This window comes from Pseudomonas sp. IPO3749 (genome assembly GCF_013386605.1).
Lineage (GTDB): Bacteria > Pseudomonadota > Gammaproteobacteria > Pseudomonadales > Pseudomonadaceae > Aquipseudomonas > Aquipseudomonas azotoformans_A.
This window is the reverse complement of sequence record NZ_JACARN010000014.1, coordinates 57672-98552: the sequence shown is the minus strand read 5'-3', so window position 1 is coordinate 98552 and position 40881 is coordinate 57672. Positions and strand designations below refer to the sequence as shown.

General features: G+C 62.1%; 39 protein-coding genes and 1 pseudogene (1 of these 40 cut by a window edge). 16 read left to right on the top strand and 24 right to left on the bottom strand.

Going from position 1 to position 40881, the window contains the following annotated elements:
* Positions 1 to 48: 48 nt before the first annotated feature.
* Entirely contained in the window at positions 49 to 2508 is a 2460-nt protein-coding gene (locus tag HX812_RS07160) for a penicillin-binding protein 1A (RefSeq protein ID WP_371318429.1), read from the bottom strand.
* Between the two features lie 51 nt (positions 2509 to 2559).
* On the opposite strand from HX812_RS07160, the gene HX812_RS07155 reads away from it, so the two are divergent.
* The 11 genes and pseudogenes from HX812_RS07155 to hemE all read left to right on the top strand — a co-directional run bounded on the left by HX812_RS07155 (position 2560) and on the right by hemE (position 17037).
* Positions 2560 to 2706 (top strand): hypothetical protein, encoded by a 147-nt coding sequence (locus tag HX812_RS07155; RefSeq protein WP_021492324.1) that lies wholly within the window; start codon positions 2560 to 2562, stop codon positions 2704 to 2706.
* A 23-nt stretch (positions 2707 to 2729) separates the two neighbouring features.
* On the top strand, positions 2730 to 3383 hold the full coding sequence (gene pilM, locus HX812_RS07150; RefSeq protein ID WP_050572433.1) for a type IV pilus assembly protein PilM: 654 nt from the start codon (positions 2730 to 2732) through the stop codon (positions 3381 to 3383).
* Positions 3380 to 3934, top strand: coding sequence for a PilN domain-containing protein (locus HX812_RS07145; protein ID WP_038846416.1), 555 nt, complete (start codon positions 3380 to 3382; stop codon positions 3932 to 3934). Before pilM ends, HX812_RS07145 begins: the two co-directional genes overlap by 4 nt.
* Positions 3931 to 4890 (top strand): pilus assembly protein PilP, encoded by a 960-nt coding sequence (locus HX812_RS07140; RefSeq protein WP_038846419.1) that lies wholly within the window; start codon positions 3931 to 3933, stop codon positions 4888 to 4890. The genes HX812_RS07145 and HX812_RS07140 overlap by 4 nt, the downstream gene beginning before the upstream one ends.
* Positions 4891 to 5028: 138 nt before the next feature.
* Positions 5029 to 6285, top strand: a pseudogene (locus tag HX812_RS07135) (type IV pilus secretin PilQ); the annotation flags it as partial.
* A 4-nt stretch (positions 6286 to 6289) separates the two neighbouring features.
* A complete protein-coding gene (gene aroK, locus HX812_RS07130) occupies positions 6290 to 6808 on the top strand; it encodes a shikimate kinase AroK (protein WP_016979191.1) in 519 nt (172 codons plus the stop codon).
* A 125-nt stretch (positions 6809 to 6933) separates the two neighbouring features.
* Positions 6934 to 8034 (top strand): 3-dehydroquinate synthase, encoded by a 1101-nt coding sequence (gene aroB / locus HX812_RS07125; protein ID WP_033897761.1) that lies wholly within the window; start codon positions 6934 to 6936, stop codon positions 8032 to 8034.
* 10 nt (positions 8035 to 8044) lie between these two features.
* On the top strand, positions 8045 to 9610 hold the full coding sequence (locus tag HX812_RS07120; protein ID WP_038846424.1) for an SPOR domain-containing protein: 1566 nt from the start codon (positions 8045 to 8047) through the stop codon (positions 9608 to 9610).
* A 353-nt stretch (positions 9611 to 9963) separates the two neighbouring features.
* A complete protein-coding gene (gene gltB, locus HX812_RS07115) occupies positions 9964 to 14409 on the top strand; it encodes a glutamate synthase large subunit (RefSeq protein ID WP_038846427.1) in 4446 nt (1481 codons plus the stop codon).
* Between the two features lie 32 nt (positions 14410 to 14441).
* Complete coding sequence (locus HX812_RS07110; RefSeq protein ID WP_038846429.1) at positions 14442 to 15860, top strand: FAD-dependent oxidoreductase; 1419 nt, start codon at positions 14442 to 14444, stop codon at positions 15858 to 15860.
* A 109-nt stretch (positions 15861 to 15969) separates the two neighbouring features.
* Positions 15970 to 17037, top strand: coding sequence for a uroporphyrinogen decarboxylase (hemE, locus tag HX812_RS07105; protein ID WP_038846433.1), 1068 nt, complete (start codon positions 15970 to 15972; stop codon positions 17035 to 17037).
* A 118-nt stretch (positions 17038 to 17155) separates the two neighbouring features.
* Here the strand turns inward: hemE and HX812_RS07100 are convergent, their stop codons facing one another.
* Positions 17156 to 18430: an MFS transporter gene (locus HX812_RS07100; RefSeq protein WP_080642388.1), complete on the bottom strand. Its 1275-nt coding sequence runs from the start codon at positions 18428 to 18430 to the stop codon at positions 17156 to 17158.
* 124 nt (positions 18431 to 18554) lie between these two features.
* Between HX812_RS07100 and HX812_RS07095 the strand changes: the two genes are divergently transcribed.
* Positions 18555 to 19448, top strand: coding sequence for a LysR family transcriptional regulator (locus tag HX812_RS07095; RefSeq protein ID WP_038846437.1), 894 nt, complete (start codon positions 18555 to 18557; stop codon positions 19446 to 19448).
* A 371-nt stretch (positions 19449 to 19819) separates the two neighbouring features.
* Here the strand turns inward: HX812_RS07095 and HX812_RS07090 are convergent, their stop codons facing one another.
* From HX812_RS07090 to HX812_RS06995, 20 genes are all read right to left on the bottom strand, one after another.
* The gene (locus tag HX812_RS07090) at positions 19820 to 20263 is read right to left on the bottom strand and encodes a hypothetical protein (protein WP_038846438.1); all 444 of its coding nucleotides are present in this window, start codon (positions 20261 to 20263) and stop codon (positions 19820 to 19822) included.
* Between the two features lie 26 nt (positions 20264 to 20289).
* Entirely contained in the window at positions 20290 to 21516 is a 1227-nt protein-coding gene (locus HX812_RS07085; protein ID WP_033897771.1) for a beta-ketoacyl-ACP synthase, read from the bottom strand.
* A complete protein-coding gene (fabG, locus tag HX812_RS07080; protein ID WP_038846440.1) occupies positions 21516 to 22244 on the bottom strand; it encodes a 3-oxoacyl-ACP reductase FabG in 729 nt (242 codons plus the stop codon). The genes HX812_RS07085 and fabG overlap by 1 nt, the downstream gene beginning before the upstream one ends.
* On the bottom strand, positions 22241 to 22702 hold the full coding sequence (locus tag HX812_RS07075; RefSeq protein WP_038846442.1) for a hotdog family protein: 462 nt from the start codon (positions 22700 to 22702) through the stop codon (positions 22241 to 22243). Before HX812_RS07075 ends, fabG begins: the two co-directional genes overlap by 4 nt.
* Positions 22699 to 23865 (bottom strand): beta-ketoacyl-[acyl-carrier-protein] synthase family protein, encoded by a 1167-nt coding sequence (locus tag HX812_RS07070; RefSeq protein ID WP_038846444.1) that lies wholly within the window; start codon positions 23863 to 23865, stop codon positions 22699 to 22701. The genes HX812_RS07075 and HX812_RS07070 overlap by 4 nt, the downstream gene beginning before the upstream one ends.
* Positions 23862 to 24344 (bottom strand): hypothetical protein, encoded by a 483-nt coding sequence (locus HX812_RS07065; protein ID WP_038846445.1) that lies wholly within the window; start codon positions 24342 to 24344, stop codon positions 23862 to 23864. Before HX812_RS07065 ends, HX812_RS07070 begins: the two co-directional genes overlap by 4 nt.
* Complete coding sequence (locus tag HX812_RS07060) at positions 24341 to 25075, bottom strand: class I SAM-dependent methyltransferase (protein ID WP_038846446.1); 735 nt, start codon at positions 25073 to 25075, stop codon at positions 24341 to 24343. Before HX812_RS07060 ends, HX812_RS07065 begins: the two co-directional genes overlap by 4 nt.
* A complete protein-coding gene (locus tag HX812_RS07055) occupies positions 25072 to 26319 on the bottom strand; it encodes an NAD(P)/FAD-dependent oxidoreductase (RefSeq protein ID WP_177128274.1) in 1248 nt (415 codons plus the stop codon). The genes HX812_RS07060 and HX812_RS07055 overlap by 4 nt, the downstream gene beginning before the upstream one ends.
* Positions 26320 to 26352: 33 nt before the next feature.
* Positions 26353 to 28665 (bottom strand): MMPL family transporter, encoded by a 2313-nt coding sequence (locus tag HX812_RS07050; protein WP_038846451.1) that lies wholly within the window; start codon positions 28663 to 28665, stop codon positions 26353 to 26355.
* The gene (locus HX812_RS07045; protein ID WP_038846454.1) at positions 28655 to 29245 is read right to left on the bottom strand and encodes an outer membrane lipoprotein carrier protein LolA; all 591 of its coding nucleotides are present in this window, start codon (positions 29243 to 29245) and stop codon (positions 28655 to 28657) included. Before HX812_RS07045 ends, HX812_RS07050 begins: the two co-directional genes overlap by 11 nt.
* Positions 29242 to 29667, bottom strand: coding sequence for a thioesterase family protein (locus HX812_RS07040; RefSeq protein WP_038846456.1), 426 nt, complete (start codon positions 29665 to 29667; stop codon positions 29242 to 29244). Before HX812_RS07040 ends, HX812_RS07045 begins: the two co-directional genes overlap by 4 nt.
* Positions 29660 to 31201 carry a histidine ammonia-lyase gene (gene hutH / locus HX812_RS07035; RefSeq protein ID WP_038846459.1) on the bottom strand — a complete coding sequence of 514 codons (1542 nt, stop codon included), beginning with the start codon at positions 31199 to 31201 and terminating at the stop codon, positions 29660 to 29662. The genes HX812_RS07040 and hutH overlap by 8 nt, the downstream gene beginning before the upstream one ends.
* Positions 31185 to 32120, bottom strand: coding sequence for a glycosyl transferase (locus HX812_RS07030; RefSeq protein ID WP_016979211.1), 936 nt, complete (start codon positions 32118 to 32120; stop codon positions 31185 to 31187). The genes hutH and HX812_RS07030 overlap by 17 nt, the downstream gene beginning before the upstream one ends.
* A complete protein-coding gene (locus HX812_RS07025; RefSeq protein ID WP_038846462.1) occupies positions 32117 to 32851 on the bottom strand; it encodes a glycosyltransferase family 2 protein in 735 nt (244 codons plus the stop codon). Before HX812_RS07025 ends, HX812_RS07030 begins: the two co-directional genes overlap by 4 nt.
* Positions 32852 to 33000: 149 nt before the next feature.
* Entirely contained in the window at positions 33001 to 34671 is a 1671-nt protein-coding gene (locus HX812_RS07020) for an acyl-CoA synthetase family protein (RefSeq protein ID WP_038846463.1), read from the bottom strand.
* Positions 34668 to 35213: a membrane protein gene (locus HX812_RS07015; RefSeq protein WP_038846466.1), complete on the bottom strand. Its 546-nt coding sequence runs from the start codon at positions 35211 to 35213 to the stop codon at positions 34668 to 34670. The genes HX812_RS07020 and HX812_RS07015 overlap by 4 nt, the downstream gene beginning before the upstream one ends.
* Complete coding sequence (locus HX812_RS07010; RefSeq protein WP_016979215.1) at positions 35210 to 35464, bottom strand: acyl carrier protein; 255 nt, start codon at positions 35462 to 35464, stop codon at positions 35210 to 35212. Before HX812_RS07010 ends, HX812_RS07015 begins: the two co-directional genes overlap by 4 nt.
* A gap of 9 nt (positions 35465 to 35473) precedes the next feature.
* On the bottom strand, positions 35474 to 35743 hold the full coding sequence (locus HX812_RS07005) for a phosphopantetheine-binding protein (RefSeq protein ID WP_014716603.1): 270 nt from the start codon (positions 35741 to 35743) through the stop codon (positions 35474 to 35476).
* Positions 35721 to 36533 (bottom strand): 1-acyl-sn-glycerol-3-phosphate acyltransferase, encoded by an 813-nt coding sequence (locus HX812_RS07000; protein WP_038846467.1) that lies wholly within the window; start codon positions 36531 to 36533, stop codon positions 35721 to 35723. The genes HX812_RS07005 and HX812_RS07000 overlap by 23 nt, the downstream gene beginning before the upstream one ends.
* Positions 36509 to 37228: a beta-ketoacyl synthase chain length factor gene (locus tag HX812_RS06995; protein WP_038846469.1), complete on the bottom strand. Its 720-nt coding sequence runs from the start codon at positions 37226 to 37228 to the stop codon at positions 36509 to 36511. The genes HX812_RS07000 and HX812_RS06995 overlap by 25 nt, the downstream gene beginning before the upstream one ends.
* Before the next feature lie 348 nt (positions 37229 to 37576).
* Between HX812_RS06995 and HX812_RS06990 the strand changes: the two genes are divergently transcribed.
* A complete protein-coding gene (locus HX812_RS06990) occupies positions 37577 to 38347 on the top strand; it encodes a ParA family protein (RefSeq protein WP_016979218.1) in 771 nt (256 codons plus the stop codon).
* 352 nt (positions 38348 to 38699) lie between these two features.
* Positions 38700 to 38927 (top strand): DUF6124 family protein, encoded by a 228-nt coding sequence (locus tag HX812_RS06985; protein ID WP_038846472.1) that lies wholly within the window; start codon positions 38700 to 38702, stop codon positions 38925 to 38927.
* Here the strand turns inward: HX812_RS06985 and trxC are convergent.
* Positions 38915 to 39349, bottom strand: a complete 435-nt coding sequence (gene trxC / locus HX812_RS06980) for a thioredoxin TrxC (RefSeq protein WP_033897789.1) — start codon at positions 39347 to 39349, stop codon at positions 38915 to 38917. The genes HX812_RS06985 and trxC overlap by 13 nt on opposite strands.
* Before the next feature lie 237 nt (positions 39350 to 39586).
* Here trxC and HX812_RS06975 point away from each other — a divergent pair, with 237 nt between their 5' ends.
* Both HX812_RS06975 and HX812_RS06970 read left to right on the top strand, forming a co-directional pair.
* Positions 39587 to 39886, top strand: coding sequence for a type II toxin-antitoxin system HigB family toxin (locus HX812_RS06975; RefSeq protein ID WP_033897790.1), 300 nt, complete (start codon positions 39587 to 39589; stop codon positions 39884 to 39886).
* Positions 39883 to 40284 carry a type II toxin-antitoxin system HigA family antitoxin gene (locus tag HX812_RS06970; protein ID WP_038846491.1) on the top strand — a complete coding sequence of 134 codons (402 nt, stop codon included), beginning with the start codon at positions 39883 to 39885 and terminating at the stop codon, positions 40282 to 40284. The genes HX812_RS06975 and HX812_RS06970 overlap by 4 nt, the downstream gene beginning before the upstream one ends.
* Positions 40285 to 40323: 39 nt before the next feature.
* Here the strand turns inward: HX812_RS06970 and selO are convergent, their stop codons facing one another.
* Positions 40324 to 40881, bottom strand: the final stretch of a protein-coding gene (gene selO / locus HX812_RS06965) for a protein adenylyltransferase SelO (RefSeq protein ID WP_038846477.1). The gene runs 906 nt beyond the window's last position; only the last 558 of its 1464 coding nucleotides appear in the window; its start codon lies beyond the right edge, outside the window; the stop codon is at positions 40324 to 40326.

The following is a 40881-nucleotide window of genomic DNA, read 5'->3' as shown; positions in this document are numbered from 1 at the left end:
CCGCTCACCACAAAAGCCCGTTCACCACGATAAGCCCTGGTTCCAACCTCAGAACAGGTCGATCGGTGCCGCCTCATCCGCTGGCAGCGGGCTGCCCGGCGCAACACCATTGCCCAGCTCGTTGACCGAAGGCGGCGTGTCTTCGCTCTTGAACAGTTCGAAGTACGCATTCGGCGTGCTTGGCGAGGCCGCGCGGCCACTCACCGGGTCGATACGCAAGCTAAGGATGCCTTCAGGCTCCGGCTGGGTGTGCGGCGGCTTGTCCTTCAGTGCCGCGCCCATGTAGCTCATCCAGATCGGCAGCGCGACGGTGCCACCGAACTCGCGGCGACCCAGGCTTTCCGGTTGGTCGTAGCCGGTCCACACGGTGGTCACGTAATCGGCGTTGTAGCCGGAGAACCAGGCATCCTTGGATTCGTTGGTGGTACCGGTCTTGCCCGCAATATCCGGACGGCCCAGGGCCAGGGCGCGGCGGCCGGTGCCTTTCTTGATCACGTCTTCCAGGATGCTGTTGAGGATGTAGGTGGTACGGCCATCCACGATGCGCTCGGCCACGGCAGGCGCCTGCGGCTCGGTTGCAGCAGTGTTTGTGGCAGGTGCAGTGCCTGGCGTCGGCTCAATGGTGATACCGCCATTGCTCGGTGCCGCCAGACCATCCGTCGCCGCCACGCCATTGACCACATCCCCCGGCACTCGCGGCGGGTTGGCAGTGAACAGGGTGTCGCCGTTGCGGCTTTCAATCTTGTCGATCAGGTACGGCGCGATCTTGTAGCCGCCGTTGGCAAAGGTGCTCCAGCCGGTGGCGATTTCCATCGGCGTGAGGGTCGCGGTGCCCAAGGCCAGGGACAGGTTTGGCGGCAGGTCCGACTTGTTGAAGCCAAAGCGCGTCATGTAGTCAATGGTCTTGCCGACGCCCATGGCCTGCAGCAAGCGGATCGATACCAGGTTACGCGACTTGTACAGCGCCTCGCGGATACGGATCGGGCCGAGGAAGGTGTTGGTGTCGTTCTTCGGGCGCCAGACCTTGTCGAGGTACTCGTCGACAAACACGATCGGCGCATCGTTGACCAGGCTGGCGGCGGTGTAGCCATTGTCCAGTGCGGCGCTGTAGATGAACGGCTTGAAGCTCGAACCCGGCTGGCGCTTGGCCTGGGTGGCGCGGTTGTAGTTGCTTTGCTCGAAGGCGAAGCCACCGACCAGCGCGCGGATTGCACCGTTTTGCGGGTCCAGCGACACCAGCGCGCCTTGGGCCAGGGGCACCTGGCTGAACTTGAGGCTGTCGTCCTTCTGGCGTTGCACGCGGATCAAATCACCCACTTGCGCCACGTCAGACGGCTGCTTGGGCAGCGCGCCCATGCTGTTGGTGTTCAGGAAGGGACGCGCCCATTTCATGCTGTCCCACGCTACATGGGCTTCGCCGGTGCGGGTCAGCACCTGTACGCCGTCTTTCTTAACCTGGGTGACGATAGCCGGCTCCAGGCCACTGATGGCGCGCTGCTTGCCCAGTTCGGTGGTCCAAGCGCTCAGGGTCTTGCCTGGCAGGCGTGATTCAGGGCCACGGTAGCCGTGGCGCTGGTCGTAGGTGATCAGGCCGGAATGCAACGAGTCATTGGCGATTTCCTGCAGGTTGCTTGGCACCGTGGTGGTCACCCGAAAACCTTCGGTGTAGGCCTCACTGCCATAGCGGCCAACCATCTCGGCGCGCGCCATTTCAGCAATATAAGGCGCGTTCACTTCCGGCGTCGGCACGTGGTAGCTGGCGTTCAGCGGTTCGGCGATGGCGCTTTCGTAAGCGGCCTGGTCGATCTTGCCCAGCTTGTACATGCGGCCCAGGATCCAGTCGCGGCGTTCTTTGCTGCGCGCCGGGTTGGCCAGGGGGTTGAAGCGTGAAGGGGCCTTGGGCAGGCCGGCAATCATCGCCATCTGCGCCAGGCTGGCGTCACGGATGGACTTGCCGTAGTAGACCTGCGAAGCCGCCTCGATGCCGTAGGCACGGTTGCCCAGGTAGATCTTGTTGACGTACAGCTCAAGGATCTCGTCCTTGGTCAGCTGGCGTTCGATCTGCAGCGCCAGGAGGATCTCGGTGGCCTTGCGCGAAAAGCTGCGCTCGCTGGTGAGGAAGAAGTTCTTCGCCACCTGCATGGTGATGGTGCTGCCGCCGGACTGGATGTGTCCGCTTTTTACCAGTTGTGTCGCCGCACGCACCAGGCTGCTGGGGTCGACGCCATAGTGGTTGGCAAAATTATCGTCTTCAGCCGACAAAAGGGCGCTGATGAAATTGGGCGGAATATCGGCAAAACGGATCGGTGTGCGGCGCATTTCGCCGAACTCCGCGATCAGTTTTTCATCGCTGCTGTAGACCCGCAAAGGAATCTGCAACTGGATACTTCTGAGGGCCTCTACCGAGGGCAAACCCGGACTAAGGTAGAGGTAGGCCCCGCTGAGCACGAGCAGCAGCCCGCAAACGATGGCGACAATGGAGTACCCGAAAAACTTCAGCAGACGAATCAAGGCTTTTGGATTTCCAGAGAAAAGAATGAGTTAGGCGTCGGGGCATGCATGGCAAACGATGGATCGACCCGAGCTGCAGATAAAAAGCGGGAAAAAACGCTGGGCATTAAAGCATTTTTCGACTTGGGACGTCATTCGCACCTGTTCAACAAGTCGACCGAATGCATGGCGCCCAGCGGCAATCAGGCGGTATGACAGGTAAAGCTTTAGGGAGTTTTATGGGAAAGGGATTTTTCACGGGAAAAGGCGGCACCTTGCTGGGTGTCGACATCAATGACACGGCCATCCGCTTGATCGAGCTGGGCCGTTCAGCTTCAGGCTACAACGTTCAAGGCTACGTCACGCAGGCGCTGCCGGCGCAAGCGGTAGTCGATGGCACGTTCCTTGATCTCGACGGCGTAGGGCGCGCCCTGCGCAGCGCGTGGTCGCGGTTGTCGACATCGGTTCGTGGTGCTGTCGCTGCGGTGTCCGGGCCCTCGGTGATCACGCGGATGATCGAGATGGACGCTGGGCTCTCTGATGATGAGATGACCTGGATGATCCAGATGGAGGCGGACCAGTACATTCCTTATCCGCTGGATGATGTGGCTATCGACTTTCAAGTGCGCGGGCCGACGGCCCTGGATCCGAGTCGGGTCGAGGTACTGCTGGCTGCATGCTTGAAGGAACACGTGGAGGCCCGCGAGGCGGTTTTGGCCCTGGCGGGGCTGGTGCCGAAGGTAATCGATATCGAAGCGTTTGCATTGGCGCGCGCTTGCCGTCAGGATTTCGCCAGCTTCACGCCGAGCCATCGCGTCGATGGTGCACAATGGGCCGTGGATGCCCAGGGGATGGGAATTGCTTGCGGGTTGGCCCTGAGGAGTTTCGCTTGAAGACACGAATCAACCTACTGCCGTGGCGTCAGGCGCTGGCAGAGCGGCGACGCAAGTATCTACTGGCGTGCTTGCTGGCGTTCGCCTGTGCGGCGCTCGCGGCCGTGTGGCTGGCGGACCAGGTCATCGACCAGGCCATTGATCGTCAAGTGACCCGCAATGACCATCTGGGCAAGGAGGTCGTCGGCCTGGATTCACGCATCAAGACCATCGATGACCTGCAGGAGCAAAGCCAGCAATTGGCCCAGCGCATGAAGGTCGTGCAAGACCTGCACGATGCCCGCTCGCCAGGCGCGCAGCTATTGGACCAACTGGCGCGAGCGGTCCCCGATGGGGTGCACCTGCATGAAGTGGTGGCCAAGGGCGATACGGTCAGTATCAGCGGCAGCGCTGAGTCCAGCCAGGACATCGCCCAATTGATGCGTCGCCTGGAGGCGGCGGAAGGTGCCCATTCCGCGCGGTTGCAGCATGTGCGAACGGATGGCGCGCGCGGTAACAATGAATTCCAGCTGATGGTGCGTCAGGGAGAGTCCTCCGAGGCTCAACCTTGAGCCTGCCAAGGCTCAATCTTTCCGTACTCACTCACAACACTGCAAAATGGCCCCTGACTGGCAAGGCCCTGTTGGGCTGTGCGCTGGCGGGCGTGGTGTTTGTGGTGGGTGACCTTGTGTACCTGAGTCCTTCGCGGGAGCGGTTGCGTCAGGTCGAAGCGCGGGAAGTGGCCCTACAGCAGCAAATCGCACACAAGACTGGTTTGGCCGCCAGCCTTGAAGCGCGCGCACAGCAGCTTCAACGGATGCAAGTTAAGGTCAATGAACTAACGCAGGCGTTGCCCGGCGAGTCCGGAATGCCTGGCTTGCTCGAAGATATCGCGCGCCTGGCACTGGCCAATGGCTTGCTGGTCGAGAGCGTCACGCCGTTGGATGAGGAGTCTCAGCCGTTCTTTCACGAACAACCCGTGCAGGTCGGCGTCATGGGCACTTATCACGATCTGGCAATGTTCCTCACGGGTCTGGGCAGCCTGTCGCGCATCGCCACGGTGCACGATATGGCCATGCGGCGTCATGGCAAGCTGCTGCGTCTGGACCTGCTGGTCAAGACTTACTGGCATGCGCAGGGCGGCGGGCAGCGTGTACCGCGACAGCCTTTTGCCTACGACTTGTCGGGGTTGCGTGATCCATTTCAACTGCTCGCAGCGCAGGTCGACCATCCGAAGGGTCGGCCTACCCGAGCGCCGGACCTCGCCCGGCCACGTGGCGTTCTGGAAAACCTCGCGGTGGAGCAGTTTGAAATGGTGGGCACGCTGTCCCGTGGGGTGCAGGTATTTGCCTTGCTACGGGCTGCCTCCAAGGTCCATCGCCTGGCGGTCGGGGACTACCTCGGCCCGGACCATGGTCGGATCACGGCCATCCATGAGCGCGCTATAGAACTGGTCGAGCTGTTTCCTGATGGTCAGGGCGCATGGCTGGAACGCCCGCGAACCTTGTTGTTAAACATCAACTCATAACGGAATCAAACAATGAAAAGGACTTTCTCGTCCTTCGGTGTGGCGCTATGGATAGCGTTCACGGCACCGATGGCTGTTGCTGTGCCCAATCGTGTGGATCTGATCCACTTGCCGCCTCCCGGCCTCGCTACACTGAACGCCTACACAGGCGACAAGCTCACCCTCAACTTCCAGAGCATCGAGTTGCGCACCGCGTTGCAACAAATTGCCGACGTGGCGGGCCTCAACCTGGTTGCCAGTGACGATGTGCAAGGCTCGATCACCCTGCGTCTCAAGGAGGTGCCCTGGGATCAGGCGCTGGACCTGGTGCTGCAAGCCAAGGGCCTGGACAAGCGGGTCAAGGCCGGCGTGTTGCTGGTGGCGCCGGCCGAAGAGCTGGCTGCGCGTGAGCTGCTGACGCTGGAATCGCGCAAGCAGATGGCCGAATTGGCGCCGTTGCGCCGGGAGCTGCTGCAAGTCAATTACGCCAAGGCGGCGGACCTGGCCAAGTTGTTCCAGTCGGTCACTGGCCTTGAAGGCGTGACCGATGAGCGCGGTTCGGTGGCGGTGGATGATCGCACCAACAACATCATCGCCTACCAGACCGTTGAGCGGCTGGAGGAGCTGCGGCGGATCGTGGCACAGCTGGATATTCCGGTACGCCAGGTGATGATCGAAGCGCGGATTGTCGAGGCCAATGTCGATTACGACAAAAGCCTGGGTGCGCGCTGGGGTGGGCGGCTCAATCGCGGCAACTGGGGCGCAGGAGGCATTCCGAAACCTCAGCCTGAAGGCGCGGAACCGCCGGAGAACCCACCCAGTTCACCCTGTGTGGACCTGGGGTCACTCACCGGCACTTCGGGCCTGGGTATCGCGTATATCACCGACAACCTGCTGCTGGACCTGGAACTCACCGCCATGGAGAAAACCGGCAACGGCGAAATCGTCTCGCAACCCAAGGTGGTCACGTCCGACAAGGAAACCGCGCGCATCCTCAAGGGCACAGAAATTCCCTATCAGGAATCCAGCTCCAGTGGCGCTACGTCGGTGTCGTTCAAGGAGGCCTCGCTGTCGCTGGAAGTCACCCCGCAAATCACCCCGGATGACCGCGTGATCATGGAGGTCAAGGTCACCAAGGACGAGCCCGACTACCTGAACAAACTCAACGACGTACCACCGATCAAGAAGAACGAGGTCAACGCCAAGGTGTTGGTCAAGGATGGCGAGACCATCGTCATCGGCGGGGTTTTCTCCAATACCCAAAGCAAAGTGGTAGATAAAGTGCCATTTTTGGGCGATGTGCCGTATCTTGGCCGCCTTTTCCGGCGCGATGTGCTGGCGGAGAAAAAATCCGAGCTGCTGGTATTCCTGACTCCGCGTATTATGAATAACCAGGCGATTGCTGTGAGTCGTTGATTCTGTGCGAAATTTGATTCTTGTAGGACCGATGGGCGCTGGAAAAAGCACCATCGGCCGTTTGCTGGCCAAAGAGCTGCGCCTGCCGTTCAAAGATTCCGACAAGGAAATTGAATTGCGCACGGGTGCCAATATCCCATGGATCTTCGATAAGGAAGGCGAACTGGGCTTTCGTGACCGCGAGCAGGCGATGATCGCCGAGCTCTGCGGACTCGACGGCGTGGTATTGGCGACTGGCGGTGGCGCAGTGATGCGCGAAGAAAACCGTCGCGCGCTGCATGCCGGTGGTCGGGTGGTCTATCTGCATGCGTCGGTCGAGCAGCAGGTGGGCCGTACCGCCCGCGATCGCAATCGCCCGTTGCTGCGCACGGCCAACCCGGAGAAAACCCTGCGGGACCTGCTCACGCTGCGCGATCCGCTGTATCGGGAAATCGCCGATCTGGTGGTAGAAACCGATGAGCGGCCACCTCGGATGGTGGTCCTCGACATTCTTGAGCGCCTGCAACGGCTGCCACCCCGTTAAAGCCCGGCTCGAAATGCGCTATTCTCGGCGGCGCGCTATCACCCTGTGGGGTGTGGCGTAGAGCCATCAGGTGACGTCAGAACGTGACGTCATCGGTCGTCACAATATCTCTAACGCGGGGACACATGCAGACACTTAAGGTCGATCTAGGCGAGCGCAGCTACCCGATCCATATTGGCGAAGGTCTGCTGGACCAGCCCGAGTTGCTCGCACCGCATATTGCCGGGCGGCAAGTGGCGATCATCTCCAACGAAACGGTCGCGCCGCTGTATCTTGAGCGTCTGAGCCGCAGCCTGTCGGCCTATTCGGTGATCTCCGTGATCCTGCCCGACGGCGAAGCCCACAAGAACTGGGAAACCCTGCAACTGATCTTTGATGGCCTGCTCACCGCACGTCATGACCGCCGCACCACCGTGATCGCCCTGGGCGGCGGTGTGATCGGCGACATGGCCGGCTTTGCGGCGGCCTGTTACCAGCGTGGCGTGGACTTTATCCAGGTGCCGACCACGTTGCTGTCCCAGGTCGATTCGTCGGTGGGCGGCAAGACCGGTATCAACCACCCGCTGGGCAAGAACATGGTGGGCGCGTTCTACCAGCCTCAAGCCGTGCTGATCGACACCGCGACCCTCAACACCTTGCCGCCGCGCGAGCTGTCGGCGGGCCTGGCGGAAGTCATCAAATACGGGTTGATCTGCGACGAGCCGTTCCTGGCCTGGCTGGAAGAACACGTCGACGCGTTGCGCAACCTTGACCAAGTAGCACTCACCGAAGCGATTTCCCGCTCCTGCGCCGCCAAGGCGCTGGTGGTGAATGCCGACGAACGGGAGTCTGGTGTACGCGCTACCCTGAACCTGGGCCACACCTTCGGCCATGCGATCGAAACCCACATGGGCTATGGTGTGTGGTTGCACGGGGAGGCTGTAGCGGCTGGCACCGTGATGGCATTGGAGATGTCGCAGCGCCTGGGCTGGATCAGCGCCGAGGAGCGTGATCGCGGCATCCGCCTGTTCCAGCGCGCCGGTTTGCCGGTGATCCCGCCGGAGGAGATGACTGAGGCGGATTTCCTCGAACATATGGCAATAGACAAGAAAGTGATCGACGGTCGACTGCGACTGGTGCTGCTGCGCCACATGGGCGAAGCGGTGGTGACCGACGATTATCCGAAAGAGATTTTACAGGCCACGCTGGGAGCGGATTACCGCGCCCTGGCCCAGCTTAAAGGTTAATAAGATCCCGATGACTAGTTTGCATGCCGACGAGGCGTTCCTCGGCCATTACCAGTTAAGCCACGACCCTTTTGCTCCACGGGTGCCTGGCTTCAAATTTTTCCCGGCCCAGCGCAAGCCAGTGCTCGGCCAGCTGCACCACCTCGCGCGTTACAGCCAGCTGCTGCTGGTCGTGACCGGCCCGCTGGGCAGCGGCAAGACCCTGCTGCGCCAGGCCCTGGTGGCCAGCACCAACAAGCAGTCGGTGCAGAGTGTGGTGGTGTCGGCCCGTGGTGCCGGTGATGCGGCGGGCGTTCTGCGCCAGGTCGCCCAGGCGCTGGACGTAGCGACTGCCGAGCCGAATGCGATCCTCAAGCAAGTGGTGCAGCTGGGCCTGACCGGACAGGAAGTCTACCTGCTGGTGGATGACGCCGAGCAGCTCGACGAATCCGCCCTGGAAGCGCTGCTGGCGCTGGCAGCCGGTACACCGGAAGGTCGCCCGCACGTGTTCCTGTTTGGTGAGTCGTCGCTGATCGCCGAGTTGGAGCAGATCAGCGGTGACCAGGAGCTGTTCCACGTCATCGAGCTGCAGCCGTACGAAGAGGAAGAAACCCGCGAATACCTGGCTCAACGCCTTGAAGGCGCAGGGGCCGGTATCGAACTTTTCTCCGCTCAGCAGATCTCTGATATTCACGAAAGCTCCGACGGCTGGCCTGGCACCATCAACCAGGTTGCCCGCGATGCCATGATCGAAGCCATGATTGCCAGCCGCACTGCGGTCAAGCGTCCAAAGATGGGGTTCACTATGCCTAAGAAACACGTATTGGCTATTTCCGCCGTTGTCGTGGTCGCTGTCGCCGCCGCCTGGTTGATTCCAGGCCGCAGCAAGGCACCGACCACGGCCGGCGCGCCAACCGAACAGGCGCAGTTGCCACTGGGCAAGCCCACGCCAAACGTCGAGTTCGCCAACTCCGGCCAACCGACCAACCTGCCGATGGTCGGCCAGCCGGTGATGCGCGGTCCGCTCGCCGAAGAAGCCGGTGGCATCTCCGAAGGCGACGACGGCGTGCCGCTGGAAGGTTCCAGCGCTACACCGCCTACCGTGACCACCACTGCACCGCCTGCGGGCGTGCCAGCGGGCCAGCCGGCAGCAGTTGCCAAGCCGACCCCGGCGCCGACCGTTGCCACTGCCAAGCCTGCGCCTGTGACCAAGCCGGTCGCGCCTGCGCCAGCCGCCAAGCCAGCTGCGGCTGCGGCTGCCAAGCCTGCTGAAAAACCGGCCGCCACCGTTGCCAAAGCCGGCGCTGCTGGTAGCAGCTGGTATGCCAGCCAGCCGACCGGCAACTTCGTGGTGCAGATTCTCGGCACCAGCTCCGAAGCCAACGCCCAGGCGTTCGTGAAAGAGCAGGGCGGCGAGTACCGTTATTTCAAGAAAGTGCTCAACGGCAAGCCTCTCTACGTGATCACCTACGGCAACTTCTCCAGCCGTGCAGCCGCCGATTCTGCGATCAAAACCTTGCCAGCGAAGGTTCAGGCTGGTAAACCTTGGCCTCGCACTGTTGCCAGCGTTCAACAAGAACTCGCAACAACTCGCTGAAGATCCGGCGGTCTTACCCAGGCCGCCCTCCCGGCACCTCAAAAAATAACCGCAAGTGCGTGCAGTCTCTAGAGACCGCGCGCTTTGTGGTGTCTGCGTCACAGTAGCTTTTGAGTCGTAGCGGTCAGAATTAAAAAAGTTTTGACTAGCACAGCATATCGCTTTAAACCTTTCATAAATGCGACATAGATTTGCGACATTTCGTCGCTAAATTTGTGAGCGTCTGTGTCGGTGTGTACAATGACCTCCCTTTTGCCCCCGCTAAGCCGGCGTACGTTCGGCGTGGAAGGTAACCGGTTGAATTGAAAAGAAATTTGCCTCGATATAAGAGGCAGCCTGGTGAGAAAGTGTCTATGAAAGCAGGTCTGTACCAACCCGATGAATTCAAGGATAACTGCGGTTTCGGCCTGATAGCCCATATGCAGGGCGAGCCCAGTCATACCCTTTTGCAAACGGCCATCGAGGCCCTGACCTGCATGACCCACCGCGGTGGGATCAACGCCGACGGCAAGACCGGTGACGGTTGCGGCTTGCTGATTCAAAAGCCCGACCAGTTCCTGCGCGCTGTCGCAAAAGAGCAATTTGCGGTCGACCTGCCCAAGCAGTACGCCGTGGGCATGGTGTTTTTCAACCAGGACCCGGTCAAGGCCGAAGCCGCTCGCGAAAACATGAACCGCGAGATCCTGGCCGCCGGCCTGCAGCTCGTCGGCTGGCGCAAAGTGCCGATCGACACCAGCGTACTTGGTCGCTTGGCCAACGAGCGCCTGCCGCAGATCGAGCAAGTGTTCATCGCCGGCGAAGGCCTGAGCGACCAGGACATGGCGATCAAGCTGTTCACCTCCCGTCGTCGTTCGTCGGTTTCCAACGCCGCCGACACCGACCACTACATCTGCAGCTTTTCCCACAAGACCATCATTTATAAAGGCCTGATGATGCCGGCGGACCTCACCGCCTTCTATCCAGACCTGAGCGATGAGCGCCTGCAAACCGCAATCTGCGTGTTCCACCAGCGCTTCTCCACCAACACCCTGCCGAAATGGCCGCTGGCCCAGCCATTCCGCTTCCTCGCCCACAACGGCGAGATCAACACCATCACTGGCAACCGCAACTGGGCCGTGGCCCGTCGCACCAAGTTCGCCAACGATTTGATGGACCTGGAAGAGCTCGGCCCGCTGGTCAACCGCGTGGGTTCCGACTCCTCCAGTATGGACAACATGCTCGAGCTGATGGTCACCGGCGGCATCGACCTGTTCCGTGGCGTGCGCATGATCATTCCGCCAGCGTGGCAGAACGTCGAGACCATGGACCCGGACCTGCGTGCGTTCTACGAGTACAACTCGATGCACATGGAGCCGTGGGACGGCCCGGCCGGCGTGGTCATGACCGACGGCCGCTACGCGGTGTGCCTGCTCGACCGTAACGGCCTGCGCCCGGCGCGTTGGGTCACCACTACCAACGGCTTCATCACCCTCGCGTCGGAAATCGGCGTGTGGGACTACAAGCCTGAAGACGTTATCGCCAAAGGCCGCGTGGGCCCTGGCCAGATTTTGGCCGTGGACACCGAAACCGGTCAGATCCTCGACACCGACGCCATCGACAACCGCTTGAAGTCCCGTCACCCGTACAAGCAATGGCTGCGCAAGAACGCCCTGCGCATCCAGGCGACCATGGAAGACAACGACCACGGTTCGGCTTTCTACGATGTCGACCAGCTCAAGCAATACATGAAGATGTACCAGGTCACGTTCGAAGAGCGCGACCAGGTGCTGCGTCCGCTCGGCGAGCAAGGCTACGAGGCGGTCGGTTCCATGGGCGATGACACGCCAATGGCCGTGCTGTCCCAGCGCGTGCGCACGCCGTACGACTATTTCCGCCAGCAGTTCGCCCAGGTGACCAACCCGCCGATCGACCCGCTGCGCGAAGCCATCGTGATGTCGTTGGAAGTGTGCCTCGGTGCCGAGCGCAACATCTTCCAGGAATCGCCTGAGCACGCTTCCCGCGTGATCCTCAGCTCGCCGGTCGTGTCCCCGGCCAAGTGGCGCTCGTTGATGACCCTGGACCGCCCAGGCTTCGACCGCCAGATCATCGACCTGAACTACGACGAGAGCCTCGGCCTTGAAGCTGCAGTGCGCAACGTCGCGGACCAGGCCGAAGAGGCCGTGCGCGCCGGTCGTACCCAGATCGTATTGACCGACCGCCATATCGCCCCAGGCAAGCTGCCGATCCACGCTTCCTTGGCAACCGGCGCAGTGCACCACCGCCTGACCGAAAAAGGCCTGCGCTGCGACTCCAACATCCTTGTGGAAACCGCCACCGCTCGCGACCCGCATCACTTTGCGGTGCTGATCGGTTTCGGCGCCTCGGCGGTGTATCCGTTCCTCGCGTACGAAGTGCTGGGCGACCTGATCCGTACCGGTGAGGTGCTGGGCGACCTCTACGAGGTATTCAAGAACTACCGCAAGGGCATCACCAAGGGCTTGCTGAAGATCCTGTCGAAGATGGGCATCTCTACCGTCACCTCGTACCGTGGCGCACAGCTGTTCGAAGCCATCGGCCTGTCCGAAGAGGTTTGCGACCTGAGCTTCCGTGGCGTGCCGAGCCGTATCAAGGGCGCGCGTTTCGTCGACATCGAAGCCGAACAAAAAGCCCTGGCAGCCGAAGCCTGGAGCGCGCGCAAGCCGATCCAGCAAGGCGGCCTGCTCAAGTTCGTGCACGGTGGCGAATACCACGCCTACAACCCGGACGTGGTCAACACCCTGCAAGCCGCCGTGCAGCAGGGCGACTACGCCAAGTTCAAGGAATACACCTCGCTGGTGGACAACCGCCCGGTGTCGATGATCCGCGATTTGTTCAAGGTGAAGACCCTGGACACGCCGATGGACATCAGCGAAGTCGAGCCGCTGGAGTCGATCCTCAAGCGCTTCGACTCCGCAGGTATCTCCCTGGGCGCCTTGTCGCCTGAGGCTCACGAAGCCCTGGCCGAAGCCATGAACCGCCTGGGTGCGCGTTCCAACTCCGGCGAAGGCGGTGAAGACCCGGCGCGTTACGGCACTATCAAGAGCTCGAAAATCAAGCAGGTCGCGACCGGTCGTTTCGGTGTGACCCCGGAATACCTGGTCAACGCCGAAGTGCTGCAGATCAAGGTGGCCCAGGGCGCCAAGCCTGGCGAAGGTGGTCAGCTGCCAGGCGGCAAGGTCAACGGTTTGATCGCCAAGCTGCGTTATGCAGTGCCGGGCGTAACCCTGATTTCGCCGCCGCCGCACCACGACATTTATTCGATTGAAGATTTGTCGCAGCTGATTTTCGACCTGAAACAAGTCAACCCGCAGGCGCTGGTCTCGGTGAAACTGGTAGCAGAAGCTGGCGTGGGCACCATCGCCGCTGGCGTTGCCAAGGCCTATGCCGACCTGATCACCATCTCCGGCTACGACGGCGGCACCGGCGCTTCGCCGCTGACCTCCATCAAGTACGCCGGCGCACCGTGGGAACTCGGCCTGGCCGAAACCCACCAGACCCTGCGCGGCAACGACCTGCGCGGCAAGGTACGTGTGCAGACCGACGGCGGCCTGAAAACCGGCCTCGACGTGATCAAGGCCGCGATCCTCGGCGCCGAAAGTTTCGGCTTCGGCACTGCGCCAATGATCGCCCTGGGCTGCAAATACCTGCGCATCTGCCACTTGAACAACTGCGCCACCGGCGTCGCCACTCAGAACGAGAAGCTGCGCAAAGATCACTACATCGGCACCGTCGACATGGTGGTGAATTTCTTCACCTACGTCGCCGAAGAAACCCGTGAGTGGCTGGCCAAGCTGGGCGTGCGTTCCCTCGAAGAGCTGATCGGTCGCACCGACCTGTTGGAAATCCTCGAAGGCCAGACCGCCAAGCAACATCACCTGGACCTCACGCCGCTGCTGGGCAGCGATCACATTCCGGCCGACAAACCGCAGTTCTGCGGCGTCGAACGCAACCCGCCCTTCGACAAAGGCCTGCTGGCCGAGAAGATGGTGGAAATCGCCGGATCGTCGATCAACGACGCCAGCGGTGGTGAGTTCGCCCTGGATATCTGCAACTGCGACCGTTCGATTGGCGCCCGCATCTCCGGCGAAATCGCGCGCAAGCACGGCAACCAGGGCATGGCGAAAGCGCCGATCACCTTCCGCTTCAAGGGCACTGCGGGCCAGAGCTTTGGCGTGTGGAACGCGGGTGGCCTGCACATGTACCTGGAAGGTGACGCCAACGACTACGTGGGCAAGGGCATGACCGGCGGCAAGCTGGTGATCGTTCCGCCTAAAGGCAGCGTCTACAAGACCCAGGACAGTGCCATCATCGGCAACACCTGCTTGTACGGCGCCACCGGTGGCAAGCTGTTCGCCGCCGGCACCGCCGGTGAGCGTTTCGCCGTGCGTAACTCCGGTGCCCACACCGTGGTGGAAGGCACTGGCGATCACTGCTGCGAGTACATGACCGGGGGCTTTGTCGCGGTACTGGGCAAGACTGGTTACAACTTCGGTTCGGGCATGACCGGCGGTTTCGCCTACGTGCTCGATCAGGACAACACCTTCGTCGACAAGGTCAACCACGAGTTGGTCGAGATCCAGCGGATCAGCGGCGAAGCCATGGAGTCCTACCGGAACCACTTGCAGCACGTGCTGGACGAGTATGTCGAGGAGACCGGCAGCGAATGGGGCCGCAACCTCGCCGAAAACCTCGATGATTACCTGCGTCGTTTCTGGCTGGTCAAGCCCAAGGCTGCCAACCTGAAATCGTTGCTTTCCAGCATCCGTGCCAACCCGCAGTGATATGCGCCTGAACAGTTTGATGAGGTTTTAACATGGCTGAACGTCTGAATAACGACTTCCAGTTCATCGATGTCGGGCGCAAAGATCCGAAGAAGAAACTGTTGCGTCAACGCAAGAAAGAGTTCGTGGAAATCTACGAACCCTTCAAGCCCCAGCACTCGGCCGACCAGGCCCACCGCTGCCTGGGGTGCGGTAACCCGTATTGCGAATGGAAGTGCCCGGTGCACAACTTCATTCCCAACTGGCTCAAGCTGGTGGCCGAGGGCAACATCCTCGCCGCCGCCGAACTGTCGCACCAGACCAACACCCTGCCGGAAGTCTGCGGCCGGGTGTGCCCGCAAGACCGTCTGTGCGAGGGGGCCTGCACCCTTAACGACGGCTTCGGCGCGGTGACCATCGGTTCGGTGGAGAAGTACATCACCGACACCGCGTTCGCCATGGGCTGGCGTCCGGACATGTCCAAGGTCAAGCCGACCGGCAAGCGCGTCGCCATCATCGGCGCCGGTCCTGCCGGCCTGGGCTGCGCCGACGTATTGGTGCGTGGCGGCGTGACCCCGGTGGTGTTCGACAAGAACCCGGAAATCGGCGGCCTGCTGACCTTCGGTATCCCCGAGTTCAAGCTGGAAAAAACCGTCCTGAGCAACCGTCGCGAAGTGTTCACCGGCATGGGTATCGAGTTCCGCCTCAATACCGAAATCGGCAAGGACATCACCATGGAGCAACTGCTCGAGGAATACGATGCCGTGTTCATGGGCATGGGCACCTACACCTACATGAAGGGCGGTTTTGCCGGTGAGGATCTGCCGGGCGTGTATGACGCCTTGGACTTCCTGATCGCCAACGTGAATCGCAACCTGGGCTTTGAAAAGTCGCCGGAAGATTTCGTCGACATGAAAGGCAAGAAGGTCGTGGTGCTCGGCGGTGGTGACACCGCGATGGACTGCAACCGCACCTCGATCCGCCAGGGCGCCAAGTCGGTGACCTGTGCCTATCGTCGTGACGAAGCCAACATGCCGGGCTCGCGCAAAGAGGTGAAGAACGCCAAGGAAGAAGGCGTGAAATTCCTCTACAACCGCCAGCCGATTGCGATTGTCGGTGAAGACCGCGTCGAAGGCGTGAAGGTGGTCGAGACCCGTCTCGGCGAACCAGACGCCCGTGGCCGTCGCAGCCCCGAGCCGATCCCGGGTTCCGAAGAGATCATCCCGGCTGACGCTGTGGTTATCGCTTTCGGCTTCCGCCCGAGCCCGGCGCCGTGGTTCGAACAGTTCCAGATCCAGACCGACAGCCAGGGCCGCGTCGTGGCCCCGGAACAAGGCCAGTACAAGCATCAGACCAGCAACCCGAAGATCTTCGCCGGTGGCGACATGGTGCGTGGTTCCGACCTGGTGGTGACGGCGATCTTCGAAGGGCGCAATGCCGCCGAAGGGATCCTGGATTACCTGGGCGTCTGAGCCCTGATATCCGCGACAAATTGACCCGATAGACAAAAGGCACGGCGCATACCGTGCCTTTTGCGTCTGGCTCTGAGAAAATGCCCGCACTTTTTTTGCGGATGCCGACATGACTGCCCTCAAGAACGACCGTTTCCTTCGTGCCCTGCTCAAGCAACCCGTGGATGTCACCCCTGTGTGGATGATGCGCCAAGCCGGTCGCTACCTGCCGGAATACCGCGCCAGTCGCGCCAACGCCGGCGACTTCATGAGCCTGTGCATGAACCCGGAGTTCGCCTGCGAAGTCACGATGCAGCCGCTGGACCGCTACCCACAACTGGACGCGGCCATCCTCTTCTCCGATATCCTCACCATCCCTGACGCCATGGGCCAAGGCCTGTACTTTGAAACTGGCGAAGGTCCGCGTTTCAAGAAGGTCGTCAGCACCCTGGCCGATATCGAAGCGCTGCCGATCCCGGATCCGCACAAAGACCTCGGTTACGTGATGGACGCCGTGAGCACCATCCGCCGCGAACTCAACGGCCGCGTGCCGCTGATCGGCTTCTCCGGCAGCCCATGGACCCTGGCCACCTACATGGTCGAAGGCGGTTCATCGAAAGACTTCCGCAAGACCAAGGCCATGCTCTACGACAACCCGCAAGCCATGCACCTGCTGCTGGACAAGCTGGCGCAGTCGGTTACCTCCTACCTCAACGGCCAGATCATGGCCGGTGCGCAAGCGGTGCAGATCTTCGACACCTGGGGCGGCAACCTGTCGGCGGCGGCGTACCAGGAATTCTCCCTGGCCTACATGCGCAAAATCGTCAGCGGCCTGATCCGCGAACACGAAGGCCGCAAAGTGCCGGTCATCATGTTCACCAAGGGCGGCGGCCTGTGGCTGGAAAGCATTGCCGACGCCGGTGCCGACGCCCTGGGCCTGGACTGGACCTGTGACATTGGCGAAGCCCGCCAACGCGTGGGCAACCGCGTCGCGCTGCAAGGCAACATGGACCCGACCGTGCTGTATGCCAAGCCAGAAGCGATCCGCAGCGAAGTCGGCCGCATCCTCGCCAGCTACGGCAAGGGCAGCGGGCACGTGTTCAACTTGGGCCATGGCATCACGCCGGAAGTGAACCCGGAGCATGCCGGCGCGTTCCTGCGTGCGGTGCATGAGTTGTCGGCGCAGTATCACGAATAACACGCAAAACAAATGTGGGAGGGGGCTTGCTCGCGAAGGCGGAGTGTCAGTTGATTTATTCATGACTGATACACTGCCTTCGCGAGCAAGCCCGCTCCCACTTTAAAGCAGCACCGTATCAGGCCTGCACATTCCCCAACGGCGGCAACTTCGCCAACTTCAACGCCACCAGCAACGCGCCGATCAGCAGCGCCACGATAAACGCGCCGATGCCGTTCCACCCGGCAAAGTGCCAGAAGAACCCGCCCGCCGTTCCCGCAATACTCGACCCCACGTAGTAGCAGAACAGGTACAGCGACGACGCCTGCCCCTTGGCTTTCACCGCGCGGCGGCCGATCCAGCTGCTGGCTACCGAGTGGGCGCCGAAGAAGCCGAAGGTGAAGATCAGCATGCCCGGCACCACCAGCCACAGCGGGGTGAACAGGGTCAGGGCCATGCCGGCCAGCATCAATACGATGGTGCCCCACAGCACGCGGCGGCGGCCGAGGCGGTCTGCGAGGGAGCCGATTTTTGCCGAGCTGTAGATACCCGAGAGGTACACCAGCGACAACAAGCCGACCAACGCCTGGCTGAGGTCGTAGGGATCGGCCAGCAGGCGATAGCCGATGTAGTTGAACATCGTCACGAACGCCCCCATCAGCAGGAACGCTTCGAGGAACAACCAGGGCAGGCCTGCGTCCTTGAAGTGCATGACGAAGCCATCCACCAGGCTGCGCGGCTTGAGGCTGGTGGCGCGGAAGTTGCGCGATTCCGGGAGGATTTTCCAGAACACGGTTGCGGCGATCAACGCCAGGGCACCGATGATCAGCATTGCAGTGTGCCAACTGACGAAGTCGATCAACACGCCGATGATCAGGCGCCCGCTCATGCCGCCAATCGCGTTACCGCCGATGTACAAACCCATGGCCAGGCCGATGTGCTGCGGGTGGATTTCTTCGCTCAGGTAGGTCATCGCCACTGCGGCCAGGCCACTCAGTGACAAGCCTACCAGCGCGCGCATGAACAGAATGCCTTCCCAGGTCGGCATCAAACCACTGGCGATGGTCGCCAGCGCGGCGCAGAACAGCGCCGAGACCATCACCGGCTTGCGCCCCAGGCGGTCGGAAATCGGTCCGGTGATCAACAAACCGCACGCCAGCATCGCCGTGGCCACCGACAGGATCAGGCTGCTTTGTGCCGCATTGATGGAAAACTCCTGGGACAGCGCCGGCATCATCGGCTGTACGCAATACAGCAGCGCAAAGGTGGCGAAACCACCGGAGAAAAGCGCCAGCACCGTGCGCATGAACATCGGTGTGCCTTTTTCGATGAACTCGTCATTGAGCTGGGCCACCACCTCATCCAGAGCGGTGGGCGGTACGTCTTGAGCGAGTGGAGCAACAGCAGCTTTCACGGGGACCTCGGGGAGGAAGAGCGTGCCAGGACAGGCAATGCAAAAAAGAATATAGCTCCCTAATGATTCTTTCCAATATATTGTTCGACCTGTTTGATAGCTTTAACGACCTAATGAGGCTCCCATGGAATTGCGTCACTTGCGGTACTTCATCGCCGTCGCCGAAGAACTGCATTTCGGCCGGGCCGCGCAGGTGCTGGGCATTTCGCAACCGCCGCTGAGCCAGCAGATCCAGGCGCTGGAGCAGGAAGTGGGGGCGCGGTTGTTTGAGCGTACCAATCGTCGGGTCGAACTGAGTGAAGCGGGGCGGTTGTTCCTGCACGAGGCACGATTGGTGCTGGCACAGGTCGACAAGGCGGCGGACGTAGCGCGCCGGGCGCAGTTGGGTGAACTGGGCGAATTGAAGATTGGCTTCACCTCGTCGGCGCCGTTCAATTCCAGCATTCCCCAGGCGATCTTTGCGTTTCGCCAGGCGTTTCCGGCGGTGCATCTGAACCTCCAGGAGATGAGCAGCACCGAAGTGGCCGAGTCGCTGGTGGATGAGTCGATCCAAGTGGGCCTGATGCGGCCGCTGCCATTGCCGGATTCGCTGAGTGTGGTCGAGCTGATGCGCGAACCCTTGGTCGCGGTGTTGAATGCCGGCCATCCGTTGGTGGAGGGCAGTGAACGGGGCTTGCACCTGGCGCAACTGGCGCAGGAACCGTTTGTATTTTTCCCACGCACCTACGGCAGTGGTCTCTATGCCCAGTTGCTCAGCCTGGCGCGTGATGCCGGCTTCAGCCCGCACTTTGCCCAGGAGGCCGGGGAGGCGATGACCATCATCGGCCTGGTGGCGGCGGGCTTGGGCGTGTCGGTGCTGCCGGCGTCATACCAGCGCATACGCATTGATGGCGTGGCCTATCGCACGTTGCTGGACCAGGAGGCGATGACGGCGGTGTGGCTGGTGCAACGCAAGGGCGCGCAGACGCCGATGGCAGAGGCGTTTGTGGAGTTGTTGACACGCAAGGCTGCCCAATAGCTTCCGGCAGGCAGGTTGTTGTGGCGAGCGGGCTTGTTGTGGTGAGCGAGCTTGCTCGCGCTGGGCTGCGTAGCGGCCCCAAAGATCTTGGGAGCGCTTCGCACTCCAGCGCGGGACAAGCCCGCTCACCACAACAGCCCGCTCGCCACAGGTATTGCGTTAGTCGTCAGATCGGCACTTTGCCACGGGTTGCCTCAGGGATGTTTTCAGGCATACTGCCCACGTTCCCGAAAGGGGCTTGTGAGACTCTGAGGATCCTGGGCAACCAGCAATCGCAGAGCCAGGCAGGAAGCGGCGATGACAAGCCAACCTGTTTGTGAAGAGGGCGCCGAAAGGCGCCCTTTGTCGTTTCTGTAGAGCCTGAATTCGTTTTACTTGGTGGTGCCGGTTTGCTCAAACAACTGCGCCGCCGTCCCCACCTCATTCACGCCATTACTGCGCAAACCCGCCATGATGTCGCTGTCCAGATTGTTCACCCAACGGTTGTAGTTGCGATGGATCTTGCCGTCCTTGTAGCCCAGGTCGCGACTGTCGCGGTAGGTGATGGCGTAGCTGTTGCGGGTGTAGCGGATGTCGATGGCTGCGTAAAACTGGTTACGCACGGTGATCTCGGCCTGTACCAGCTGCGGGCTCAGGCGTTGTACCGTCCATTCGCGCTTTTGCAGGGCGTTGACGATCACCGTTTTCAACTTTTCTTCGCTGACCTGGGCGTCGGCCGGCAGGTCGTGCTGGGTGTTGAGGACCGGCTTGTTGGTACAACCGGCGGTGACCAACAGGGCCAGGGTGATCAAGGTAACGCGTAGCAAGGAAGACATTCCGTATTCTCCAATCGATTTAACAGTCAGGACCAGCGGCGGAAGATCAGCGAGGTGTTGACGCCGCCAAAGGCAAAGTTGTTGTTCATCACGTAGTCGTGGTGCATCTCGCGGAACTCACCTTGCAGGTAATCCAGCTCGCCGCATTGCGGGTCGACCGAATCCAGGTTGAAGGTGTGCACGTACTGGTTGCGGTTCATCATCTCGATGCTGAACCACGACTCCAGCGCGCCGCACGCGCCCAAGGTGTGACCGAGGAAACTCTTTTGCGAGCTGATAGGCATGCGGCTGCCGAACAGGCTGCTGGTCGCAAGTGTTTCAGCGATGTCGCCTTGGTCGGTGGCGGTGCCATGCCCGTTCACGTAGCCGATTGCGGAGGGTTCCAGCCCGGCATCCTCCAGGGCCAGTTCCATCGCGCGGCGCATGGTTTTCTGTTCCGGGCGGGTGGTGTGCTGGCCGTCGGCGTTGCTGCCAAAACCGACCAGCTCGGCGTGGATATGCGCACCACGGGCCAATGCGTGTTCCAGTTCTTCGAGTACCAGCATGCCGCCGCCTTCGCCGATCACCAGGCCATCGCGGCCGCTGTCGTAGGGGCGTGGGCTGGTCTGCGGCGCGTCGTTTTTCAGGCTGGTGGCGTAGAGCGCGTCAAACACCATGGCTTCGGTGGGGCACAGCTCCTCGGCGCCACCGGCGAGCATCAGCGGCAGACGGCCGAACTTGATCGCTTCATAGGCGTAACCAATGCCCTGGCTGCCGCTGGTGCAGGCGCTGGACGTGGGGATCAGCCGCCCGGTCAGGCCAAAGAAGATGCTGATATTCGCCGCCGTAGTGTGCGGCATCATGCGCACATAGGAGTTGGCATTCAGCCCCTCGGCCACCGAGTTCAGCAGCATATTGCCGAACGCCTTGATCTCGTCGGTGCTGCCGGTGGACGAGCCACAGGCCACGCCCATGCGGCCGTCCTTGATCGACTCGTCGCCCAGCAAGCCCGCGTCCTGCAACGCCTGCTCGGCCGCCCACACTGCCAGGCGCGAGACCCGGCCCATGCTGCGCAGTTGCTTGCGCGTCCAGTGCGCGGGTACGACAAAGTCGTCAATCGGTCCGGCCAGGCGCGTGTTCAGTTCGGTAAAGCGGTCCCACTCATCCATGCGCCGGATGCCGCTGCGGTTGGCGCGGAAGTTGGCGGAAATGGTCGCCCAATCGCCGCCCAGGGAAGTCATGCCGGCCATGCCGGTCACTACGACGCGTTTCATCAGCACAGGCCTCCATTCACGGCCAAGACCTGGCGCGTGATGTAACCGGCTTCGGCCGACATCAGGAAATTCACCGCACCGGCCACCTCTTCCGGCGTGCCCATGCGTTGTGCCGGGATCATCTTCATCAGTTCCTCCACCGGCACGTTTTCATCCAGCATGGCGGTGTCGATCAAGCCGGGGGCGACGCAATTGACGGTGATCTTGCGCTTGCCCAGCTCGATGGCCAGGGCCTTGGCCGCACCAATCAGACCGGCTTTGGAGGCGCTGTAATTGACCTGCCCACGGTTGCCGATCAGCCCGGAAACCGAGGTGATGCACACGATGCGTCCGGCCGCGCGACGACGAATCATCGGCATCATCACCGGGTGCAGCACGTTGTAGAAACCGTCGAGGTTAGTGCGCATCACCACGTCCCAATCGTCTTCCGACAAGGCCGGGAAGGCGCCGTCACGGGTCAGGCCGGCATTGAGCACCACGCCGTAATAAGCGCCGTGTTGCTCGACGTCAGCGTCGAGGATTTCCTTGCACGCAGCCCGATCCGCCACATCGAATTGCAGCACCCGCGCCTTGCGGCCCAGGGCTTCAACCTCGGTCTGCACTGCATCGGCGTCGCTACGACCGCTGCGGCAATGCAGCACGATGTCATGCCCGGCCTGGGCCAGGCGCAGGGCGATGGCGCGGCCGATGCCACGGCTGGAGCCGGTGACCAGTACGGATTCAGTCATGGCGTTACGTCCTTCGATTCATCTAAATAGTTGGCCGCCTGGGGCGGTCGAAATACGTTCAAGCGGGCGCTGGCCTGGATCCCGTCGCCGGTCAGGTGGCATTCGAACACACCCATGCCGTTGTCGTCTTCCAGGGAGCGCAGGCTGTGGATCGCCAGCTCGGCGCCGGCCGGGAAGTACTCCACGTTGCACTCGAACTTACGTGTGCCGAGCAGGAAGCCCAGTTCCACCGCTTCGCCTTTCTGGCGCGCGCGGCAACCGGCGTAGGCGGCGACGCTTTGCGCCATCAACTCGATGCCGACCCAGGCCGGCAGGCTGCCGTCCGCGCGGTTGAACAGGCCGCCAGGTTTGACGCTGACGCGGGTGTGGATCTGCTCTTCATCGAACGACAGCACCTGGTCGATCAGGATCATGTCGCCCGCATGGGGCAGCAGTTCAGCGAGTGGCCAAGCGATCATGGGGCCTCTCCGATAATCAGGCTGACGTTGTTGCCGCCGAAGGCAAATGAATTGCTCATCAGGCAGCGCTTTCCCAGGGTTTCCGAGGCCTGCGCCCACTGCAAGGCGGGCAGGGCCGCGTCGGCCTGGCCGTCCCACACGTGGGGCGGGACGCGGTTGTGAGCCAGGCTCAACCAACAGAACGCCGCTTCCAGCGCACCGGCTGCACCGAGGGTGTGGCCGCTCATGGGTTTGGTTGATGAGCAGGCCACGCCGTTCGGAAACAGGCTGGCGACGGCCAGGCTTTCCATGGCGTCGTTATGTTGGGTGGCGGTGCCGTGCAGGTTCAGGTAGCCGATCTGCTCAGGCTGCAATCGGGCGCTGGCCAAGGCCTTGCGCATGGATTGCAACGCGCCTTTGCCGGTGGGTTCTGGCGCGGAGATATGGTGCGCATCGCAACTGGCACCGCTGCCCAGCAGGGCGATGGGCGCGGGTTCCTTGCTCATCAGGAACAGCACGGCCGCTTCGCCGATGTTGATGCCGTTGCGGTTCACCGAGAACGGATTGCAGCGCTCGTTCGAGACCGCTTCCAATGAGCTGAAACCGTTGAGGGTCAGCTTGCACAGGCTGTCGACGCCGCCGCAGATCACCGCATCGCACACACCCAGGTCCAGCAGGCGCTGGGCACTCATCAAGGCGCGGGCGCTGGAGGTGCAGGCGGTGGAGATCACATAGGCCGGGCCGCTCAGTTGCAGCCAGTCGGCGAGGAAATTCGCCGGGGCGCTGAGTTCCTGCTGCTGGTAGTCGTAGTCGCCGGGGAACTGGTGCTCGCGCAAAAAATGCGCAATGCCGCGACTGGCTTCGTCGATGCCCGAGGTGCTGGTGCCGAGTACAACGCCGACACGTGATGCACCGTAGGTGTGGATCGCCTGGCGGATATCGCCTTCAATCTGCAACGCCGCTTCCAGCAGCAACTGGTTATTGCGGCTGCTTTGCTGGCCCAGTTCGGCGGGGATGGTCGCCAGCTCGCCGTGCACACCGGCTACCGGCAACACGCGTTCCGGCACCCAGCCGCTTTCGGCGCGCATGCCGGAGCAGTCACCGGCAAACAGGCTGCGGCTGACTTCATCCTGGCCTCGGCCGAGGGCGCAGATCACGCCCAGGGCGTTGAGGTAGGCGCTCATCGGGCGGCCCCGAGCGGCGTGATGCGGTAGCTCAACGGCTGGCCGGTCATGTTCACGCTGAAGACCTCGGACGATTGATACACGATCTGCCAATGCCCCGGCAGGGTGCGCGTCAGGTCCATGGCCTGGGCGCTGGGGTAGAGCGCGCGCACGTCGTCCGCCGACGTCAGGGCAAACAGCAACGCGGCAAACAGCTCGCGCGCCTGGGGATTGGGCGGCAGCAAGCCGTCGGCCTGCCACTCGCCATCGATCAGTTTTTGTCGGGCCTGGGGGATGCCCAGCGGGTCCATCATCGACCAGCGAATTCCGCCGCTTTCGCGCTGGATCACCAACAGCCAGTCCTGGCTCTGCCCGTCGGCCAGGCGCTGCACATGCAATTGCAGCGGCAAGGCCAAGGTTGGGGTTTTCTCAGGCAGCGGCGCCTGGCTGGCGCAGGCGCTCAGCAGCAACAGGCAGCCGATCAACAGCATGCGCATCATGGGGCGGCACTCGTCAGCGGTTTGCGTGCCACGCAGTTGACCAGGGTTTCCTCGCGTTGGCCTACTTGCGGCGCCTTGCGCAGGCCCCAACGTTCCAGCAGGCCGAAATCGCTGGAACGGCTCCACCACAAGTACGGGTACGAGACGTTCTGCGGGCCAAATTCAAAGCCCTGCTCGCGGAGCATCTCCAGGTACTCTTCGGCGCTTTTCTGCACATGCATCGGGTGGCGGAACAGCCAGCGAATCACCCAGGTGTCGATATAGGCTTCGGTGGATTCGGCAAACAGCAGGTATCCGCCCGGCTTGAGCACGCGGTAGAACTCTTTGAGCGCACGGTGCTGCTCGACCAGATGGTGGAAGGTCTGGTGGCAGAACAGGATATCGACGCTGGCGTCCGGCACTTGCAAGGTGGCGCAGTCGCTGCCGATCAGCTCGATGGCCAAGCCTTGGCGCTGGGCTTCTTCACGGCTCAGCTCCAGGCTGTGCGGGTCGGCGTCCAGGCCGATCAGGCGCTCGGGGGCGAACACCTGCTGCAAGTACTGGAACGACTTGCCCTGGCCACAACCAGCGTCGAGCAATACCGGCGCCTCTGGCAAGGGGTCGGTAAACAGGCTGCGCAGGTCGTTGATCGCCACGCGCAGCACATGGTGCTGCCAGGTGTGGCTGCGCAGGAACCAGAAGCCGAACCTGGTTTCTTCGACGTAGTTTTTACTCAGGTACTGGCTAGTCATACCGGCTCACTCGCACAAATCTCCGACAGCATCCGCAACCGCCGCTTGGGCTCGCTGACAAACGGGTTGCGCTCATCCCACGCGTAGCCGGCGAGGATCGAGCAGATCATCCGGCGAATCTCCGGCGAGCTGTCCGGATGGTAGATCACATCCTGGAACGTCCCGGCGTACCAGCCTTCGACGTAGCAGCGGAACGTGTCCACGCCGCGTTTCAAGGGCACGGCAAACTCGTTTTCCCAGTCCACGGTTTCGCCCTTGAGCTGACGGTGCAGCACAGCGGCCGCCATGCTTGCCGAACGCATGGCGATGGTCACCCCGGACGAAAACACCGGGTCGAGGAATTCTGCCGCATTGCCCAGCAAGGCAAAGCCCGGCCCGTGCAGGGTTTTGACGTTGGCCGCGTAGCCGCCGAGGGTGCGCGCCGGGGTGTCCCATACGGCGTTTTGCAGCACGCCGGCAAGGCTTGGGGTTTCATTGATAAAGCCGCGCAGGCAGGCGTCGAGGTCGCCATCACGGCCGTCGAAATGCTCCTTGGCCGCGACCACGCCCACCGAGCAACGTCCGTTGCTGAACGGAATGGTCCAGAACCAGATATCACGCTGGGTTGGATGGGTGGTCACCAGAATCTTGCTGCGATCAAAGCCTTGATGTTCGATGCGGTCTTCGACGTGGGTGAACACCGCCTGGCGTACGGGGAAGTCGGACGGCAGATCCAGGTCCAGCAGGCGCGGCAGCACGCGGCCATAGCCGCTGGCGTCGAGCACAAACTTGGCCTTGAGGTGGTACTCGGTGCCGTTCTCGCGGCGTACGTGCAGGTAACGGGATTCGCCCTGGAAGTCCACGCCGACGATGGTCTCGCCGTAGCGGATCTCCACGCCTTGCAGCGCGGCTTGATCGGCCAGCAACTTGTCGAACTCGCCGCGCTGCACCTGGAAGGTGGTCGGCTTGCCGTTGCTGAAGGTGTCACTGAAATCAAATGCGCTGTAGCGCTCGCCCCAGGCGAACGCGGCGCCGGTTTTCACCTGGAACCCCGCGGCCTGCACAGCGTCGAGCATCCCGGCTTCTTCAATGAAGTCGATGCAGTGGGACAGCAGGCTTTCGCCAATCGAGAAGCGCGGGAAATGCTGGCGCTCGATGATCAATACATCATGCCCTTTGCGCTTTAACAGCGCGGCGGCGATGGCCCCGGACGGTCCGGCACCGATCACCACCACCTGGCGACGTTCCATTTCAACTGTGGGCACGAGGGCTCCTTGCCACATTGGCGATAATCACATTCATAAGGCGTGTTTCTGTTGCCCGGCCCAGGGTGCCAGCATAAAGCTGAATGCCAGGCCCAGGCTGACCGATAAGCCGAAATTACTCACCGCCGGTGTACTGGATACCGCCAGCAGCCCAAACGACAACCAGGTCGTCAGCGCTGCCAACAATGTTCCCAAGAGACTGACCGCAGGACCGCCGATTTGCTCGCGCATCAGGATCGCGTAGTCGACGCTGATGGCCGTGACCAACAGCAGGCCGAACAGGCTGAACAGCGTCAGCGGCTGGCCGAGCCAACCGAGGCTGGCCAGGCTGCACAGGGCTGCCAGCAGCGGCAAGGCGACGATGCGCAAGGCCCCGCCGAAACCGAACGGCAGGATCAGCAGCAACACGATCAGCACGCAAGACATCAACTTCAATTCAGCGGCGCTGATCTGTGTGTCGGCGAACACCCGGTTCAAGTCGCCCAGGCGATCCACCAGTTGCACGCCCGGTAAATCCAAAGCCTGTACGCGCAGCAAGGCGGGGTTGTTCAGGCCTTGCAGGCTGACCATGGCCGCCACGCCGCCCTCGACTTTGCCGAGCCACAGCGTGCGCCAAGGCTCGGCCATCGGGCCGGCCAGCGCGGCATCGATGTCTTGGGTGGGCAGCGCTTGCAGGTGCGCGACTTCAGCTTGCAGGGCGCTGGCGGGCACGCCGAGGTCCAGTAGCGGCTGCCAGTGTTGCGCCAGGTTGTTCAGCGCATCACGCAGTTGTTGCTGTTCGGCGGGCTGGCTGACCAATTGATTGAGCGCCAGGTAGCCCTGGAGCTTGTCCATGTTCACCAACTGATCGAGGCGCTGCGCCAACGCGCTCTGACGCTCCAGCAACTGTTGCTGGTTGTCCGCCCGTACCAGGAAGAACTGGCTGGTGGGCTGGAACCCGGTGATTCGCGCCACGGCCTGCGCCTCTTGCAGTAACTGCGGCGGCGCGCCGATCCATTGGCGGATATCGTTTTTGCTGTTCAAGTGCCACAGGCCACCGGCGCAAAACAGCAGCACCAGCGCCAGCAGGACCGCGCTCGGCACGCGCTTGAGCAGCGATTCGCGCACCAACCACAGGCATTGCGCGATGCGCAGCGGCCATTGCGCCGGGCGCAACTCGACGCCCTTGAGCAGCGCCGGCAACAGGCACACGGCGGACAGGTAGGCACCGACCAGGCCGGCGGCTGAGAAGATGGCGATTTGCGTTAATGCCGGGAATGGCGTCCAGGCCAGCGCCAGGTAGCCGATGCAACTGGTCGCCAGGCTCAGGCTCAACCCCGGCAAGGTGATGCGAAGCGCCGGCCAACTGCGCCACGGCTGCATGCTCCAGCTTTTCGACAGGTAATGCAGCGGGTAATCCACCGCCACGCCAATCAGGCTGGAACCCAGCACCAGCGTCATCACGTGCATATGGCCGAACAGCGCCACGCAGGCCACCGCGCCAAACAGCATGCCCACCAGCACCGGCACAAAGGCCAGCAACACCCGCCAGCGGCGGAAGGCGAGCAACAGCAACAACAAGATGCCGACGGTTGCGCCGCCGCCGACCCAGGTGATTTCCCGCGTGGCTTGCTGCTGACCATTGGCGGCGTAGAGCAAGCCGCTGGCGGCGAGTAATTGCGCGCCGTGTTCGCTGGCCTGCGCGCGACTGGCCTGGAGCAAATCCGCCACTTGCAGCGGCAGTTTCATGTCGAAGGCATTGCCGGTGGTGCGCGCACGCAGCAGTACCCAGCTCTTGCCGTCGGCATCGGCGATCAACGCGCCGCTGCCGATATCCAGCTGCACCGAGCCGTGCTGCGGCTGGCTGTTCTGGATACGCCCGGTGAGGCCCAGCCAGTCGTCCTGGCTCGGCACCAGGCTGAAGCCGGTAAAGGGGTCGAACAGCGCTTGCACGCGCTGTTGGATAAACGCGTCAGGCTGTTCGATCAACTGCTCGCGGTCCTTGGCCGAGAGCATCGCCAGGCGCCCGCGCAGCAATTGCTCGCGCAGTGCCGGCAAGTCGGCTTGCAGGTTCCACTGCACTTTTTCAAACAGCCCGCTGGCCTGCCAGCGCTCGCCCAATTGTTGGGCGACTGCCACGGCTTGCTGGCGATCGGCATGGCCTACCAGTACCAGCATCTCGCGGTTCAGCGGTTCCTGCATGCGCTGTTCGGCTTGCTGTTCCAGGGCGTCCGGCGTGTTGCCCGGCACCAGTTCCATCAGGTTGGCCGACAACGGCGCGCCATGGCGCCACTGCCAGCCGGCCAGGGCCAGTACGGCCACCAGCAGGATCAGGAACAGGCGCGGCAGCAGGCGCTCACTGGGCAAAGTCGTGTTGCTCCGCTTCGCTCAGGGGTTGGCCGGCGGTGCTGTCCTGCATGCGCAAAACAGTGCTGTCGCCTTGGGTTTCCAGCAGTTCGATGGTCTGCACCAAGTCGCCACCGTCGATGTTGATCTGGGTGAAAACCTGCTTGAGCAACAGTGAACGCGGGATCAGCGTGAGCTTCCATTGCTTCGCCTCGCCTTGCAGCTGCAAGTCGAAGTCACGCTGCAAGCCGCTGCTGTCGCCCTGGAGCACGGCGAGGAACAGGCGATTCTGCTCGGCGCCGGCGCTCTTGTTCGGCAGCAGTTGCCAGCCATTGGCGTCACGGCGGGCAATGCCCTGGGCGCTGATGCGGTAGTCCTGTTGCAATGGGGTTTTCAGCAGCCACAGCAGGCCGTGGTCCTTGGCGAGGACGAAGGTGCCTTTGCTGACCAAGGGCTGGGGCAGGGCGCGCAGGTGTTTTTCCTGGGTGAAGCTGCCGTGGATCACGCTGTGTTTGGCCAACTGCTCGCTGAGCTGTTGCAGATCGAAGGCGTGGGCTTGCAGCGACAGCAGCAGCGCCCCCAGAAAGGTGATCCATTTCATGACAGGGCCTTTTCGACGGCGTCGGTGAATACTTTGGGCGAGGCCAACTGCATCTCGTGACCGGCGATTTCCACCGCCACCTGCACGGTGCTGGCACGGGTCAGCCGTTCGCCACTGTCTCGGTCGGTGATCAGGTAGTTGACCTTCAAACGGTTCTCCCACTCCACCAGGCTGGCGCGCACGTTGAGGGTCTGGCCGAACACTGCGCCGCGCACGTAGCGCAGCTGCATGTCGATCACCGGCCAGGCGTAGCCGGAGTCGAGCATTGCCGTGTAGTTGTGGCCGATCTTGTCCAGCAACGCGCAGCGCGCCACTTCCAGGTACTTCACGTAATGCCCGTGCCACACCACATTCATGGTGTCGACGTCAAAAAACGGCACGAGGATTTCAGTGTCGCAATGCAGCACGCCCTGGCTACGCATGCAGCCTCCAGTGTTGCTCGGCAATGCGTTGCAGGCACAGGCGCAGTTCGCCTTCAAGGGCGCGGTCTTCAATGACGGGAGGGAAGTCCTTGGCCAGTTCTTCGTGCATCGCGGCCAGCGCGGGCGGCAATGGGCGTGCATCTTCGGCCTGGGCGCGCAGCCACACGCCTTGGTTGGCGGCGAGCAGCGTGGCGGCGGCGACCTGTTCGGTCAGCTCCAACACACGGATCGCATCGCGGGCGGCGATGGTGCCCATGCTCACTTTGTCCTGGTTGTGGCACTCGGTGGAGCGCGAGAACACGCTGGCCGGCATCGTATTTTTCAAGGCTTCGGCGGTCCAGGCGCTGGTGCCGATCTGCACGGCCTTGAAGCCGTGGTTGATCATGGCGCGGTCGGCTGGCGCGCCGGACAGATTGCTCGGCAGGCCGTGGTTGTAGCGCACGTCCACCAGCAACGCGAGCTGGCGGTCGAGCAGGTCAGCGACGTTGGCCACGAGGGTCTTGAGGCTGTCCATGGCGAAGGCAATGTGCCCGCCGTAGAAATGCCCACCGTGCAGCACGCGCTCTTCTTCAGCGTCGATGATCGGGTTGTCGTTGGCGCTGTTCAGCTCGATCTCGATGAACGAGCGCAGCCAGTTCAGGCTGTCGGCCAACACGCCGAGTACGTGGGGCGCGCAGCGCAGCGAGTAACGGTCCTGCAGGCGATGCAACGGCGCGGTCGGCGCGTCGATCGCCAGGTCCTTGCGCAGCCAGGCGGCGACTTGCATTTGCCCAGGGTGCGGCTTGGCGGCGAACAGGCGCTCGTCGAAGTGTTCCGGGTTGCCTTGCAGCGCCACCACGTTCAGCGCGGTGATGCGCGTGGCCAGTTGCAGCAGGTAGTCGGCGCGGGCGAAGGCCAGGCAGGCCAGGCCGGTCATCACGGCGGTGCCGTTCATCAAGGCCAGGGCTTCCTTGGGGCGCAGCACCAGCGGTTCCCAGCCCAGCTCGCGGTGCACGTCGGCCGCCTGGCGACGTTCGCCACGGAACATCACTTCGCGTTCCCCGGACAGGGTCGCGGCCACGTAGGACAGCGGGGTCAGGTCACCGCTGGCGCCCACCGAGCCTTCTTCCGGGATCAGCGGCAGCACGTCGTGTTCGAGGAACGCCTGCAGACGCTCCAGCAACTCCACGCGCACGCCGGACACGCCGTGGCACAGCGACTGCAATCGCGCCGCCAGCACCGCGCGGGTGGCCTGGGCGTCGAGCAACTTGCCCAAGCCACAACCGTGGAAGGTGTACAGATGACGCGGCAATGCTTCGACGTGCTGCAACGGCACGGCCACCACGCAGGAGTCGCCGTAGCCGGTGGTCACGCCGTAGATCACGCCTTCCTTGTCCAGCAGCGAATCGAGGAACTGCGCGCCCTTGGCAATGCGCTGGCGATACGCGGCGTCGCTCTGCAATTGGGTCTGCGCCTGACGGTTGGCCAGGGCCAGCACGTCTTCGATGCGCAAAGCGCGTTCGCCAAAGGTTACCGGCTCAAGATGCGTCGTCATCGGTCTTCCAGAAAGGGTAAAAGTTGAACCATTGTTGGGGCGCTTCCAGGCAGAACTGGCCCAGGCGTGCGGCGTAGCGCGCGGTCCACAGGGCTATGACCTGCTCGCGGGTGTTGCGTTTCCATTCGATCAATTCAGCGAACGGCTCAATGCTCAGGCGGTAGCGGCCGTTGTGCTTGAGGCACATCAGCAGGTTCACCGGGCATTTGAGCAGGCCGGCCAGCAGCCATGGGCCTTGGGGGAAGGCGGCGTCGTGGCCGAGGAAGTCCACGCGCACCGTGCGCCCGCCGTGCAGCGGCACGCGGTCGCCGGCGATTGCCAGCCATTCGCCGTCGTCCAGGCGCTGGCTGAGCAGCAGCATGGTGGCCGGGTCCAACTCGCTGACCTGGATCAGGCGCAAGTGGGTTGCCCCGGCTTCGCCCAGCAGGCGGTTGAATTGCTCGGCGTGCTTGGTGTGCACCAGTACGTTCATGGTGACTTGCTCGCCAATCTCGGCGAGGGCGCGGCACACTTCCAGGTTGCCCAGGTGCGCGCCCACCAGCATCTGCCCGCGCTCGCCGCGTAGTTGCCCGCGCAATTGCGCCGGGTCGTTGATCTCGATCTGCTCCAGGCGCAGCTTGCCGTTCCACACGTCGAGTTTGTCGAGCAGCGAGTCGGCAAACGCCATGAACTGGCCGAAGACTTTCCAGTGGCTGGGGCGCAGCTCGTCGCGCCCGCTCCAGTCGGCCAGGCGCTGCTGGTATTGCCAGGCGCTGCGGCGCGCGGTGCGGCCAAACAGGAAGAAGTACAACACGATGCCGTACAGCACCGGGCTCAGCAGACGGCGGCCAAGGACCTTGGCGGCGAAGGCGGTGAGTTTCATCAGCCAATAGCTGCCGCGTTCCTCGCGGTCGGCCCAGTGTTTGCCGCTGTCGCTCATGCCTGCCACCGTCGCCACAGGATCATCGGCGCGCGTACCAACATGCCGAAGAACAACCGGGTGTGCATGGCCGAGATGCGTACGTTGTCGCGGAACAACCGGAAGTGTGACAGGCCGTCGGCCGGGTAGTGCACCTGGGTCGGCAACCAACGCATCGGCTGGTTCCGCCAGGCCAGGCGCACCAGGATGTCGGAGTCGAAATCCATGCGTGTGCCGATGTAGGCCGAGTCCATCAGCGCCAGCACTGGCGCCAGCGGGTACACGCGAAAGCCGCACATCGAGTCGCGGATTTGCAGCGACAAGGTGTTGATCCATACCCACACGTGGGTCAGGTAGCGCGCGTACAGGCGGCCTTTGGGCACGCTGTCGTCGTATTCGGGGTAGCCGCAGATAATGGCGTCGGGATGTCGGCGCGAGGTGTCGAGGAAGGTCTCGACCTCGCGCAGATCGTGCTGGCCGTCGGCGTCGACTTGCAGGGCGTGGCTGAAGCCCAGGCGTGCGGCCTCGCGGAAACCGGCCATCACGGCACCGCCCTTGCCCTGGTTGGTGGGCAGGGTCAGCAGCATGACGTTTTCCAAGGTGGCCAGTTGCGCCAGCACGGCGGCGCAGGCCGGGCTGCTGCCATCGTCCACCAGCAGGCAGGGCAGGCCACTGTTCAACAGACTCCGGACCACGGCGGGTACGGCGGCTTCGTGGTTGTAGACCGGGATCAGGGCGCAGGGGTTATGCATGAGATGGCCCCCTGTGGCGAGGGAGCTTGCTCCCGCTGGGCTGCGCAGCAGCCCCAATCCAGGCGACCGAGAACGTCCAGGAAAAATGAGGTGCCTGGGTTGGGAGCGCTTCGCACTCCAGCGGGAGCAAGCTCCCTCGCCACAGAAATCTACTCACTTGGCATCTCCAACAAAATCCGGCCGCTGGAGCAGGCCGCGACGCCGTTGCGGTAGGCGAAGTACAACTTGCCGCGCTCCCGGTCGAAGCGCAGATGCAGCTCTATTGCATCGCCGGGGCGGACCAATTGCTGGAACTTGAGCACTTCCATCCCGGCAAACGTTGCCGGTAAATCGAGCAGTTGCTGGCCCAGGTTGAACGCCCATTCCACCTGCACCACGCCCGGCAATACTGGGGTGACCGGAAAGTGCCCGCTGAAATAGGCCAGGTCTGGCGGGACGCTCAGTTGCAAGGTCCATTCGCCATCGGCTTCGACCTGCTCCAGTACTTCCGGGGCTTTCGGTCGTGGTGCCAACAACAGCGCCTCGACCTGCGCCTGGGGCAGTTTGCCTTGGCTGTTCAGCGGCAACTGTCTCAGCAAGCGCCAGCGCCGCGGCAGCGCCAGGGCTTCGCAATGTTGGCTCAAGTGTTGGCGCAGGGTTTGGGTGAGCGTGCGCCGCCCCTGATTGCGCAAGGCGTGCAGGCCTTCGGCACTCAACACCACCAGGGCGCCAAGGGACGCGCGGTTTTCCTGCACCACACCCAGGCGCGTTTCCGCGACCCACGGGTGGGTCATCAATGCGTGTTCGAGCATGGGCAGGGAGATGCGTTTTTCTTCCAGCTTGACGATGCGATCCAGGCGCCCGAGCAACTCGAAACGGCCATCGGCATGGATGCGCGCAGCGTCGGCGGTTTGTTCGACGTGCCCTTCAGGCAGATACGGTGAAGCGATGCGCAGGGCGCCGTCGGCGTCCTGGCTCAGGTGCACGTCGGCAAACGGCTGCCACGGCTGCGCACCCTGGCGCCAGGCGATACCGCCGGTTTCCGAGCTGCCGAGGATTTCTGTGGGCCACTGTTGCAAACGGTCGTACAGGCTGCCAGCGGCTTCCACCGGCAATGCGCCGCCAGAGGAAAACACCCGTGACACCTGGCTCAGCGCCGGCCAGTCGAGGTTGTCGCCCATGCGCTTGAGCAACGCCGGGCTGGCGACCCAGGCGAACCGGGCCTGCTCGCGGCTGGCGCGCTGCAAGTCTTCAGGGAAGGCCAGTTGCTTGCGCACGAAGGTACGGCCGGCGCACAGCGGCCACAGCACGCGGAACAGCAAGCCGTAGATATGCTGGGTGGCGACGCTGCCGATGATGCAGGCGTCCTTGAGGTCCGGTCCCCACAGGGTTTCCAGGGCTTCGACCTCGTTGGCCAGTTGGCGCAGGGTCTTGTCGATGCGCTTGGGCTCGCCGCTGGAACCGGAGGTGCAAAGGCTCAGGTGGCAAGCGTCCAGATCAAGTGCGGCAGCGGTCAGTGGCGCCTGGTACAGCGCGTCCAGGTCTGCCGCTTCGGTCAGCCAGGCATCGACGGCCTCGTCCCAGCGTTGGCGGGTCTGAGGTTGCAGGTCGGCGGGCAGCAATACGCTGACCCCGGCGCGCCAGGCGCCCAGCAGGGCAATCGCCAGCAGGCCGGCGTCTTCCAGGTATACGGCCAGGCGCTGGATACCGCGTGCTTGCAGGCCTGCGGCCAGGCTCAGGGAATGCTCCCATAATTGAGCATGATTCATTGCAGGTTCGGTGGTGACCGGACGCTGTTCCAGCGGCTCAAGCAGCAAGTGCTCAAGTTTCAACCCATTCATACGCGGCCTCGAACCCTTTGTCGTACCAGCCATTCCACGGCAAACAACAGCCCCATCAGCCCGTAGGCGATCAGGCCGTTGTACAACGTCCACCAGCTCAGCGGCGCCCACAGGGTGAGGGCGGCGGCGAGCAGGCCATTACACAGAAAAAACACGCTCCACACCACGGTGACCTGGCGGGTATACACAATGGCATGCGGGGGCAGCACCGGGTCGGTCATGCGCGCCAGGCGCTCGACCATCGGCGGGCCGTATTTGAGGCTCAAGCCGAACAACGCCAGCATGAACCCGCTGACCAGGCTCGGGTACCAGCGCAGCAAGCGGGGGTTGTCGAACCAGGCCAGCAGCAGGCAGAACACGATCACCGCCACTGCCATCCAGCGGCTGCCGGGGCGTCGCGCACCGGTCAGCGCGCGCAGCAGCCACAAACTGCCGAGCAGCAGGCCGAATTGCCACGGTGCGAAGTGTTCGGTGCCGTAATACACCGCAAAGGGGTACAGCAGCCCCGCCAACAACAGGCCAAGGCCGATCAGCCGGCTCATGCGGCAGGCGTGACCAGACGGTACACCGCCTCAACCACGTCGTTGACGGTGCGCACGGCCTTGAATTCTTCGGCGGCGATCTTCTTGCCGGTCTGGCGCTTGATATGGTCGATCAAGTCGACGGCATCGATGCTGTCGATTTCCAGGTCCTGGTACAGGTTGGCGTCAAGGGTGACGCGTTCCGGCGGCAGTTCAAACAGTTCCACCAAGGCGTCGCGCAAGGTGTTGAAAATATCGTCACGAGTTTGCATGGTCCGGTCTCAAGCTGCCTGTCTGGCCGTGACGAACGCCGCAAGGCTGGCCACGTTGGTGAAGTGATTGCGGGTGTCCTTGGCGTCGGCATCGATCTTGATACCGTACTTTTTCTGGATCGCCAGGCCCAATTCCAGGGCGTCTACCGAATCCAGGCCGAGGCCTTCGCCGAACAGGGTCTGCTCGCTGCCGATGTCGTCGACGCTGATGTCTTCCAGGCCCAGGGCCTCGATGATCAGCGTCTTTATGTCGTGCTCAAGGCGGTGTTGGTCGCTCATCTTCGGCGAGCTCCTTAGTAAAATAGTGGTGCAGGTAATCGTTGAGCTTGCGTGAGGCTTGGGGCGCGGGCCCCTTTGATGCGAACGCCTGTGGTTCTATATCGGCACCCACCCGCAAACTGAAGTGCACGCGGCATTTTGGGATGCGATACCAGGGTTCGGCCTTGGTCAGCGTAGTGGGGCTGACCTTGATCACCACGGGGGTGATGATTGTCGCACCGCGCAGTGCAATGGCGGCGCCGCCGCGATGAAAGGCAGGCGCCGCGCCGGGTGTGGTGCGGGTGCCTTCGGGAAAGATGATCAGGGTCTGGCCGCCGCGCAGGGCATCCGCCGCCGCATCAAGCATTTCGGCGCTGCCGTCGTTGCTGATATAGCCCGCGTCGCGCACCGGCCCACGGGTGAAGGGGTTCTGCCACAGGCTTTGCTTGACCACGCAATTGGCCTGGCGCACCAGGCCGATCAGGAACACCACGTCGATCAACGACGGGTGGTTGGCGATGATCATCTGGCCTGGGCGGCCGAGGTTTTCCGCGCCTTCGACGCTGTAGGTGAGCACGCCGGCGCGCTGCATCAGGCGAATGAAGAACCAGAACAGCCAACTGATCGTGTGGCGGGCGCGGTTGCGGTGTTTGGCAGCGTCCCCTGGCAGGCAACTGAGCAACGGAAACACCAGCAAACGCAGGCACAGGCCGCCGAAGCCGAACAGCGCGAAGCTGGCGGCGGTAGCGAACAGGCGCCAGTAGTAGGCGTCCCGTGGTTTTTCGTTCAGGGCTTGCGTTGCCAGTTCCATACACGGTTCTTCCAGGCATGTTGGCAGGCGACCTGTTCGGTGAGCAGGGTGCGCAGCAGGTTCAGGGCGTGGGGCCACTGGGTTTGAGTGGGTTGGACAGTGCCGCTGTTCAGTTCCAGCTGCCACTCGTCGCCCGGCGTCAGCAGCAGGCCAAGGGCGTAGGGGAAGGGCACGTCGACAATCCAGCTGGCGTACGCCTCGGGCGGCTGTTCTTCGGTGATCACCAGCAATACGGCCGGGGCACCTTCGTTGAGCAGGGCGGCGGCTTCGAGCATGCCGTGTTCCAGACCATCGCCCGCGGCGGCGAGGGCGGTCATTTCGCTGGTTTCATTGCGCAGGATCGACCACAGGCCAATCACCGCGTTGTGCACCGACAGGCTGAACTGGGTCGGCGACAGCGGCTGGTCGTTGGCCAGGTCACTGAGGATGTCGAGGGTGCGCGGGGTCTCGCCATGCCGGGAGACAAACACCAGCGGCAGGTCCTGCAAACCCTCGGCCAGTGGCCAGCCCACGCTGAACGCCATGCGCGCCAGGCGGCTCAGGCGGCGGCGCTGCATGGCCGGCAGGAACGACACATCAGGGCTGGCATCGCTGGCGGGCAGCAACACCGGGGCCTGGCACCAGGCGCGCCAGTCGTCCACGCTATCGAGCCCTGGGGCCCAGGCGCGCCATTGGGCGATGTTGAAGTTGATCACTGAGAAGTTATCCCGCCCCTGCGGGCTTCCATGTGCGACTTTTGGCCCCGAATACCGGGACAGGGAACAATAGTCGAATGGCGCGCATTATCCCGGTGCCGTGGGGTTCTAGCAAACTTTGGTAAAGATTTGTGCACGGTTGATTACAAAATAGTGGAAAGGATTTACAGATTGTCCTTTACCAGGGGCCTGATTGGATTGTCGGACCGTTCTTTTTAATCTGTCGGTTGCGTATGACAGACAAGTCGCCCATCGCCCGTGATGCAGCAGTGCATGGATGAACGAGGTAGCTAACAGGCGCTTTTGCCCTCTACACTCGGACATTCATTGATACACGGAGGTTTTTCCATGCGGCGTGTGGTGTTCAATCAGAAAGGCGGGGTTGGCAAGTCCAGCATTGCCTGCAACCTGGCGGCAGTCAGCGCCAGCGAAGGTTATCGAACCCTGTTGGTGGACCTCGATGCACAAGCCAACTCAACCCAGTACCTCACGGGGCTGACCGGCGACGATATCCCCATGGGTATCGCGGATTTTTTCAAGCAAACCCTGTCTTCCGGGCCGTTTTCCAAGAAGAACAAGGTGGATATCTACGAAACCCCGTTCGACAACCTGCACGTCATCACCGCAACCCCGGAATTGGCCGACCTGCAGCCCAAGCTTGAGGCCAAGCACAAGATCAACAAGCTGCGAAAGCTGCTGGATGATCTGAGCGAGGATTACGACCGGATCTACCTGGATACACCGCCAGCCCTGAATTTTTATGCGGTTTCGGCGCTGATTGCCGCTGATCGCGTGCTGATACCCTTCGATTGCGACAGCTTCTCGCGCCAGGCCCTTTATGGCCTGCTGGCGGAAATCGAAGAGCTGAAGGAAGACCACAACGAAGGCCTCGAAGTGGAAGGCATCGTGGTCAACCAGTTCCAGGCCCGCGCGACCTTGCCACAGCAAATGCTTGATGAGTTGATTGCAGAAGGCTTGCCGGTATTGCCGGTGTACCTGGCCAGCTCCGTGCGCATGCGTGAGTCGCACCAGGAGAGCAAGCCGCTGATCCACCTGGACCCACGGCATAAGCTGACGCAGCAGTTTGTGGAGTTGCATAACCTGCTGGAAAACGCGTGATTGATGTCGATCCTTCTTACAGGGGGTGTAGGAAGGGTCTGGCTATAGGGGTTAAGCCTTGTAACGTTGCCTACAGGTACTCCAGAATCCGCTGGCTTGTGCGTCTGGAGGGATGTCTCTTAAGGTTCTTCGGTCACTGAATGTTCAGTGATCGGGTTTAGTAGCCCAACCGACCAAAGCATTTACACCGCCCTAAAAGCATGGCGTTTTATCGCCTATCTTATGGTGGCTGTGCGCAGGGCACTTTCGGGTGCGCCGGTCTTTGCTTTGTTCTCCGGTCTACTAACCTGCGTACAGCTGCCGCCCTTCGTTTAGTAGCGAAAAGGTGGCAGCCCTATCAGAGAACAAATGCATGTCTATTAATCTTTTCAATGTGGCACCCAACCTCCCCACCGAAACCCTCGTCCTCAACAGCTACGAAACCTTCTCCTCCGTCCGCACCCTGTTGCTCAACCTGTCCAACGACCTCACCGGCGAACACCGCGACGTGGCACTGGCGATCCACCAATTGAGCGAACTGGGCGTGCTGCTGGTCGGCCAGATGATGGACCGTGAAGCCCCGGTGGCTCACACCCCCTGACTGCGCAACCAGCTCATCAACTGGGGCAACGGAAACGCCCCACTCTGGCGCGCCACTTCGCGGCCGTTCTTGAACAGAATCAAGCTGGGAATCGAGCGAATCCCCAACTGCGCCGACAACTGCTGATTGGCTTCGCTGTCCAGCTTGGCCAACCGGCACTTACCCGCCAACTGCCCAGCCGCCTGTTCGAACACCGGTGCAAACGATTTACACGGCCCACACCAGTCGGCCCACACATCCACCAGCAACGGCAAATCGCCTTTGACCTGGCTGGCGTAGTCGCCTTGCTTCAGCTCAAACGGTTTGTTCAGTAAAACCGGCTGCTTGCAGCGCCCGCATTTGGGCGCATCGCCCAGGCGTTCGCCGGGGATGCGGTTGAGGCCGTTGCAGTGGGGGCAGGGGATGACGAGAGGTTCGGACATGGTGGAGCTCCAACGAAAGCAGTCAGTGAAGCTCAATGTGGAGTCGGGCGCAGGTGTTATCAAGTTCTGAAGCGGAGTTGCATATGCTCACAGATTTTTGCGCGTCGATTGCGCGCGCCTATCTAGGCTGTGAAAGCGTGCTCGACAAAGCGCCACCGGTCCGATCGGCTCTATAGCAAATTGCGATAGTCAGTGTTCGGGTATAACCTTCATAGCAAGATGCGATAGGGATGTTGCATGCGAGTGATCAGTGCGAAGCAAATACGAAATGCCAAGGAAAAATGGCCTCACTCAGCCAGTGCTCTGGATGAGTGGCATCGAAAGGTCAAAGTCATCAGCCCTGAAGATTTTGCGACGTTGAGAGCCGTTTTCCCTGCTGTGGATAAAGTTGGGGCACTGCATGTGTTCAATATCGGAGGCAACAAGCTCCGCCTTGTTGCCATCGTGCGCTATCGAATGCAGCGCCTCTATATCCGGCATATTTTGGACCATCGTGAATACGACAAGGGTAAATGGAAGGAGTCATGGGAAAAATGAGTGTATTGATCGAGCAAGTCGCCGAGCATTGGCAGTTCGTATCACCCTTGTTGCGTAAGCCGAAAACCGAGGCTGATTACGATGTGTTGGTCGAGGCGCTCGACGAATTGCTGGATATCGTGGGGGACGATGAAACCCATCCGCTGATGGGGCTGGTCGATATCATCGGTGACTGGGTTGAGGCCTACGACTTAGAGCATTGGCCAATACCTGAGGCGAGCGGTGTCGATGTATTGCGCTCAATGATGCAGGAGCATGGCTTGACGCAAAGTGACCTGCCTGGGGTCGGCGCTCAGTCGGTTGTTTCAGAAATCCTGAGTGGAAAACGCCAGCTGAACGTTCGGCAGATTCGTTGGCTGGCGGAGTTCTTCAAGGTCCCTGTGGATATGTTCATCTGATCACGATCAAGGCGGTGGGCGATCTTCTGGATAGGCCTCCTACGACGAACAACTAATCTCTAAATGCTTCCCCCAATCCGGCGGACGCTGTGCGTATTGCTCCATCCCTGCTTGCTCCTCAAACGGCTTGGAAAGCACCTCATGCAGCCGTCGCACCTCGCTGTAATCCCCGGATTCAGCGGCCGCGATGGCGTTTTGCGCAAGATAGTTGCGCAAGATGTACAGCGGGTTCACCGCGTGCATCCGCGCACGGCGCTGTTCCTCGCTGTAGTCCCCATCCCGTGCAACACGCGCCTTGTACTGCTCTGCCCAGGCATCAAACCCGGCCAGATCGACAAAGTCATCGCGCAACCGCGCCACGGCCAACGCCGCCGACTCATCCCCCAGGCGGCGGAAAAACAGGGTGTAATCCACGCCGCTGTTTTGCATCAGCTTCAATAAACGCTCGACCAGCTGCTGGTCATCGTCTTCGGCGGTGGTGAGTCCCAGGCGGCGGCGCATCAGGTCCAGGTAGTTCGCTTGATACAGCGGCAGGTACAGCCCAAGCGCTTCTTTCAAGGCGTCGACGCTGATAAACGGCGTCAGTGCTTGCGCCAA

Excerpts from the sequence above, each read along its gene's own strand:
- HX812_RS07030 (WP_016979211.1), bottom strand. The coding sequence starts at position 32,120 with ATGAGCGACAGCGGCAAACACTGGGCCGACCGCGAGGAACGCGGCAGC.
- hutH (WP_038846459.1), bottom strand. The coding sequence starts at position 31,201 with ATGACGACGCATCTTGAGCCGGTAACCTTTGGCGAACGCGCTTTGCGC.
- aroB (WP_033897761.1), top strand. The coding sequence starts at position 6,934 with ATGCAGACACTTAAGGTCGATCTAGGCGAGCGCAGCTACCCGATCCAT.
- HX812_RS07120 (WP_038846424.1), top strand. The coding sequence starts at position 8,045 with ATGACTAGTTTGCATGCCGACGAGGCGTTCCTCGGCCATTACCAGTTA.
- HX812_RS07110 (WP_038846429.1), top strand. The coding sequence starts at position 14,442 with ATGGCTGAACGTCTGAATAACGACTTCCAGTTCATCGATGTCGGGCGC.
- HX812_RS06970 (WP_038846491.1), top strand. The coding sequence starts at position 39,883 with ATGAGTGTATTGATCGAGCAAGTCGCCGAGCATTGGCAGTTCGTATCA.
- HX812_RS07060 (WP_038846446.1), bottom strand. The coding sequence starts at position 25,075 with ATGACTAGCCAGTACCTGAGTAAAAACTACGTCGAAGAAACCAGGTTC.
- HX812_RS07045 (WP_038846454.1), bottom strand. The coding sequence starts at position 29,245 with ATGAAATGGATCACCTTTCTGGGGGCGCTGCTGCTGTCGCTGCAAGCC.
- hemE (WP_038846433.1), top strand. The coding sequence starts at position 15,970 with ATGACTGCCCTCAAGAACGACCGTTTCCTTCGTGCCCTGCTCAAGCAA.
- HX812_RS07020 (WP_038846463.1), bottom strand. The coding sequence starts at position 34,671 with ATGAATGGGTTGAAACTTGAGCACTTGCTGCTTGAGCCGCTGGAACAG.
- HX812_RS06985 (WP_038846472.1), top strand. The coding sequence starts at position 38,700 with ATGTCTATTAATCTTTTCAATGTGGCACCCAACCTCCCCACCGAAACC.
- HX812_RS07155 (WP_021492324.1), top strand. The coding sequence starts at position 2,560 with ATGGCAAACGATGGATCGACCCGAGCTGCAGATAAAAAGCGGGAAAAA.
- trxC (WP_033897789.1), bottom strand. The coding sequence starts at position 39,349 with ATGTCCGAACCTCTCGTCATCCCCTGCCCCCACTGCAACGGCCTCAAC.
- fabG (WP_038846440.1), bottom strand. The coding sequence starts at position 22,244 with ATGACTGAATCCGTACTGGTCACCGGCTCCAGCCGTGGCATCGGCCGC.
- gltB (WP_038846427.1), top strand. The coding sequence starts at position 9,964 with ATGAAAGCAGGTCTGTACCAACCCGATGAATTCAAGGATAACTGCGGT.
- HX812_RS07015 (WP_038846466.1), bottom strand. The coding sequence starts at position 35,213 with ATGAGCCGGCTGATCGGCCTTGGCCTGTTGTTGGCGGGGCTGCTGTAC.
- HX812_RS07000 (WP_038846467.1), bottom strand. The coding sequence starts at position 36,533 with ATGGAACTGGCAACGCAAGCCCTGAACGAAAAACCACGGGACGCCTAC.
- HX812_RS06990 (WP_016979218.1), top strand. The coding sequence starts at position 37,577 with ATGCGGCGTGTGGTGTTCAATCAGAAAGGCGGGGTTGGCAAGTCCAGC.
- HX812_RS07065 (WP_038846445.1), bottom strand. The coding sequence starts at position 24,344 with ATGATGCGCATGCTGTTGATCGGCTGCCTGTTGCTGCTGAGCGCCTGC.
- HX812_RS07070 (WP_038846444.1), bottom strand. The coding sequence starts at position 23,865 with ATGAGCGCCTACCTCAACGCCCTGGGCGTGATCTGCGCCCTCGGCCGA.
- HX812_RS07090 (WP_038846438.1), bottom strand. The coding sequence starts at position 20,263 with ATGTCTTCCTTGCTACGCGTTACCTTGATCACCCTGGCCCTGTTGGTC.
- HX812_RS07025 (WP_038846462.1), bottom strand. The coding sequence starts at position 32,851 with ATGCATAACCCCTGCGCCCTGATCCCGGTCTACAACCACGAAGCCGCC.
- HX812_RS07095 (WP_038846437.1), top strand. The coding sequence starts at position 18,555 with ATGGAATTGCGTCACTTGCGGTACTTCATCGCCGTCGCCGAAGAACTG.
- HX812_RS07010 (WP_016979215.1), bottom strand. The coding sequence starts at position 35,464 with ATGCAAACTCGTGACGATATTTTCAACACCTTGCGCGACGCCTTGGTG.
- HX812_RS07040 (WP_038846456.1), bottom strand. The coding sequence starts at position 29,667 with ATGCGTAGCCAGGGCGTGCTGCATTGCGACACTGAAATCCTCGTGCCG.
- HX812_RS07085 (WP_033897771.1), bottom strand. The coding sequence starts at position 21,516 with ATGAAACGCGTCGTAGTGACCGGCATGGCCGGCATGACTTCCCTGGGC.
- HX812_RS07075 (WP_038846442.1), bottom strand. The coding sequence starts at position 22,702 with ATGATCGCTTGGCCACTCGCTGAACTGCTGCCCCATGCGGGCGACATG.
- HX812_RS06975 (WP_033897790.1), top strand. The coding sequence starts at position 39,587 with ATGCGAGTGATCAGTGCGAAGCAAATACGAAATGCCAAGGAAAAATGG.
- HX812_RS07005 (WP_014716603.1), bottom strand. The coding sequence starts at position 35,743 with ATGAGCGACCAACACCGCCTTGAGCACGACATAAAGACGCTGATCATC.
- pilM (WP_050572433.1), top strand. The coding sequence starts at position 2,730 with ATGGGAAAGGGATTTTTCACGGGAAAAGGCGGCACCTTGCTGGGTGTC.